General features: G+C 71.6%; 48 protein-coding genes (2 of these 48 only partly in view). 20 read left to right on the top strand and 28 right to left on the bottom strand.

All coding sequences use genetic code 11. From position 1 onward, the window contains the following. Positions 1-960, bottom strand: the 5' portion of a protein-coding gene (locus ACZ60E_RS06775) for an ABC transporter substrate-binding protein (protein WP_469438819.1). 12 nt of this gene lie to the left of the window's left edge; 960 of the gene's 972 nt are visible here — the first part of the coding sequence; its start codon is at positions 958-960; its stop codon lies beyond the left edge, outside the window. A gap of 193 nt (positions 961-1153) precedes the next feature. On the opposite strand from ACZ60E_RS06775, the gene ACZ60E_RS06770 reads away from it, so the two are divergent. Further along, positions 1154-1969, top strand: coding sequence for an IclR family transcriptional regulator domain-containing protein (locus ACZ60E_RS06770; RefSeq protein ID WP_384807168.1), 816 nt, complete (start codon positions 1154-1156; stop codon positions 1967-1969). On the opposite strand, the gene ACZ60E_RS06765 is transcribed toward ACZ60E_RS06770, so the two are convergent. From ACZ60E_RS06765 to ACZ60E_RS06685, 17 genes are all read right to left on the bottom strand, one after another. Continuing rightward, complete coding sequence (locus tag ACZ60E_RS06765) at positions 1920-2912, bottom strand: PDR/VanB family oxidoreductase (protein ID WP_469438818.1); 993 nt, start codon at positions 2910-2912, stop codon at positions 1920-1922. The genes ACZ60E_RS06770 and ACZ60E_RS06765 overlap by 50 nt on opposite strands. After that, entirely contained in the window at positions 2909-3109 is a 201-nt protein-coding gene (locus tag ACZ60E_RS06760) for a hypothetical protein (RefSeq protein WP_469438817.1), read from the bottom strand. Before ACZ60E_RS06760 ends, ACZ60E_RS06765 begins: the two co-directional genes overlap by 4 nt. Further along, positions 3106-4170 (bottom strand): Rieske 2Fe-2S domain-containing protein, encoded by a 1065-nt coding sequence (locus ACZ60E_RS06755; RefSeq protein WP_469438816.1) that lies wholly within the window; start codon positions 4168-4170, stop codon positions 3106-3108. Before ACZ60E_RS06755 ends, ACZ60E_RS06760 begins: the two co-directional genes overlap by 4 nt. A 187-nt stretch (positions 4171-4357) precedes the next feature. Beyond that, positions 4358-4627, bottom strand: a complete 270-nt coding sequence (locus ACZ60E_RS06750; RefSeq protein WP_384807175.1) for a GlsB/YeaQ/YmgE family stress response membrane protein — start codon at positions 4625-4627, stop codon at positions 4358-4360. Positions 4628-4746: 119 nt separating this feature from the next. After that, positions 4747-5934: an MFS transporter gene (locus ACZ60E_RS06745; RefSeq protein WP_453793293.1), complete on the bottom strand. Its 1188-nt coding sequence runs from the start codon at positions 5932-5934 to the stop codon at positions 4747-4749. Positions 5935-5983: 49 nt separating this feature from the next. Further along, complete coding sequence (locus ACZ60E_RS06740) at positions 5984-7228, bottom strand: ATP-grasp domain-containing protein (protein ID WP_469438815.1); 1245 nt, start codon at positions 7226-7228, stop codon at positions 5984-5986. Further along, positions 7225-8691, bottom strand: a complete 1467-nt coding sequence (locus tag ACZ60E_RS06735) for a methylaspartate mutase (RefSeq protein ID WP_469438814.1) — start codon at positions 8689-8691, stop codon at positions 7225-7227. Before ACZ60E_RS06735 ends, ACZ60E_RS06740 begins: the two co-directional genes overlap by 4 nt. Beyond that, positions 8664-9197 (bottom strand): cobalamin-dependent protein, encoded by a 534-nt coding sequence (locus ACZ60E_RS06730; RefSeq protein ID WP_469438813.1) that lies wholly within the window; start codon positions 9195-9197, stop codon positions 8664-8666. Before ACZ60E_RS06730 ends, ACZ60E_RS06735 begins: the two co-directional genes overlap by 28 nt. 3 nt (positions 9198-9200) lie before the next feature. Further along, positions 9201-9710 carry a hypothetical protein gene (locus ACZ60E_RS06725; protein ID WP_469438812.1) on the bottom strand — a complete coding sequence of 170 codons (510 nt, stop codon included), beginning with the start codon at positions 9708-9710 and terminating at the stop codon, positions 9201-9203. Positions 9711-9747: 37 nt separating this feature from the next. Then, positions 9748-11055 (bottom strand): ATP-grasp domain-containing protein, encoded by a 1308-nt coding sequence (locus ACZ60E_RS06720; RefSeq protein ID WP_469438811.1) that lies wholly within the window; start codon positions 11053-11055, stop codon positions 9748-9750. Next, positions 11052-12419, bottom strand: coding sequence for a TrpB-like pyridoxal phosphate-dependent enzyme (locus ACZ60E_RS06715; protein ID WP_469438810.1), 1368 nt, complete (start codon positions 12417-12419; stop codon positions 11052-11054). The genes ACZ60E_RS06720 and ACZ60E_RS06715 overlap by 4 nt, the downstream gene beginning before the upstream one ends. A gap of 1 nt (position 12420) precedes the next feature. Then, on the bottom strand, positions 12421-13152 hold the full coding sequence (locus ACZ60E_RS06710) for a transglutaminase-like domain-containing protein (protein WP_469438809.1): 732 nt from the start codon (positions 13150-13152) through the stop codon (positions 12421-12423). Next, a complete protein-coding gene (locus ACZ60E_RS06705) occupies positions 13149-14345 on the bottom strand; it encodes an acyl-CoA dehydrogenase family protein (RefSeq protein ID WP_469438808.1) in 1197 nt (398 codons plus the stop codon). The genes ACZ60E_RS06710 and ACZ60E_RS06705 overlap by 4 nt, the downstream gene beginning before the upstream one ends. A gap of 39 nt (positions 14346-14384) precedes the next feature. Continuing rightward, complete coding sequence (locus ACZ60E_RS06700; protein ID WP_384807193.1) at positions 14385-14762, bottom strand: ectoine synthase; 378 nt, start codon at positions 14760-14762, stop codon at positions 14385-14387. 9 nt (positions 14763-14771) lie between these two features. Next, complete coding sequence (locus ACZ60E_RS06695) at positions 14772-15062, bottom strand: phosphopantetheine-binding protein (protein ID WP_469438807.1); 291 nt, start codon at positions 15060-15062, stop codon at positions 14772-14774. Further along, positions 15059-16561 carry an AMP-binding protein gene (locus ACZ60E_RS06690; RefSeq protein WP_469438806.1) on the bottom strand — a complete coding sequence of 501 codons (1503 nt, stop codon included), beginning with the start codon at positions 16559-16561 and terminating at the stop codon, positions 15059-15061. Before ACZ60E_RS06690 ends, ACZ60E_RS06695 begins: the two co-directional genes overlap by 4 nt. 325 nt (positions 16562-16886) lie before the next feature. After that, a complete protein-coding gene (locus ACZ60E_RS06685; protein WP_469438805.1) occupies positions 16887-18515 on the bottom strand; it encodes a DUF885 domain-containing protein in 1629 nt (542 codons plus the stop codon). Between the two features lie 404 nt (positions 18516-18919). Here ACZ60E_RS06685 and ACZ60E_RS06680 point away from each other — a divergent pair, with 404 nt between their 5' ends. The 15 genes from ACZ60E_RS06680 to ACZ60E_RS06610 all read left to right on the top strand — a co-directional run bounded on the left by ACZ60E_RS06680 (position 18920) and on the right by ACZ60E_RS06610 (position 40001). After that, on the top strand, positions 18920-19714 hold the full coding sequence (locus tag ACZ60E_RS06680) for a class II aldolase/adducin family protein (protein WP_469438804.1): 795 nt from the start codon (positions 18920-18922) through the stop codon (positions 19712-19714). Between the two features lie 102 nt (positions 19715-19816). After that, complete coding sequence (locus ACZ60E_RS06675; RefSeq protein WP_469438803.1) at positions 19817-20836, top strand: ketoacyl-ACP synthase III family protein; 1020 nt, start codon at positions 19817-19819, stop codon at positions 20834-20836. A 254-nt stretch (positions 20837-21090) separates the two neighbouring features. Beyond that, a complete protein-coding gene (locus ACZ60E_RS06670; RefSeq protein WP_469438802.1) occupies positions 21091-22512 on the top strand; it encodes a 3-phosphoshikimate 1-carboxyvinyltransferase in 1422 nt (473 codons plus the stop codon). Further along, positions 22512-23852 carry an aspartate aminotransferase family protein gene (locus ACZ60E_RS06665; protein WP_469438801.1) on the top strand — a complete coding sequence of 447 codons (1341 nt, stop codon included), beginning with the start codon at positions 22512-22514 and terminating at the stop codon, positions 23850-23852. The genes ACZ60E_RS06670 and ACZ60E_RS06665 overlap by 1 nt, the downstream gene beginning before the upstream one ends. Beyond that, positions 23849-25144 (top strand): Coenzyme F420 hydrogenase/dehydrogenase, beta subunit C-terminal domain, encoded by a 1296-nt coding sequence (locus ACZ60E_RS06660; RefSeq protein ID WP_469438800.1) that lies wholly within the window; start codon positions 23849-23851, stop codon positions 25142-25144. Before ACZ60E_RS06665 ends, ACZ60E_RS06660 begins: the two co-directional genes overlap by 4 nt. Beyond that, a complete protein-coding gene (locus ACZ60E_RS06655) occupies positions 25141-26193 on the top strand; it encodes a zinc-dependent alcohol dehydrogenase (RefSeq protein WP_384807208.1) in 1053 nt (350 codons plus the stop codon). Before ACZ60E_RS06660 ends, ACZ60E_RS06655 begins: the two co-directional genes overlap by 4 nt. Beyond that, positions 26190-28238 carry a non-ribosomal peptide synthetase gene (locus ACZ60E_RS06650; protein ID WP_469438799.1) on the top strand — a complete coding sequence of 683 codons (2049 nt, stop codon included), beginning with the start codon at positions 26190-26192 and terminating at the stop codon, positions 28236-28238. Before ACZ60E_RS06655 ends, ACZ60E_RS06650 begins: the two co-directional genes overlap by 4 nt. Then, entirely contained in the window at positions 28231-33075 is a 4845-nt protein-coding gene (locus ACZ60E_RS06645; protein ID WP_469438798.1) for a type I polyketide synthase, read from the top strand. The genes ACZ60E_RS06650 and ACZ60E_RS06645 overlap by 8 nt, the downstream gene beginning before the upstream one ends. A 5-nt stretch (positions 33076-33080) precedes the next feature. Beyond that, on the top strand, positions 33081-34112 hold the full coding sequence (locus ACZ60E_RS06640) for a MupA/Atu3671 family FMN-dependent luciferase-like monooxygenase (RefSeq protein WP_385834189.1): 1032 nt from the start codon (positions 33081-33083) through the stop codon (positions 34110-34112). Next, on the top strand, positions 34109-35533 hold the full coding sequence (locus ACZ60E_RS06635; protein WP_469438797.1) for a condensation domain-containing protein: 1425 nt from the start codon (positions 34109-34111) through the stop codon (positions 35531-35533). The genes ACZ60E_RS06640 and ACZ60E_RS06635 overlap by 4 nt, the downstream gene beginning before the upstream one ends. Next, positions 35530-36492, top strand: coding sequence for an acyl carrier protein (locus ACZ60E_RS06630; protein WP_453793275.1), 963 nt, complete (start codon positions 35530-35532; stop codon positions 36490-36492). The genes ACZ60E_RS06635 and ACZ60E_RS06630 overlap by 4 nt, the downstream gene beginning before the upstream one ends. Then, positions 36489-37037, top strand: coding sequence for a flavin reductase family protein (locus ACZ60E_RS06625; RefSeq protein ID WP_469438796.1), 549 nt, complete (start codon positions 36489-36491; stop codon positions 37035-37037). Before ACZ60E_RS06630 ends, ACZ60E_RS06625 begins: the two co-directional genes overlap by 4 nt. Positions 37038-37125: 88 nt before the next feature. Then, positions 37126-37653, top strand: a complete 528-nt coding sequence (locus tag ACZ60E_RS06620; RefSeq protein WP_469438795.1) for a GNAT family N-acetyltransferase — start codon at positions 37126-37128, stop codon at positions 37651-37653. A 15-nt stretch (positions 37654-37668) separates the two neighbouring features. Next, entirely contained in the window at positions 37669-38793 is a 1125-nt protein-coding gene (locus ACZ60E_RS06615) for an acyl-CoA dehydrogenase family protein (protein ID WP_469438794.1), read from the top strand. 62 nt (positions 38794-38855) lie between these two features. Beyond that, a complete protein-coding gene (locus ACZ60E_RS06610; protein WP_469438793.1) occupies positions 38856-40001 on the top strand; it encodes a 3-deoxy-7-phosphoheptulonate synthase in 1146 nt (381 codons plus the stop codon). Positions 40002-40027: 26 nt separating this feature from the next. Here the strand turns inward: ACZ60E_RS06610 and ACZ60E_RS06605 are convergent, their stop codons facing one another. The 6 genes from ACZ60E_RS06605 to ACZ60E_RS06580 all read right to left on the bottom strand — a co-directional run bounded on the left by ACZ60E_RS06605 (position 40028) and on the right by ACZ60E_RS06580 (position 47606). Continuing rightward, on the bottom strand, positions 40028-41305 hold the full coding sequence (locus tag ACZ60E_RS06605) for a Gfo/Idh/MocA family protein (RefSeq protein ID WP_469438792.1): 1278 nt from the start codon (positions 41303-41305) through the stop codon (positions 40028-40030). Between the two features lie 75 nt (positions 41306-41380). Beyond that, positions 41381-42565, bottom strand: a complete 1185-nt coding sequence (locus ACZ60E_RS06600) for an ROK family protein (RefSeq protein WP_453793269.1) — start codon at positions 42563-42565, stop codon at positions 41381-41383. Positions 42566-42669: 104 nt separating this feature from the next. Further along, positions 42670-44169: a glycoside hydrolase family 36 protein gene (locus tag ACZ60E_RS06595; RefSeq protein WP_469438791.1), complete on the bottom strand. Its 1500-nt coding sequence runs from the start codon at positions 44167-44169 to the stop codon at positions 42670-42672. Between the two features lie 80 nt (positions 44170-44249). Then, positions 44250-45602 carry an ABC transporter substrate-binding protein gene (locus tag ACZ60E_RS06590; RefSeq protein WP_469438790.1) on the bottom strand — a complete coding sequence of 451 codons (1353 nt, stop codon included), beginning with the start codon at positions 45600-45602 and terminating at the stop codon, positions 44250-44252. 88 nt (positions 45603-45690) lie between these two features. Continuing rightward, entirely contained in the window at positions 45691-46632 is a 942-nt protein-coding gene (locus tag ACZ60E_RS06585) for a carbohydrate ABC transporter permease (protein ID WP_384807233.1), read from the bottom strand. A gap of 11 nt (positions 46633-46643) precedes the next feature. Continuing rightward, a complete protein-coding gene (locus ACZ60E_RS06580) occupies positions 46644-47606 on the bottom strand; it encodes a carbohydrate ABC transporter permease (RefSeq protein ID WP_469438789.1) in 963 nt (320 codons plus the stop codon). A gap of 114 nt (positions 47607-47720) precedes the next feature. On the opposite strand from ACZ60E_RS06580, the gene ACZ60E_RS06575 reads away from it, so the two are divergent. The 3 genes from ACZ60E_RS06575 to ACZ60E_RS06565 all read left to right on the top strand — a co-directional run bounded on the left by ACZ60E_RS06575 (position 47721) and on the right by ACZ60E_RS06565 (position 52957). Beyond that, positions 47721-49796, top strand: coding sequence for a carbohydrate-binding protein (locus tag ACZ60E_RS06575; protein ID WP_469438788.1), 2076 nt, complete (start codon positions 47721-47723; stop codon positions 49794-49796). Between the two features lie 199 nt (positions 49797-49995). Continuing rightward, complete coding sequence (locus ACZ60E_RS06570; RefSeq protein WP_469438787.1) at positions 49996-52047, top strand: phosphocholine-specific phospholipase C; 2052 nt, start codon at positions 49996-49998, stop codon at positions 52045-52047. A 103-nt stretch (positions 52048-52150) separates the two neighbouring features. Continuing rightward, positions 52151-52957 carry an LURP-one-related family protein gene (locus ACZ60E_RS06565; RefSeq protein WP_469438786.1) on the top strand — a complete coding sequence of 269 codons (807 nt, stop codon included), beginning with the start codon at positions 52151-52153 and terminating at the stop codon, positions 52955-52957. An 87-nt stretch (positions 52958-53044) separates the two neighbouring features. On the opposite strand, the gene ACZ60E_RS06560 is transcribed toward ACZ60E_RS06565, so the two are convergent. Together ACZ60E_RS06560 and ACZ60E_RS06555 are read right to left on the bottom strand one after the other, a co-directional pair. Continuing rightward, the gene (locus tag ACZ60E_RS06560; RefSeq protein ID WP_384807242.1) at positions 53045-54016 is read right to left on the bottom strand and encodes a DMT family transporter; all 972 of its coding nucleotides are present in this window, start codon (positions 54014-54016) and stop codon (positions 53045-53047) included. Then, positions 54013-54882, bottom strand: coding sequence for a phosphatase PAP2 family protein (locus ACZ60E_RS06555; protein ID WP_469438785.1), 870 nt, complete (start codon positions 54880-54882; stop codon positions 54013-54015). The genes ACZ60E_RS06560 and ACZ60E_RS06555 overlap by 4 nt, the downstream gene beginning before the upstream one ends. 193 nt (positions 54883-55075) lie before the next feature. Between ACZ60E_RS06555 and ACZ60E_RS06550 the strand changes: the two genes are divergently transcribed. Next, on the top strand, positions 55076-55735 hold the full coding sequence (locus ACZ60E_RS06550) for a TetR/AcrR family transcriptional regulator (protein WP_469438784.1): 660 nt from the start codon (positions 55076-55078) through the stop codon (positions 55733-55735). Between the two features lie 124 nt (positions 55736-55859). Here ACZ60E_RS06550 and ACZ60E_RS06545 read toward each other — a convergent pair whose 3' ends face one another. Together ACZ60E_RS06545 and ACZ60E_RS06540 are read right to left on the bottom strand one after the other, a co-directional pair. Then, positions 55860-56822 (bottom strand): DUF2510 domain-containing protein, encoded by a 963-nt coding sequence (locus tag ACZ60E_RS06545; protein WP_469438783.1) that lies wholly within the window; start codon positions 56820-56822, stop codon positions 55860-55862. Between the two features lie 54 nt (positions 56823-56876). Continuing rightward, positions 56877-57671 carry the 3' portion of an anhydro-N-acetylmuramic acid kinase gene (locus tag ACZ60E_RS06540; protein ID WP_469438782.1) on the bottom strand. Its footprint extends 423 nt past the window's final position, so 795 of the gene's 1218 nt are visible here — the last part of the coding sequence; its start codon lies off the right edge, out of view; its stop codon occupies positions 56877-56879.

Genomic DNA, 57671 nt, shown 5'->3' with positions numbered 1-57671 from the left:
CTTGTCCAGGTCCGGCTCCTTCTCGAACAGGCCGTCCTGCTGCCCGAGTTCGGCCAGCCTCTCGATGGAACGGCGGTCCGGCTCGGCGGGCCACCGCGGCAGGACCAGCGACTCCACCAGCGGCTTCGGGATCTTCGTGTACGTGGTGATGATCTCGCGGACCTCCGCCGGGTGCTTGTCCGCGTACTCCAGGGACTCGATGGTCGCCGCCTGGAACTTCTTCACCATCTCCGGGTTCTTCTGCACGTAGTTCTGCGAGGAGAAGAACATGGCCACGGTGAGGTCGGGGGACACGTCGACGAAGAGCGACGCGATGGACGTGCCGCCCTGCGCCTTGATGCTCGCGAGCGCGGGTTCCACGACACAGGCGGCGTCCACCTGACCGCCTTCGAGCGCGGCCGGCATCTGGTCGAAGGGCATCTCCACGAACTTCACCTTGGACGGGTCGCCGCCGTCCTTGCGGACCGACTCCCTGGTCGAGGTGTCACAGATGTTGTTGAGCGTGTTCGCGGCGACCTTCTTGCCCTCCACGTCCTTGGCGGACTTGAGGGGGCTGCCCTTCTTCACGGCCAGTTCCGCGAAGTCGGCACCCTGCTTGCCGGTGGACGCGACACCGTTCACCACGGCCTTGACCGGCACGTTCTTGGACTGGGCGATCAGCAGGGACGTCATGTTGCTGAAGCCGAAGTCGAACTGGCCCGAGACCACGCCGGGCACGATCGCCGCCCCGCCCTGCGCGCTCGTCAGGGACAGCTCGATGCCCCGCTCGCTGTAGAAGCCCTTCTTCTGGCCCAGATACAGCGGGGCGACGTCGATGATGGGGATGACGCCGACCTTGACCGTGGTGGTACCGCCGGACGCCTTGTCCTTGTCGTCCGACCCGGAGGAGTCGGACGAACCGCAGGCCGTCGCGGCGGCGAACAGGGCGCCGGTCACGAGACCGATGAGCAGACGACGCATCACTCCCCCTACTGAAACGATCGGGACAGTTCTTCGACAGGCTGTGCGCAGACCGCACAGAAGTGCTCAGCGGGAACGTAGAACCTGGCCGTGGAACAGGTCAATGCTCTTGACGCGCACGGTCGTTGACAGTTGCCGATCTGTGCTCCTAGCGTGCGCAGAGCGCACCCCCGTGCGTCCCGTGGAGGCGACGATGCCTGCTGGAGATCGCGAACCGCATTTCGTCCGTTCCTTCGAGCGCGGCCTCGCGGTCATCCGCGCCTTCGACGCCGACCATCCGGAGCTGACGCTCAGCGAGGTGGCGCGGGTCAGCGACCTGACCCGCGCGGCGGCCCGCCGCTTCCTGCTGACCCTCTTCGACCTGGGATACGTGGAGACGGACGGCCGGATGTTCCGGCTCACCCCGCGCGTCCTGGAACTCGGATACTCCTACCTGTCCAGTGTCACCCTGCCGGAGATCGCCGAGCCGCATCTGGAGCAACTCGTCGCGCAGATAAGGGAGTCGTCGTCCCTGTGCGTCCTCGACGGCGACGACATCGTGTACGTCGCCCGCGTACCGACGCACCGCATCATGACCGCGACCATCACCGTCGGCAGCCGCTTTCCCGCCCATGTCACCTCGGTCGGGCGGGTGCTGCTCGCGCAGCTGCCCGACGAGGAGATCGACACCCGGCTGTCACGCGCGGACCTCGGCCCCCTGACCGCCCGCACGATCGTCTCGCCCGAACTGCTGCGCACAGAACTGCGCCGGGTACGCCGTCAGGGGTACGCGATCGTCGACCAGGAACTGGAGGAGGGGCTGCGCTCGGTCGCCGTCCCGGTGCGCGACCGGGACGGCGAGGTGGTGGCCGCGGTCAACATCCCCGTGCACGCCAGCCGCAACTCGGTGGAGTCCGTACGCCGTGACCTGCTGCCCCATCTGCTGGCCACGGTCGCCCGGATCGAGGCGGACCTGCGGATCACAGGTCGAGCACGAGGCGCTTCCCGAGGCACCGGGACACACAGATGAGCATGGTCTCGCCGGCCGCCCGCTCCTCGTCGGTGAGCACCGAGTCCCGGTGGTCGGGCGTGCCGTCGAGGACGTCCGTCTCACAGGTCCCGCAGGTGCCCTCGGTACAGGAGAAGAGCACCTCGACGCCCGCCGCGCGCACGGTGTCGAGCACGGTGGCGTCGGCGGGCACGGTGAGTGTGCGTCCCGACCGCTCAAGAACGACATCGAACTCGACGTCACCGGACGCCTCCTGAAAGGCCGTCACATCCCGGTCCCTGGGCTGGAAGCGCTCGACGTGCAGGGTGCCGCTCGGCCACCCCGCGCACCGCTCCTCCACGGCGTCCAGCAGTGGACCGGGGCCGCAGCAGTAGACGAGCGTGTCCGGCCGCGGGGTGCCGCCGAGCGCGCCGGCGAGATCGAGCAGCCCGTACTCGTCCTGCGGAAAGACACGCACCCGGTCCCCGTAGGGCTCCAACTCCTCCTGGAAAGCCATGGAGTTGCGGGTCCGACCGCCGTACAGCAGGGTCCAGTCGGCGCCCGCCGTCTCGGCCGCGGCCAGCATCGGCAGGAGCGGGGTGATGCCGATGCCGCCCGCGACGAAGAGGTAGCGGGGTGACGGCTTCAGGGCGAAGTGATTGCGCGGCCCCCGCACCCGGACCTTGTCGCCCTCCCGCAACTGCCCGTGCACATGGGCGGATCCACCGCGTCCCTCGGGCTCCCGCAGTACCGCGACGCGCCACGCGCGCCGGTCGGCGGGATCGCCGCACAGGGAGTACTGCCGCTCCAGGTCGGGCCCCAGGAGTACGTCGATGTGGGCGCCCGGTTCCCAGCCGGGCAGCTCCTCGCCGAGCGGATGGCGCAGGGTGAGGGCGAGTACGCCGTCGGCCGCCAAGTCCCTTTGCCCGACGACGAGTTCGGCTTCGTAGGCCTCATTGGCCTCGTAGGCTTCGTACGAGGTCATGAGCGGTGTCCCCCGGGCGTGTGTCGTTCGGGCATGTGTCCTTCAGGCGTGTGTCCTTCGGGGTGGCCGAGCATCCACTCCCACATCGCGACCGGGTCCTCCGCGGTGTGCTCGGCCCCGCAGTGACAGGTGCCGTGGAGCACGTCGGTGCCCGGCAGCCAGTCGATGCGGTAGACCTCACCGGTGGGACTGCTCACAGGACCTTCTCCACGGGCTTGTCGCCCTCCTCGACCAGCCGGGCGAGGATACGGCGGGCGGCCAGACCGCCGGTGTCGATGTTGATGCTCAGCTCCTGGTAGCCGCTCCGCTCGGTGCCGAGCGTCCGCTGCAGCAGGTTGAGCGCGTCGACGTCCTGCATCACGACGGTGTGGTTGTTGGCCCGCAGGAACTCGGTGACCTCGGCGTCGTCGGTCGCCCAGTCGCGCGAGACCATCCAGAAGTCGTACACCTTGCCGTCGGCGGACGGGGTGATGGCGTACGTGATCTCCGTGTGGAAGCCGTTCGGGTCGCTGCCGTCGGGTTCGGGCACGACACCGACCGGCGCGATCCGGCTGTGCAGCAGATACAGACACGGCGCGTGGTACTCGATGTCCTGCCAGCGGGTGATCCGCCCCTTGATACCGGTCGACTTGGCGTAGAAGGGCGGGCATGCGGCGTCGGCCATGCGCCGGCTGACCCGCACGATGCCCGCGCCCTCGTCCACCTCGGTGGTGATGGGCGTCTCGGCGACCTCGGGGGTACCGATGTAACCGCCGTGCAGATACGTCTCGTGGGACAGGTCGAGGAGGTTGTCGACGAGGAGCCCGTAGTCGGCGTCGATCGGCTCCATCCCGCTGACGGTGACCCAGCCGGGGGAGTCGAGATGCCTTGCCCGCGGTATGACCTCCGGGTCGGCGAGGGCGGGGTCGCCGATCCACACCCAGATCAGGGCGTCCCGCTCGACCACCGGGTAGGCGGCGACGCGGGCGGTGCGCGGGACCCGTTTCTGACCGGGCACGTACACGCACGCACCCGTCGTGTCGTACGTGAAGCCGTGGTACCCGCAGACGATCCGGTCGCCGTCGAGCCCGCTGGCGGACAGCGGATAGCGGCGGTGCACACACCGGTCGTGCAGGGCGACGGGCCGGCCGTCGTCCTCGGTCCGGTAGAAGACGAGCGGCTCCCCGAGAACGGTCCGCCCGAGCAACTCCCGCCCGACCTCATGGGCGTAGGCGGCTACGTACCACTGGTTCCTGGCGAAGGCGGTGGTGTGCGGCATCTTTGCTGCTCCCGTCTCTGATGGGTGGTCGCATCGTCGGGGAGAGCGTCAGCGGGCCGCAATGCCCCTTCCGCCTCGCGGAAGTCTTCGGGCGGGGTTCGCGCCCGAAGTGGTCCGCCGTGCGAAACGGCTCCGCCCTCCCGGTGGGAGGGCGGAGCCGTCTGGTGCAGCGCTTACGGGCGCGGGGTCAGGCGTGGCGGCGGTTTCCCGCGATGACCCGGTACAGGGCGAGCAGGATGAGCGAGCCGACGATGGCGGCGATCCAGGTCGAGATGTCGAAGAAGCCGTCGATGGAGTCGACGCCGAAGATCACCTTGCCGAGCCACCCGCCGAGGAGACCTCCGGCGATACCGATGAGCATCGTGATGATGATGCCGCCCGGGTCCTTGCCGGGCATGAGCGCCTTGGCGATGAGGCCCGCGAGCAGACCGATGAGTATCCAGGCGATGATGCCCATGATTGTGTCTCCTACCTGGTCGTATAAAGACTGTGTCAGGACATCCGAGTGTTCCGTGCCGGTGTTTTCAAACACGGGTTCGTGAGATTCACAGGTTGCCGGGGGCGAAGCCGAGTCGGTCACGAGCGTGAGTCCGTGGGGCGGTCCTTCGCGTCGGACGGGGTTTCGGGGGTCGATGCGCCTGGGCGGAACAACCGGTGGTCGTACCAGGCCGGGACCAGTGCGGCCGTCATGAGGGCGCCGGTCGCGGCGAAGGCCACGGCGTAACCCGTTCCCGCGCTGAGGAGGCCGAAGAAGACGGCACCGAGGCCCATCCCCGCGTCGTAGGCGAAGTTCCACAGAGCGCTGGCAACGCCGTAGCCCGACGGGGGAACGCGGGCGTACATCAGTGTCTGGGTGGCGTTCTGCGCGATGCCGAAGCCGGTGCCGAAGAGGGCCATGCCGACGAGAACGGCCGCGGCGCTGCCCGTCGGCGCGGTGGCCAGCATGCCGCCGGCGCACAGCAGCAGACCCGGGACGACCAGACCGGCAGGACCGTGGCGGTCGCCGTACCGGCCCGCCACCCAGCGGGCCCCGATCGCGGCGGCGGTCTGCAGGAACAGCGCCGCCGAGACCAGTCCCGCCCGGTCCGGCGGCACGGCCAGCGGCAGGAACGTGGCGATGATCCCCGCCCCCAGCGCGGTGGTCGCGAAGACCGCGGCCGGCAGAGCTAGCGCCGGGGTGCGGAAACCGTCGACCATGCCCAACGGCTTCTGCGCGGCCGGTTCACGCCGGGGAAGGCCGGCCACCGCGGGGACGGTGGCGAGCGGGAGAACGGCCGCGATGACGAACACCGCGCTGAAGCCGGCGTGTTGGGCCAGCCACACGCCCAGGGGGAGAGCCACCACCGACTGCGCCCCGGACACGACACCCACCAGGGCCAGGCCCTCGCCGCGCCGCTCGGGGGGTATCAGCACCGCGGTCAGGGCGCCGCCACCGACCACGGTCAACGCGAAGCCCGCACCGCGCGCGAGGCAGACGGCCACGATCGAGCCCATGCTGTGCGACACGGTCAGCAGCAGCGAGGGCGCGCCCAGCAGGACCAGCCCGGTCGCCAGCACGAGACGGTGGCCGAAGCGGGCCGTGAGGCGGGGCGCGGCCAGTTCGCCGCAGACGGTCGCCAGCATCAGCGCGCTGGTGGACAGCCCCGCCGCACCGCTCCCGCCCCCGGACTCCTCGGCGTACAGAGGGACGACCGACAACAGCAGGAAGAAGCTGGCCGAGGCTCCGACGATGGTGACCAGCCGCAGCATCAGCGGCCAAGTCACCAACGAAGGCTGGAGGTTGCTGCTACCGGGCCGCCGTCGTGTCCGGTCCTCAGGCCGCACGGGTGTGGATCCTGATCTCCCGCAGATTGCGTCGGCACGCGTCGATCGCGGCGTCGGTGTCGGGGCCGAGAGCCGAGATGTGGCCCAAGCCGTCCCACTGGCCCTCCAACGGGCGCACCAGGTCACCCGGAGCCACCCCGAGGCTCACCGCGAGGGTGTCCGGGTCGGCGCGTACCCGCTCGACACCCTCGACGCGCTCGACCCTGCCCTCCTCGGCCACCACCAGCCAGCTCGCGGCGGCACCCCGGGCCACCGGGCGCCCGGGCAGCGGGTCCGCCAGACCCAGGGCCCAGGAGAGGGCCAGGGACTGCGCGTCGTGCCCGTACACGGCGTCGATCATGTCGGTGAGGAGGGCACCGCCCACCCGGTTCTGCGACTCGCAGATCACCGGGCCCCGCGGGCTGAGGATGATCTCCGTGTGCGCGGGGCCGTCCCGGAACCCCATCGCCCGGAGGAAGCGCCGGGCGGTGTCGGCCATGCGCTCCTCGTCCTCGGCGGACAGCCGGGCCGGCAGGGCGTGGCCCACATGTACGTGGGTCCGCGGCCGGGTGATGGCCTCGGTGACGGTGAGCACCACGTGCCGCCCGTCGAAGCTGAAGGTCTCCACGCTGTACAGCGGCCCCGGGACGTACTCCTCCATCATGAACTGTTCGATGTCGTACGCACCGGTCAGCGGGTGTTCCGTGGCCGTGTGCAGCCGCCGGATCCGCTGCCGGGCCGCTCCGAGTGCATCCGCGCCCTCCACCTTGACGACGCCGAAGCTCGCCGTGCCACTGGTGGGCTTCACGATGAAGGGATAGCCGTGCGCGGCTCCGAACCGGTCCAAGTCGGCGTCCTCGGTGAGCAGTTCGGCGGCCACCCGGCGGGCGCCCACCTGCGGTCCCTCGGCGAGCCGGCGGCGCATGAGCCACTTGTCGGTGAAGCGGTGGCTGACCTCGTAGGGCGTTCCGCCGAGACCCAGCAGGTCGTTCACCCGGGCGGCCGGGTCGAGCCCGGGTTCGGTGAGCGACACGGCGGCCGAGAAGCCCCGGTTCTCGTACGCCGACTCCACCAGCGGTCGCAGGGACCGCCAGTCGGTGTAGTCGGTGAGGAGGACGGCCTCGGCCAGGGACCGCTGCTCGGGCGCGAACTCGTCCTCGAACTGGACGTACACCACCCCGAGTCCGAGGTCCGCCGCCTTCCGCAGGTGTTTCGGTGTGCCGCCGATGAGCAGGACGCGCTTGGCATTCCTCATTCGGGCTCCTCGCGGACTTCGGGCTCCTCGCGGAACAGGCTGGGGAAGTAGTTGATGTCGGCGAGCAGGATCTCGGGGAGCGAGGCCGCTGACGGTGGCAGGGAGCCGTGCGGCCCCGCCAGCAGGTCGCGCTGGCGTCGCAGCGACTCCGCGGACAGAGGCAGGGCCCCCGCGCGCAGGTATCGGATCGCCCCCTCGGGGTCGCGGCGGGGGACGATCTGCGACCTCGCGAAACGGCTGGCGCTGAACGGGATGTCGAGCGTGCCGTCGGCGAAGGCCTCGACGATCGCCCCGGCGACCGCCGCGGACGTGGCCGCGCGCCCCTCCAGCACCGGTCCGACGATCTCGGCGACCTCCGCCAGGATCCAGCGGCGCTCCTCGCGGACCCGGTCCTCGTCCGCCGAGAGGAAGTCCAGGAGCGGGGAGTTGGCCCGGTCTGCCAGCCGCACCCCTTCGATGTTCGCCCGCACGTCCGGGATTCCGGCCGCCTCCTGATGGGTCTTGGTGATGATTTTCGAGGCCCTGCCCAGCCGGGCCACCAGTGCGCCGTACAGGATCAGATCCTCGGCGTGGCGGCGCGCCCGGGGGAAGACGCCCATGAACTCGTGCAGTACGGGGTGGACCGTGACGTGCGGCGGCAGATAGCGCTCGGCGAGCACGGGGATGGCGGTGAGCGCGGCCACGTCCTGTTCCAGATGGCCGCCCTGGGGATACGCGATCGACAGGCAGCGCACTCCGGCCCGCGCGGCCAGTACCGCTTCGAGCACGCTGACCGCGAGGCTGATCGACGGCGGGACCAGGACGGCGGTGAGCGTGCCGAACAGTTCGCGGTCCACCACCAGTCCCAGCTCGGCCAGTTCGCCGCAGCGACGGTCCACGCGGTCCCAGGCCGCCAGTGACACCGCCAGGGGCACCTGCTTGGAGTAGGGCAGGTTGTAGGAGATGCCACCTCCCTCGAACGAGGTGATCCCTCCTGCCACGGCCACGTCGAAGAGCCGCTGCGGCTCGGGCGAGCCGTGCCGTACCTCCAGGGGCGCGGCGACCGCCTCGTTCAGGTCCCGGGCCCGCCGCCAGCCGTGGGCCACCAGCGGATAGCCGTTGAGTTCCTGCGGGCGGGTTGCCAGCAGCCGTTCCGCCTCCCCGAAGCGCCGCAGCCGGGTGTGCGAGTCGATGGTCAGGCTGAGCACGTCCGGTGCGGCCTCCGCCTCCAGGGAGCGCAGCAGGGCCCGCATGCCGTCGTGCCGGGCCACCCCGCACCGGGGCTGGACCGCCACCCGGCAGCGGTTGCGGGCCGCCGCCAGGACCTGCGCCACGCCGGGCTTGCCCAGCGCGGCGACGTAGGCGACGGACTCCCGCAGGCTCGGGAGGGCGGCCCCGGATCCGGTGCTCCGGCCGGGACCCGCGACCCCGGAGTGCCCGGCCGACGGCGGCCCGGTCATGAGACGCGGGCGGGTCCGGACCACGCGGGCTCCGCGCCGAGGGTCTGCCCAGAGACGGCGCGATCCGCGACGGTCCGCCCGTCGACGGCCCGACCGACGGTGAAGTGGCGCCCCGCAGAGCGCAGTTCGGCCAGCGCCGTGGGGAGGGTGGCCGGGTCGTGGACGATCCGGTCCACCCCCAGGGCGTACAGCCGCCGGTCCGACGACAGACTCTTGCTGCTTCCCACGGAGAGGTTCCCGCCGACCACCACCGGGCAGTGGACGCGCCCCGACCTCTTCGCCTCCCTCAGGCCCCGCAGATCCTCGTGGATGTGCCCGTTCAGGCTGCCCACCAGGAGCGCCTCCGCCTCCGGACGCCGTACGCAGGCCCGGGCGAACTCCTCGACGGGCGTGCAGGCCCCGAGGTTCTCCACCTCGAAGCCCTCGTCCCGCAGGAAGCGGGCGATGAGCTGGTTGGCCACGACATGGCAGTCGCTCGCGGCCACCCCGAGGATGACCAGCCTCCGGGGCGGCGCTGTCGTCCACGGCATCGGCTACACCAGCTCCCCGGTGCACGCGTCGTCCAGGTACGCCTGTTTCGCGGCGGTGTCACGGGCCGAGCGCAGATAGCGCGACCAGCCGCGCCGCTCGTGCGAGGTGGCGTCCAGCTCGACGACGTTCTGGGTGGGCCGCAGCAGTCCCGGCTTGGGCGGGTAGGGCAGGAAACCGCCGTCGTCCTTGTAGAACAGGCCCTGCCACATCTCGTCCCGGTCCCGCCACACACAGACGAGCATGTAGTACTTGCCGCCGTCCAGGTGCAGCAGCACGAACCCCAACTCCCCCCGGAAATCCAGCTCCTTGGCCGCGACCTGCTCGGTCAGGAACGTGCGGGCCCCGTCCGTGACGTGCGGGGCCGCCTTGTCGTCGGCACGGCGGATGTCGTACCACTTCAGACAGGCCCCCGGTACGGCCAACGGCGGGCCGGGGAAGATCAGCTTGGCGGTGTGCGTCCAGTTCGCGGGGTACTCGGACAGACCGGAAAGGGTCTCGTTCGTCCTGATCATTGGTCTCCATGCCTTTCGCCGGGTGGGTTGGCGGCCCCTACCGCCGGGGGCCCTCGTACAGGTCGGCGCGCTCCAGCGCGCGCAGTCGCCGGTGGTCCGCCGCCACGCGGGCCGGGTCGGCGGAGCCCAGGTACACATAGCCGGGGGACGAGGCTAGGTCCGTCGTGCGCGGCAGCACGGTGCCCTCCGGCATGGTCAGCGCCATCTCGACGAACGTGCCCAGGGCGCGTACCGGCGCGAACCGCTCGGCGGACAGCGGGCCGCCGGTCCGGGGCGAGCGGAGGGTGACGTACCGCAGATGGGCGCGCGGCCGATAGCGCGGCAGCTGCCCGCGCGCGGCCTCCTCGGGATGGGCGAGGGCGCGCGCCAGACATGCCAGCTGGTCCGTGCCCAGGAAGCGGGACACCACGGACGGCGTGTGCGAACCGCCGTGGCGGGCCGCGCACTCCACCAGGACGGGCCCCCGCCCGGTCGTGATCACCTCGGTGTGGGCCGCCCCGTTGCGGATCTCCAGCGCGTCGAGCACCCGCAGCGTGTACGCCGTCAGCACGCCGACCACCGGGTCGTCCGGGGGCACGGGCTCCTCGTGGTCGTACATGGGCCGGTCGCCGACCGGCCGCTTGTGATAGCGCCACACCTCGACCACATGGTGTACGCCACCGCTGCTGACCGTGTTGATGAAGTACTCCGCGCCCGCCAGATGCTCCTGGACGAGCACGGCGACGTTCTGGCCGCCGTACCGGTCGCGGCCGGCCGTGATGGCCGCGACCCCGGCCCGCAGCTCCGCCTCCGAACGGCAGAACAGGACGTTGTCCGTACCGGCGCTGGCCAGCGGCTTGAGCACGACCGGCCACCGGCCGTGCCCGCGTGCCCACGCGACCACCTCGTCGGCGCTGTCGGTCGCGAGACACGCCGCCGTGGACTGCCCGGACTCCCGCACCGCGCAGGCCATCTCGTACTTGTCCCGCCGGGCCGACGGCCGGCTCATCCCATGGCCAGGCGTGCCGAGTTCGGCGGACAACGCGTCGGCCAGGAGGACGCCCGACTCGGCGCCGGCGACGACACGGTCCACCCCGTACCGGCGCAGCGCGTCGGCCGTGGCGGCCAGGTCACCGCGGTGCGTGACCTCCGGAGGCCGGTCGGACAGGTCCGAGCGGTCAGTCCGGTCCGGCTGGTTCGCCAGGTGCGGGTTCGGGGCGTCCGACCGCACCAGGACGCTCCGTACGCCCTCGCGGGCCAGCGCGCCGGGCAGGAAGGCGCCCATGCCGTCGGCGTCCACCACGGCGACCCGGGTGGCCGGGCCCGTGGCGCGGGCGGCGTACGCGGGGGACGGCCGGGCGCTCATGCCCCGCCCGCCCCCGGGATACCGGCGGCGGCCAGCGCCAGCCCGTGGCTGTCGGCCTCGCCGTCGGTCAACTCACCCGCGGCGTACTTCTGGTAGGCCGCCAGATCGAAGTGCCCGTGTCCGGACAGGCCGAACAGGATGGCCCGGGAGCGCCCTTCCTCGCGGCAGCGCAGCGCCTCGTCGATGGCGACCCGAAGGGCGTGGGTGGACTCCGGGGCCGGCAGGATGCCCTCGGTACGGGCGAACCGGACGCCCGCCTCCAGGCAGGCGACCTGGCCCACGGCCGTCGCCTCGATCAGCCCGTCCTCTACGGCCCGGCTCACCGCCGGGCCGATGCCGTGGGCCCGCAGCCCTCCGGCGTGCACCGGCGGCGGTACGAAGCCGTGGCCGAGGGTGTGCATCCGGAACAGCGGGCCGAGCCCGGCCGAGTCGGCGTAGTCGTAGGCGATCGTCCCCCGGGTCAGGGTGGGGCAGGCGGCGGGCTCCACGGCGATGATCCGCACGGGCCTGCCGCCCCGCAGCCGGGCGCCCAGGAACGGGAAGGCCAGCCCGGCCAGGTTGCTGCCGCCGCCCGCACAGCCGATGACGACGTCCGGGTGGTCCCCGGCCAGTTCCATCTGCCGCACGGCCTCCTGGCCGATCACGGTCTGGTGCAGCAGCACATGGTTGGCGGCGCTGCCGAGCACGTACCCCAGTGACCGGTCGCCGGCGGCCGTCTCCAGCGCCTCGGAGGTGGCGATGCCGAGGCTGCCCGGGTTGTCCGGGTCGTCGGCGAGGATCTTGCGTCCGACCGCCGTCCGTGTGCTGGGGCTCGCCACGCACTCGGTGCCGTAGGTCTCCATCAGCACCCGGCGGTAGGGCTTCTGCTGATAACTCACCTTGACCATGAAGACCTTGGCGGTCATGCCGAAGAACGCCGCGCCGAGGGCCGCCGCGCTGCCCCACTGACCGGCGCCGGTCTCGGTGACCAGCCCGGTCCGGCCCGCCAGCTTGTTGTAATACGCCTGCGGAACACCGGTGTTGGGCTTGTGGCTGCCCGTCGGGGCGCCGCCCTCGTACTTGTAGTAGATACGGGCCGGGGTGTCCAGGGCACGCTCCAGCCGGTGCGCCCGGACCAGGGGGGAGGGGCGCCACAAGGTGTAGATACGGCGCACCTCCTCGGGTATCTCGATCTCCCGGGCGGTGCTCAACTCCTGGTCGATCAGCGGCTCGGGCATGGTGGCCGCCATCTCCGCGCGGGTCAGCGGCTCCCGGGTCGCGGGGTTGAGGGCGGCGTGCAGCGGGCCCCCCGGCAGGTCCGCCGCGAGGTTGTACCAGTGCGTGGGCGTGTCTTCCTCGCCCAGCAGGAACTTCGTCCTTCGCATGTCAGGGTCCCTCCACCGGGGCCGTGCCGGTCGGTGTGGTCGTGTCGGTCGTCCTGGCCGCCCCGGTCGCTTCGGACACGAGCGAGCCCGTGGTCGTGGTGTGCACGCCCGCGAACAGCAGGGGGTGCGCCTCCCGGATGCCGCCGACGACCTCCGCGTACGGGAAGTCGTCGAACTCGCCCCGCACGGCCAGGAACTCCATGTGGCGCCGGCCCTGCTCGTCGTAGGGGTGGTAGTAGCTGTCCGCCTGTCCGTCGAAGTCGAGCGGCTTGATGCCGTACAGCGTGCACAGCAGTGCGTTGAACACCGGAGTCGCCCTGACCCAGGCCTCGTTGAGCCGTACGGAGGTCAGGCTGTGGAAGCGGAAGACGTCACCGCCCATCAGCGTGCGCAGCCGGGGCGAGGCGAGATGGTTGCGCACGTCCGCGTAGACGAGCCGGCTCTCGATGCCCACGACGCGTACCGCGGCGGCGTAGACGATGGACTTGTGGACGCAGAACCCGGCGCCGCGTTCGATGACGCTGCTGGCCCGGAGGCCCCTGGCGGACAGGTCGCAGTCGTACACGTCGTAGCGGATGCCGTCGCGGACGGCGTAGTAGAGGGCCACGGCGGCATCCACCGGGTTGCCGGGATCCGTCGAGCGCAGGGCTTCGCGGACGAACTCCCGTACCACCGGCGACTCGTGGTCCAGGAACTGCGTGGGCCGCAGCCCCGTGCGGATCCCGGTCGTCATGTCGTCTGCTCCTTCACACCTTGGGCGTTCTGCACGCCTCGGGCCGCGGCCCGGGACAGTCCCAGGAAGGCCGCCAGCCGCTCGCGCTGGATCTCGGAGGTGCCCGAGTAGATCGTTCCGGCGACCGCGTTGCGCAGGTCCCCTTCGAGGCCGTACTCCGCGGTGTAGCCGTGTCCTCCGAAGATCTGCACGGCGGCCAGCGCGGAGGAGACGTTGGCCTCGCTCACCACGAGCTTGGTGATGGCCAGGTCGGTGGCGACGCTCTGCCCGGCGGTGAACTTGTCCGCCGTGTCGTAGAGCCACTTCCTGGAGGTCTCCAGGCCTATCTGCATGTCGACGATGCGGTGCGAGACCGCCTGGTTGGCGCCTATGTGCCGGCCGAACTGATGCCGTCCGCGGGCGTGTTCGACGCAGCGCTCCAGCCGGTGCTGCATCTCGCCGAGGATCCCGGCGAAGCCGCAGAGGATCTCCCACTTCATGACCTCGTCGAGGACCAGGAACCCGGATCCCACCGTGCCCAGCACGTGCGAGCGGGGTATCCGGACGTCCGACAGGAAGAGTTCGGACAGCGGTGACGTGCGCAGGCCCATCTTCGTCAGGGGACGGCCGTGCGCCACCCCCGCGGTGTCCGTCGGGACCAGGAATGCCGTGATTCCGTCGAGGTGTCCGGGAGCACCGGTACGGGCGTACACCACCACGAGGTCGGCGATCGGGCCGTTGGTCACGAAGGCCTTGCTGCCGTCGAGCACGAACTCCTCGCCGTCCCGCCTGGCCGTGGTGCGCATCGCCAGCACGTCCGAGCCGCCGTCCGGCTCGGTGATCGCGTGTGCCCCGATCACGTCGCCCGCGCACACCCTCGGCAGGTGGCGGGCCTTCAGCTCCTTGGAACCGAACCGCTGGAGAGGAACACCGGTGCTCACGATGTGGGTGCACGCGGAGAAGACGAGCCCGGCGTCGGGGCAGCGGTACCCCAGGCCCTCGAAGACGTACATCAAGCTCGGCAGGTCGAGGCCCGCACCGCCCCAGGCGCTGTCGAACGGCGTCCCGAAGAGCCCGATGCCGCGCAGGTGTCTCCAGCCGTCCCACGCGAACTCCCCGCGGGCGTCCCTCTCCCCATGTCCGGCGCCCAGGTCGGCGCCGACGGCCTCCGCGGTGGTCCGCAGCGCCCTCTGCTCGTCTGTCCAGTGCCTCATGGTGACCCCGTCAGTAACCCGTCAGTGGTCGGTGGACCGTCAGTAGTGCGAGAACTCGTCCTGGTCCAGGTTGTGCCGTTCGCCGCCCTGCAGAGGCGGGTTGAAGACGCTGATCAGCTCCAGGTCGGCGCCCGGCGCGGCGATCAGGAAGTGCGCGTCGTGCCGGTCCAGGGCGTAGAGGACGCCCGGGCGCAGCTCATGGGTGGCGCTCCCGTCGGGCAGGGAGATCCATCCCTGCCCGGTGATGCAATAGCAGGCCTCAAGGTGCCTGCGGTACTCAAGGCGGGACTTCGTGCCCGCCCTTACCACCGTGTGGCAGAAGGAGAAGCCCATCCGGTCGGCCTGCAGCAGCAGGCGGTGACTCAGGCCGTTGCCCCACTCGACGACCGGAGCCTCTTCCTTCGTGCGTATCAGCATGTCGTTCCCCTAGTGCGTCTTTCCGCCGGAGGCGCCGGCGGCGTCACCGGCGCCGGTGGGCGTGTTCGTCTCGATGAAGTTCTGGATGGCCGCCACCGACCGGAAGGACTGGAGCGACAGGTCCAGGTCCTCGATCGGGAGGCGGTAGCGCTCCCGCAGCCAGCCGATGAGCTCCAGCAGCTGGAGGCTGTTCACCACCCCCGTGTCGAAGAGGTCCAGCGACGGCTCCAGGTCCGCGGCGGAGGTGTCGGGCAGGTAGGTGGCGACGATGTGCTGCGTGATCTCGTGCCGCAGGCTCATGCTGAGGACTCCGGTTGCGTGGGTCGGTTCGGCGTGGCGTGGTGCCCGGCAGTGAGGACGGACCGCACCCGGGCGCGGTCGACCTTGCCGGTGATGCCGGTGGGCAGTGGTTCGCGGGTGAGGTGGACGGTGGGGACGGCCGCCCGGGGCAGCCAGGCGGAGCAGTGCGTGAGCAGTTGCAGGCCGGTGACCGCGCAGTCGGGGGCGACCCGCACCAGGGCGTGCAGGCGGGTGCCGGGACCGGGCGCCGCGAGCGCGACCACCGCGGCCTCCATGACCTCGGGATGGCTCTGCGCCACCTGCTCCACCGCCTCCGGGCTGACCCGGACGCCGCCCACCTTGACCTGGAAGTCGTCGCGCCCGACGAGGGTCAACTCGCCCTCGCTGTCGCGCCGGACCAGATCGCCGGTCCGGAACCAGACCGGCTCCGAGGTGCCCGGCGCGGGACGTACGAACCTGTCGTCGCCGTCGTCCGCGCCCAGGTAGCCGTCCGCCTGGAACGGGGTGTGCACGAACAGTTCGCCGGTGCCGGGCCCCTCCAGTTCACGGCCGTCGCCGACCAGCCGGACACGGGCGCCCGGCAGCGGACCGCCCAGCGGCAGCGCCTCCAGGTCGGCCACCTCCCGTGCGCCGCACGAGTACAGCAGGCTGTCGTTGGTCTCCGTGCAGCCGTACACGTTGTGGAACTCCGCCCGCGGAAACAGCTGGGCGAGTCGGCCGCGCAGGGAACGCGGGGTGTGCTCTCCGGTGAGCAGCACATGGCGGACCGAGGTGAAGGGCTCCGCGTCCGGCCCGGTCCCGGCCAGCAGCCGGAACAGCATCGGCACCGCCTGGACGACCTCGGGCCCGGTCTCCCTGAACAGGCCTGCCAGGTGACGCGGATCGGTGGCCCGGCCGGGGTCCACCGGGATCACACAGCCACCGTGCCGCAGGGTCGCCCAGACGTCGAAGAGGCTGAGGTCGAAGTTCAACGGGGCATAGCTGAGCACCCGGTGGCCCGCGCCGAGCGGGAAGGCGCTCCCGGCCCAGCGCGTGAACCGGTCCAGCGCGGTGTGGCTCAGACAGACGGTCTTCGGCAGTTTCGTCGAGCCCGAGGTGGTGAGCAGCAGGGCGGAACCGGGTGGCGCCGGCCGGGCGGGCACCGGGACCGGTTCGAGCGCGGCCTCCGCGTCCGTGCTCGGCACCAGCAGGCCGACGCAGCCCGCCCGTTCCGCCAGCCGGGCCGCGGCCAGCCGGCCCAGGTCGGGGGAGAGCAGCAGAACGGTCCGCCGGGCGAGCAGACAGGCCAGCACCAGGGCGAGCGACGCGGGGGACTTCACCGCGCGGACCGCTATGGGGGCGTCCCCGCGGAGGTCCGGCGCGGCGAGCCGGAGGGCGGCCGTGTCCGCGAGCGCGGCCAGCCCGCCGTAGGTGAGCGTGGCGCCGTTCCACAGCAGCGCCGGGGCGTCAGGGGTGCGCCGGTCGTGCGCGAGGATGTCCTGCGCGAGGGAATCGAGCATGGTGCCCGTACCGCCAATTCCTGGATTCTTTCGGGGCAGCCGCATGCCGGTGAAGCGGCGGTTGCACGCCTGAAGGGATCTTAAAAATTCCGAAGAGACCTGCGGCGAACAGATAGGAGCGGGTGGCAGTGTCTTCTGCTGTTCGACGCCGAGCAGGCGTCGGATTGCCGGTGCCGCGGATTTTCTCTCCGGAACGGGACCGCAATACAGTTCCGCGGGAAATGCATGTGCTGCCCCTTTCGTGGAACGACGGCACGGCCTGCGCGATGTACGGATACTCCGCCGCTGTCATGCGTGGGCGAAGAGCCTCAAACGGAATGGTCGTTCACAGGGCCGCCAGACTTTCGCGCAGCGTGTCCAGACCCATGGCGCCCAGACCCAGTGCGCGCGTGTGGAATGTCCTGGCGTCGAACGCCGGGCCATGGCGGCGGCGCGCCTCGTCGCGGGCGGCGCACCACACCCGCTCGCCGAGCTTGTACGAGGGCGCCTGGCCCGGCCAGCCCAGGTAACGGTCGATCTCCTCGTCCACACCGCCCGGATCGATGAGCGTACGGGCGAGCAGGAAGTCCCGGCCCAGCTCGGGCGTCCAGCGTTCACCCTCGTGGAAGCCGGCACCGGCCGGGACGGGCAGTTCGAGGTGCATACCGATGTCGATGACCACCCGTGCCGCGCGGAACAGCTGCGCGTCCAGCATGCCCATGAGGGCGGCGTCGTCCTTGAGGTGGCCCAGTTCCCTCATCAGCCGCTCCGCGTACAGGGCCCAGCCCTCGCTGTGGGCCGACACATGGCACATCAGCCGCTGGAAGCGGTTGAGCCGGCCGGCCTGGAGCACGGCGGTGCCGACCTGCAGATGATGTCCGGGAACGCCCTCGTGGTAGACGGTGGTGACCTTGCGCCAGGTGGGGTGGTGGGTCCGGCCCGCGGGCAGCGACCACCACACCCGGCCCGGCCGGGAGAGGTCGTCCGAGGGGCCGGTGTAGTACGTGCCGCCGCCCGCCGGCGCGATCCGGCACTCCAGCGTCGCCAGCGGCGCGGGGATGTCGAAATGCGACCCGCGCAGCTCGGCCGACGCCGTGTCGCAGAGATCCTGTGCCCAGCGCCGGAAGGCCTCCGCTCCTTCCGCCCGGCAGGCCGGATCGGCATTCAGCACGGCGGCAGCCCCGCGCGGTCCGGCGTCTGGCGCGATCCGGTCGGCCACCTGCCGCAGTTCGGCCTCGATGGCGAGGAACTCCTGCCAGCCCCAGGCGTAGACCTCGACGGGGTCCGGCGCGGCACCCGTGAAGTGGCGGAGCCACAACCGGTAGGTGTCGGCGCCGACGGCGTCCCGGACCGGCGCCGCCGGGGCCAGGTCGTCGCGCAGGAAGCGGGCCAGCCCCGAGTAGGCGTCGGAGGCCGCCCGTACGCCCGTGTCCAGGTCCGCGCGGAGCGCGGCCGGTACGTCGGCGTCGGCGGTCAAGGTGGTGAAGTACCCCGCGGCCCAGCTGTCGCACTGCGCGGCGCACCCCGTGACCTGGCGCAACGCGGCCACCGTGCCGCGGGAGGCGGCGTGTCGCAGGCCGTCCTGAAGGCGCGTCACGGCCTCCGGTAATCGGGCCAGCCGGGACGCGATCACCGCCCAGTCGGCCGGGGTGCGGGTGGGCATCAGGTCGAAGACCGAGCGCAGGAGCTGTACCGGGCTCTCGATGACGTTGAGCGCGGCGCTGTCGAGCCCGGCCTCGTGGATCTCCACCTCCATGCCCACGCGTTCGGCGAAGACGGTACGGGCGGTGGCCTCGGCGGCGTCCCGCGGCCGGGCGGCTGCCACGGCGCGCAGTGCCGCGGCGTTCAGGTCGGCGCGGGCCCGGTGGCCCTCGGGCGAGTAGTCGGTGAGCCGGCCCTCCTGGCCGGGGATGCCTCGGACGGTGGCGGCGACCGGGTCCAGGTCTGCGTGGCGGGTGACGTAGTCGTCGCACAAGGAGTGAACAGAATCAGTAACCGCAGCGTGCATATGCCGACTGTAAGGAACAGGCGGCAGAATCAGCCACCACTTTGAGGGCCACTACCTGATCATCTATGAAGGTATATCGTAATTTTCTGGACAAAAAGTGACGAAACCAATGTTGAAATTTCATCGAGGAGTCTGTGGCTCCATGGTGCGGGTGATATCTCGTGGTGCTTTTGTCCGACCTGAGGAAATCATTCCGGGAACGCGATCCGGCCATTGTTCGCAATGATATTGAGACGATTGCAAAGATGCTCTTTGCAATAACGGGATTGACACGGATCGGCAACTCTGGGGTAGCCTCCAAAGCGATCTAGGCGATGCCTGGCATACGCGAGAATCGGCTCAGTCAAAATCCACGGGGGTGGAGTCGACGCATGAGTCTTAATGATCTCAAGCCAATACCGAAAGATCAATTGTTCTTTCGTTGGCCGCGGTCCTACGAGGACGTGAAGGAAGAGCGGAAGCACCGTCAGGAGAGCCTTCTGGTGGCATTCCGGCTCTTCGGCAGGTTCGGATTCGAAGAAGGAACCGCAGGGCACATCACCGCCCGCGATCCCGAGCACACGGACTTTTTCTGGGCCAACCCCTACGGGGTTTCGTTCCAGCACATCCGCAAGGGCGACCTGGTCCTCGTCGACGGCCGGGGCGCGGTGGTCGAGGGCCGCCACCATGTCAACGAGTCGGCGTTCGCCATCCACTCGCGGATCCACAGCGCCCGCCCCGAGGTGGTGTCGGCCGCGCACAGCCACTCCCTCCACGGCAGGGCGCTGTCCTCCATGGGCGCGCTGCTGGAGCCGCTGACCCAGGACGCCTGCGCCTTCTACGAGGACCACGGCCTCTACGACGACTACAACGGCGTGGTGACCGACCTGGAGGAGGGCAAGCGCATCGCCGCCGTCCTCGGTGACCACAAGGCCGTGATCCTGCGCAACCACGGGCTGCTCACCGTCGGGCGCTCCGTCGAGGCCGCGGCCTGGTGGTTCATCACGATGGAGCGCTCCTGTCAGGCGCAGCTGCTGGCCAAGGCCGCCGGCCCGGTGGTCCCCGTCGACCACGGGACCGCCTGCGCGGCGCGGGACCAACTCGGCAACGACGACATGGGCTGGATCAACTTCCAGCCGCTGCGCGACCAGGTCCTCCGCGACGAGCCCGACCTGTTCGACCAGTGACGACCAGGACCAGTGACGAGCAAGACCGATGACGATCAGGACCGATGACGGCCCGGACCGGTGACGGCCGGGATCGATGACGACCAACGGGGGTCGCGAACAGTGGATGACGTCTACCTTTCCGGGATCGGCGGCTACGTGCCCGCCGACAGGACCACGGTGACGGAAGCGGTCGCGGACGGCCGCTACGAACAGGCCTGGAACCGCAAGGACCGTATGGAGACCGTGGCCGTGGAGAGTTGGTTCTCACCGGCCGAGATGGCTGTCAGAGCGGGCCGGCAGGCACTGCTGCGCTCCGCGCACCGCCCGCAGGACGTCAGCCTCCTGCTGCACGCCACCGCGTACCGCCAGGGCCCGGAGGAATGGGCCGCGGCGTCGTACGTGGAGCGGTACGCCGTCGGTGTCGGCGCCCCGGCGCTGGAGATCCGGCAGGGGTGCAACGGCGGGCTGTTCGCGCTCGACCTCGCCAGGAACCACCTGGTGATGCACGCGGACACGGCTGTGCTGATCACGTGCGCGGACCGGTTCGACGGCGAGTTCGACCGATGGCGGACGAACAAGGGCATGGTCTTCGGTGACGGCGCGGCGGCTGTCGTGATGTCCCGCCGCCGAGGCGCCGCCCGCGTCCTGAGCATCGCGACACGGGCCGACTCCGAGCTGGAACAGATGCACCGGGGCGACGAACCCCTTGCGTCGGCGTCTCTGCGGCGCGGGCCGCTGGACGCCACCCCGCGCAAGAAGGCCTTCCTGCGCACCACCTCCTCGTCCGAGGTGCAGCGCCGTTTCGAGGCCCAGGTCGTCTCCGCGGTGGACCATGCGCTGTCCGAGGCGGGCACCAAGCTGGACGGCATCGCCCAGGTGCTGGTGTCGAACCTGGGGCACGAGATGCTCACCCGGGCGTTCCTCGGACCGCTGGGGCTTCCCGTGGAACGCACCGCCTGGCGGTGGGGCAGGCGCATCGGCCACCTCGCCAACAGCGATCAGTTCCTGGCACTCGAACACCATTTGCGTACCGGTGTGTTGCACGAGGGCGACCTGGTGCTGCTGGTCGGTATGGGCGTCGGTTTCGTCTGGACCGCCACGGTGCTGGAGATCGCCGAACAGCCCGTCTGGACGCACTGACCGAGCGACGCCGACGGGCCGGCCGCGGCACGGGCCGCGGCCCCTGCCTCGCCGCCCCCTTCCGCGCGCATCGCACGAACATCGCGCACCGGAACATCCCGCGCTGGAACTCCGCGCGCAGGAGACCTCGTACAGGAATCCCCCTCATACGCGCAGCGGCCTCGCGCCGCCGGGCGGCCGCGTACTGAGCGGCGCCGCCCAGTCCGTCTCGATTCCGGCGGCCGATCTTGTCCGGTCGCCATGGGAGTGTGTCCGTGCTGGAAGTGAAGGGCCCCGACAGGCCCGCGACCATCTCGCCCGACCTCGTCGTGCAGGGCGGCAGAAGAGGCGCCCCGGCGTCCACCGTCGAGGTGCCGGGCGACAAGTCGGTCAGCCACCGCGCCCTGCTGGCCGCCCTGCTGCCCGGCGCCCCGCGGCGGCTCACGATCCGCAACGCCAACCTGGGCGGCGCGGTCCGCGCGTTGTTCCCGGCCCTGCGGGCGCTCGGTCTGGACACCCTCGTCGAGGGAGACGTCCTCACCGTGCGCCGCGCCGCCCCCGTCCCCCAGCAGGTGCGTCCCCACGACGGGATCCCGCACTGGCCGGACGGCATCCCCTATCTGGAGACCGGGGGCTCCAGCGCGGCAGCCCGGCTCCTGATCGGGGTGCTCGCGGGCGCGGGACGCGGTGCCGTCGTGGACGGGGACGACGTGCTGCGGCACCGCCCCATGGACTGGATCGTCACCCCCCTCAACGAACTGGGCGCGGACATCCGCTACTTGGGCCGCCCCGGCCGGCTGCCGGTGATCGTGGGAGGCCGGGTGCACCGCTCCCGGCGGGTGGAACTGGCCGTCGGCAGCGCCCAGGCCCGTTCGGCGGTCCTGCTCGGCGCGGTCGCGGCCGGCGTACCGGCCGAACTGCGCCATCCCGTGCGCTCGCGGGACCACACCGAGCGGATGCTCGCCGCCTTCGGCGCCCGGCTGACCGAGGGCCCCGGCGTGGTCGGCTACAACGGCGGAGCCTGCTCCGTGCCGCCCGTCATCGACGTTCCCGGCGACCCGTCGCTGGCCGCCTATCCCGTCGCCGCGCACCTGCTGTGGGGCGGCGGCGGAGAACTGCGGATCCCCGGCGTCTGCCTGAACCCGACCAGGACCGGCTTCTTCGACGTCCTGCGCCGCGCCGGGGCGGCCATCGACTACCAGGACCTGCGCACCACCTCCGGCGGCGAACCCGTCGGTACGGTCGTCACCAGGGCCGGTCTGGACGGCGTCCGGGCGGTGACGGCCGACGACCCCGCAACCCTGCACGCCCTCATCGACGAGGTGCCGCTGCTCGCCGTGGTCGCGGCCCGGCTCCCCGGCACGTCGAGGATCGGCTGCGCCGCGGAACTCCGGTTCAAGGAGACGGACCGGCTCGTCACGACCGCGCGGATGGCCGCCGCCTTCGGCGCCCGCGTGTCCGTCGAGCCGGACGGGCTGACGGTGCACGGAACGCGGGCGGGCGGCACCGCCGTGCTGTCCGCCGGAACCGTGCCCGGTTTCGAGGACCACCGCATCGCCATGGCCGCGGCCACCCTGGCCACCGCTCTGCCCGGGCGCACCACGATCACCGGCGGCGCCTGCCACACCACGTCCTTCCCCGGGTTCACCGCCGTCCTGCGGGCGGTCGGGGCCGCGATCCACGAGGTCACCCTGTGATGAACAGCAACCGATTACGCACGGCGTACGAAGCCCGGTCGACCGGCACCACGAGGGGCCCCGCGTTCAGCTCCGGCCACGGCCCCTGGCTGCGCACCGACGACGGCACCTCCTGGTTCGACGGCACCTCCGGCAGCGGGGCGGCCACCCTGGGCCATCAGCATCCGGCGGTCGTCGAGGCCGCCGCCGCCCAGCTGACCCGGCTCGTCCACACCGGCTGCAAGCTGACCTCCGATCCACGGAGCCGCATGGTCCGCCGGCTGGGCGCGCTGTCCCCCTATCAGGAGCCCGCGGTGCTGCCCACCGTGACCGGCGCGGAAGCCGTCGAGGCCGCGCTGAAAGTGGCCCGCGCCGCGACGGGACACCGGTCCGTCGTCAGCTTCCGCCACGCCTACCACGGCAAGACCGCGGGGGCCCTGGCACTGACCTGGCGGGCCGAGTTCAAGCAGTTCGGCGCAGGGCCGCACGGCTCGGTCTTCACCGCCGAGCTGCCCGATCCGCGGCGCCCGTACGAGGACGGCTCGGGTGGGACAGCGGCTTTTCTGTCGTCGCTGACCGCGGCGCTGGACGAAGCCGAACACCACGGGGGAGTGGCCGCCGTGGTCCTGGAGCCGATCCAGGTCACCGAGGGGCTGCTGACCGTCGCCCCGGCGCTGCTGGACCGGATCGCCCGGGCCGCGCACGACCGGGGCGCCCTGCTGGTGCTGGACGAGATCTACACCGGACTCGGCCGCGCCGGGCGGATGTTCACCGCCGAACTCATGGCGGAGACCCCCGACCTGACCCTGGTCGGCAAGACACTGGGCAACGGCTTCCCGATCAGCGCCGTACTGGGGGAACAGCGGGTCATGGACGCGCTGCCCCCAGGGGTGCAGACGTCGACCTACTCCGGCAGCCCGCTGTGCTGTGCCGCAGCCTCGGCGGTCCTCGACACCCTGGTCACCCAGGACGTCCCGGCCAGGGCGCGGTCCCTGGGGCGCCGGCTCGACGACCGGCTCGGCGAACTGGCCGCCGACCACCCGTGGATGGCCTCCGTGCGCACCGCCGGGGCCCTGGCGGCCTTCGACTGCACGAGCCACGGCCGACCCGACCCGGCGCGGGCCGAGGCGGTCATCGGGGCCGCGTCACGGGCGCGGCTGCTGCTGTTCGGCGGGGGACCGGAGGGCGCCACCGTGAAGATCGTCCCTCCTGCCCTGCTGACGGAGGACGAACTCGGGTTCCTCCTCCAGGGCCTCGCCACGGCGGTCTCCGACGCCGATGACGACGCCGACCAAGGAGAAGCCGGTCAGGCGGGAGCCCAGCGGTCGGGCGCCGGTCGGGCCGGAGGAGTCCTGCGATGACTTTCCAGCAACTCTCCGAAGCCGTTCTGCAGAACGACTTGTGCACCGTGTGCGGGGCCTGCCAACTCGCCTGCCCGGCAGGGGTGGTGGGTTTCTCGGACCTTGAGCCGGTGCTCACCGAACCCTCATGGACCGAGACCGACTGCGGCGAGTGCCGGGACTGCCTGGACGTCTGCCCCGGCGCCGACCCGGGCACCCCGGCCGCCGAGACGAGGCTGTTCGGCCGGACCCGTACTCCGCGGGAGCGGTGGACCGGCATCTTCTCCGAGGTCGTCGCCGGCCACGCGCTCGACCCCGTCGTCTTCGAGGCGTCCGCGAGCGGCGGCAGCCTCACCGCACTCCTCCAGACCGCCCTCGCGGTGCTCGGCACGGACGTCGTGCTGACGATGGGCCGGGACCCGGAGCAGCCCTGGCGGGCCGCCCCCGCCCTGGTCCGGGAGCCGCACCTGCTGGCGGAGACCGCGCAGTCCACGTACCAGCTCGCCCCCTATCTGGGCGCGCTCCGCGATGTGATGCTGAGCGAACCCGATGCCGACGTGGCCGTGGTGGGCGTCGCCTGTCACATCCAGGCGCTGCGCAAGCTCCAGGCCATGGACACGGCCGCCGGACGCTGGGCCCGCGACCACGTCGTGCTCGCGGTCGAACCCGCCTGTTCGTCCAGTACGCGTCCCGAGGGCACCCGGGCCGTCATCGAGGAACGGGCGCTGATCCCGGTCGACTCCGTGGTCCGGCTGCGCTACCGCGAGGGCGACTACCCCGGTGAGATCGCGATCGGCACCCGCGACGGCGGCGACCACCGGGTGGCGTTCTGGCAGGCCGTGCGGGACTTCGCGAAGAACAAGACGTACCGCTGTCTGTCGTGCGGGGACTGGCTGTCGGGTCTGGCCGACGTCAGTGTCAGCGACGGCGATCCCAACATCTTCGCCGCCAGCGTGGACGGGGCGCGCGAACTCAAGCACGGCCGGGTGTTCGTCCGTACCGAGGCCGGTGCCGCCGCCGTCGCCGCGGCCCGGGACCACGGCTTCTTCACGGGCAGTCCCACGGACCTGTCCGGGCTGAACCTCGGGCTGGAGCGCAAACGCAACCGCCGCGCCTCGTACGAGAGGTCCGGCAGGCCCGTACCGGACGGCCCGATCCCCGGTCACCGCGAGGAGTTGGAGATCGTCCCGGACGAGCGGTGGATCGCCGTGCCGGGCGAGGACCCGCCGACGGGCCGGCCGTCGGAGCCGCTTCCGGATTCAGATGGGCTGACGGACCGGCTGGCCGCCGCCGAGCGAGGGAGCAACCGATGACCCCTGCCGTCGACACCCGCGTGGTCCTCTCGCGACGACTCCTGGCCGGCCGTGGCGCGCTGCCCGAGCCGGTCGAGGTGGGCGTCGGACCCGTCGGCACCGGTGAGTTGCGCATCCGCGCGGCGTACAGCCTGATCAGTCCCGGCACCGAACTGCACTACCTGGAACGGCTGATGGGCACCGGCGAGACCTTCCCGCTGGGCTACTGCTCGGCGGGCACGGTCGAAGCCGTCGGCCCCGGCGCGACCGGGTTCGCGGTGGGTGACCGGGTGACCGCGATGGGATGGGGCGAGGCCACCCACGGAGACGTGGTCGTCGTGCCCTACCGGTTGTGCCGCCGGGTGCCCGACACCGTGCACCTGGCCGACGCGGTCGTGGCCAACCTGGCCGCCACCGCCGTGCACGCCGTCGACCGCGCCGAACTGCGGCCAGGCGACGAGGTCGCGGTCGTCGGCGCGGGGATGGTCGGACTGCTGATCGCCCAGACCGCCGCTGCCGCCGGGCACCGGGTCACCGTCACCGACCTGCACCCCGGCCGGCTGCGCACCGCCGAGACGCTGGGGGTGCCGGTGTGGGAGGCGCCCTTCCCGTCCGGTCCGGCGGCCCAGGCCGGGAGTGCGCGCTGCGTCTTCCTCTGCGGTACGGGAGAGGCGAGCGGCACCCTGGCCGAGGCGGCCCGCTGGGTCACCCGCGCCCCCGTCCGGCCCCGGGTGGTCGGCGTGGGACGGTTCGCCGCGCGGGTCGAGTTCAGCGTCGACCTGGGCAATCTGGACCTGCGGTACGCGGCCCGCTGCGGAGCGGGTTACCGCGATTTCGCCTACGTCCGCGGCTACACCGACGTCACCCCGCCCCAGGGCCAGGCGACCGTCACCGAGAACCTGCAGCGGGCCCTGGACCTGATCGCCGACGGGGGCATCCGCCCGGACCGCATGGGCCTTCCCCGGCTGCCGCTGGAGCAGGCCGCCGACGCGTACGCCGAACTGCGAGGACGCCCCGCCCACCCGGCGGTGCTCTTCGCCTACGAACCGGCCGAGGAGAGCCGCACATGACCGACACCGTTCAGGTATCCGCCGTGGACACCGGCCACCGCCCGTTCCCGGACGCCGACCGGGCGGGCACCCTGATCCACCGCTTCCTGCGGACCGCCGACGCCTTCCCCCACCGGGAGGCCGTCGTCACCCCGGACGTCCGCTGGACCTACCGGCAGACCGCCGAGCTGTCCGCCCGGGTGTGCGGCGCGCTGCTCGACGCCGGTCTGCGCCCGGGAGACCGGGTCGGACTGCTCTTCTCGCACGGCGCCGAGATGGTCGGCGCCCTCCTCGGCGCGCTGCGCGCCGGCCTGTCCTACGTTCCGCTGGACGCCGCCTATCCGCCGCCGCGGCTGGCCGGCATGGCCGCCGACGCGGGCATCCGTACGCTCGTCGCGGGCCCCGGGCTCATGGGGTCGGCCCGGCTGATCGCCGACGGACGGTCCTGCCCGGTACTCGCGTACGAGGACCTGGCCCGGTACGAGCCCGTGGTGGAGGATCCTCTCCTGCCGGACGACCTCTTCCCCGGGGAGAACCCCGCGCGCCCGGAGTCGGAGGCGTACGTCCTCTTCACCTCGGGCTCCACCGGCCGCCCCAAGCCCGTCACGCAGACACATCGCAACGTGCTGCACCACACCCGCGTCTGGACCGACGGGCTGGCGGTGGGCCCTCTCGACCGGCTCTCGCTGCAGTCCGCGTACAGCTGGGACTCGGCGGTCCAGGACACCTTCGCCGCGCTCCTGAATGGGGCCGCGCTGTATCCGGTGGACCTCAAGGCGCTCGGTGTCACCGGCCTGTCGGAGTGGCTGGCCGACGAGCGGATCACCGTGTACCACTCCACGCTGCCGGTCTTCCGGGCCCTGGCGCGTGCCATGGAGACCCGTGGAGTGCGGTTGCCCGCCATGCGCATGCTCGCCCTCGGCGGCGACACCCTCCACCTCGCCGACCTCGACACCTGCCGACGCCACTTCGAGCCGCACTGCCGGGTGGCCGGGGCCTACGGCTCCACGGAGTGCTCCTGCGCCCTGCTGCGGGTCGCCGACCTCTCCTACCGGCCGCCCACCGGGGTGTTCCCGCTGGGCAGGGCGGTGCCCGAGACGGAGGTCCGGCTGGTCGACGACGACGGCCGCACGGTCCACGGGCCTGGCGAGGGCGAGATCGTCGTGGTCAGCGACCACCTGGCCCCGGGCACGGCCCCGGACGGCAGGACGTACCGTACGGGCGATCTGGCCAGGCGGCTCGACGACGGGACGCTGCTGCTCGTCGGGCGCCGGGGGACGCAGGTCAAGGTTTCCGGGATCCGGGTGGAGACCGGTGAGGTGGAGGCCGCGCTCAAGCAGCTCGCGCAGGTGCGCGAGGCGGTGGTGGCGCCGTACACCGACGGGATGGGCGAGCGTCAACTCGCCGCCCACGTGGTGTTCGAGCCCGGTGCGGGGCTCGAACCCGCCCTGCTGCGAGCCGAGTTGCGCCGCACGCTTCCCGATCACGCCGTGCCCACCGCTTATGTGCCCCTGCGCGAAGTGCCGTTGACGGCCAACCACAAGATCGACCGCGCGGCCCTGCCCGATCCGCTCACCGCGACCGGGCCTTCCCGCGCCCGGCCCGCACCGGCGGCGCAGGGGCCCGTGGAGGCAGCCGTCGTCGAGGCCTGGCAGGACGTCCTCGGTGTCCAGGGGCCCGGCGCCGAGGAGAACTTCTTCGATCTGGGCGGGACTTCCTTACGGATGGCGGCCGTCCACGAACGTCTCACCCGCTCCCTCGCCCCTGCCCTGCGCATGACCGATCTCTACCGGGCCCCGACCATTCGCGCCCTGTCCGCCCTGGTCACCGGGCTGACGGCGGAACGCACCGGGCCGCCGTCCGAGGAGGCCGCCCAGGGGTCCGCCCGCGGTCTGCGCCGCCGGACCGCCCGGGCGCCACGCCGGGCGCCGGTCCGTACCGCCGCCCACTCCGGACCCGCCTTCCAACCCGACCCCCACTCCGAATCCACCCTCCAGCCCACCACCCATCCCACTCCGCCCGCCGGCGATCAGCGCCGCACCGCCCCAGGAGGCACGTATGGCTGAGCTTCAGGACGCCCCCTTCCCGGCCGGACGCATCGCCGTCGTCGGCATGGACTGCCGTCTGCCGGGCGCCCGCACCCCGCAGGACTACTGGCAGAACCTGCTCGCGGGCACCGAGCACATCACCGACCTCGACGAGGAACGGCTGACGGCCGCGGGAGTCTCCGGACAGACCCTCGCCGACACCCGCCATGTGCGCCGGGCCGCGGTCGTCGAGGACGCCGACCGGTTCGACGCGTCCTTCTTCTTCCTCAGCTCCCGCGAGGCCGAGCGGATGGACCCGCAGCTGCGGCTGTTCCTGCAGACCGCCTGGGCCGCCATGGAACACAGCGGCCACGACTCCGAGGTCTACCCGGGCCGCGTCGGCGTCTTCGCGGGGTCGCTGCACAGTACGTACCTGCTGAACAACGTGCTGACCGGCGAGCGCGGCTTCAACGGCTCGCTGGAGCGGATGCAGCAGGACATGGCGACCCTGATGGGCAACGACCCCAACTACCTCACCACCCGCGCGTCCTACCACCTCAAGCTGACCGGCCCCAGCTTCGCCGTGCAGACGGCCTGTTCGACCTCCCTGGTCGCCGTCCATCTGGCCGCACAGAGTCTGCTGTCGCAGGAGTGCGACCTGGCGCTGGCCGGCGGTGTCGCCCTGCGCTTCCCGCAGGAGGCCGGTTACCTGTACGAGCCCGACGGCATCACCTCCGCCTCCGGCCGGGTCCGGCCCTTCGACGCCGACGCGGACGGCACGGTGTTCGGCAACGGCGCGGGCGTGGTCGTCCTCAAGCGGCTGGAGGACGCGCTGGCCGACGGCGACACCGTCTGGGCCGTGCTGCTCGGCTCGGCCGTGGGCAACGACGGCAACGACCGGGCGGGGTACACCGCTCCGGGCGTCTCCGGCCAGGCCGCGGTACTCGCCGAGGCCCTCGGCGTCGCCGGTGTCGACCCCGCCACCGTCAGCTACCTGGAGGCACACGGCACCGGTACGAGGATGGGGGACCCGATCGAACTCGCGGCGGCCCGCCAGGCGTACGGTACCGACGGGCCGCTCACCCTGGGATCGGTGAAGGCCAACATCGGGCACCTGAGCACGGCGGCCGGGGTGGCCGGTCTGATCAAGTGCGTACTGATGCTGCACCACCGCACGATCGTGCCGATGCCGCACTTCACCGCGTGGAACCCGGAGTGCGCGGCCGACGGCTCCCGCTTCCGGGTGGCCACCGCCGCCGAACCGTGGCAGGCCGACGGGTCGGCCCTGCGCTGTGCCGTCACCTCCACCGGCATGGGCGGCACCACCGCGCACGTGGTCCTGGAGGAGGCGCCGCCCGCCGCCGACGCGCCCGATGCCGCCCCCGCTCCCGCCGTGGTGCTCCTGCCGGTCTCCGCCAAGTCCCCGGCCGCGCTGGAGAAGGCACGCCTCGCGCTCGCCGACCACCTGGAAGCCACCGCACCAGGACCGGCCGGCCTGGAGAACCCGCTCGGCGACATCCACCTGGACGACGCCGCCTACACCCAGGCCACCACCCGGCACACCTTCGACCACCGGGCCGTGGTCACCGCCCCGGACCGGGCGACCGCCGTCCGTGCCCTGCGCACCGGCGAACCCCGGCACGTCTACCAGGACTCCGGCCATCCCGCCCCGCGCCCGGTCACCTTCCTGCTCCCAGGCCAGGGCGCGCAGTACCCCGCCATGGGCCGGGGCTGGTACGAGCAACTGCCCGTCTACCGCGGGACCTTGGACCAATGCGCGGACCTGCTCGAACCCACGCTCGGCCTCGACCTGCGCGACGCCCTGCACCCCGCCTCGCGCGACCGGCAGGACGAGCGGTACGACCTGAGGCGCACCCGCCTCACCCAGCCCGCGCTGTTCGCGGTGGAGTACGCGCTGGCCCGGCAGTACATGGCCTGGGGGATCAGTCCGGCCGCCCTCATCGGGCACAGCATCGGCGAGTACGTCGCCGCCACGCTGGCCGGGGTGTTCCGACTCCCCGACGCACTGCGGGTGGTGGCCGAGCGGGGGCGGCTGATCGACGCCCTGCCCGAGGGCGTGATGGCGGCCGTCATGGCGGGCCCCGAGAAGCTGAACCCGTACCTGGGCGACGGGGTGGATCTCGCGGCCGTCAACGAGCCCACCGTGTGCACGGTGGCGGGCAGCCATGACGCCATGCGGGCGTTCACCGCCAAACTCACCGCCGACGGCATCACCCACCGCAAGGTCGCCACCTCGCACGCCTTCCACTCGGCGATGATGGAACCGGCGGTGCACCCCCTCACCGAGCTGCTGCGCGAGGTGGAACTGCGCCGCCCGCGGATCCCCTTCCTGTCCAACCTGACCGGCACCTGGATCCGCGACGAGGAAGCCACCGACCCCGCCTACTGGGGTGCCCATCTGCGCGCGCCGGTCCGGTTCGCGGACGACGTGGCCGCGGCGCTCACCCAGGGCGACCAGGTCTTCGTCGAGGTGGGCCCCGGTCACACCCTGGCCACCTTCACCCGACGCCACCCGGACCGGGAGACCGGTGTGCCGGTGCTCACCTCCGCCGCCCGCGGCAAGGACCCCGTGGCCGACCTCACCGCGCTCACCGCGGCGCTGGGCCGCCTGTGGGCGGTCGGCCTGACCCCTGACTGGCAGGGCTACTACGCCGACCGGGGACGCCGAAAGGTTCCGCTGCCCACCTACCCCTTCGAAGACAACCGCTACTGGGTCGAGCCCGGCACCGGCGCCCTCTCCGGGACGGGCGGCGACACCTCCGGCTCCACCGCCGTACCCAAGCTGCCGCTGGACGAGTGGTTCACGGCGCCGGTGTGGCACCGGGCCGTCGGCACCCTCGACGCCGAACCCGTTCCGATCACCGAGCCGGTGCTGCTCTTCGCGGACCCGGACCCGGACCCGGGCACGGACCCGGGCGCGCGCACACGAACGGACACACACGCCGATGCGGGAGCCGGCACGGACGCCGGCTTCGGTTCCGGTACGGGCGGTGTCGCCGCCCGGCTGGCAGCGCGGGCCCTCGCCGGTGAAGTACTGACTGTCACCTCCGGCAGCGGCTACTCCCGCGACGGCGACGCCTTCACCGTGCGGCCCGACTCAGAGGAGGACCACCACCGGCTGGTCGGCGAACTCCTCGCCGAGAACCGGCTCCCCGGGCACGTCGTCCATGCCTGGTCCACCGCCCCACTGCCGACCGGCCGGGGCGTGGCACGCTTCGAACAGGTCCAGCGCCACGGGCTGTACAGCCTCATCGCCCTGGTGAAGGCGTTCAGCGCGCACGGCGTCACCGAGCCCGTCCAACTCGACATCGTCAGCGCCGGGGCCTACGCCGTCGGCCCCGGCGAACCCGAGCCCGCCGCCGAACTGGCGACCCTGGCACTCGCCGCCCGGGTCATCGGCCAGGAGCACGGCAACATCGGCGCCCGCCACTTCGACCTGCCCGCCGACCCCGACGAGCGGTCGCTGCGTACGCTCGCCGCGGAGCTCGCCGGCACCCGGCCGCCCGAGCTGGCCGTGACCCTGCGCGGCGCCGGGCGCTGGGTGGCCGACCTGCAGCCGGTGCGCGCCGACTGGTCCGCCGAGGCCACCTCGCGGCTACGGCCCGAGGGCGTCTACCTGATCACCGGCGGCCTCGGCGAGATCGGCTCGCTCCTCGCGCACTGGCTGCACCGGGAGACCGGCGCGCGCCTCGCGCTGCTGACCCGCGACCCCCTGCCGGACCCCGCGGACTGGGACGCGTATCTCGCCGGCCACGAGCCCGACGACGCGACCGCCCTGCGGATCGGCCGGCTGCGCTCCCTCCAGGACGCCGGCGCCACCACGTTCCTCGTACACGCCGATGTGGCCGACACCCCGGCCCTGCGGGCGGCGGTGGAGCGCGTCGAGGAACGGTACGGCGCACTGCACGGGGTGGTGCACGCGGCGGGTCTGCCCGGCGAGCGGTGGGACCGCCCGATCACCGAGTCCGGCGTGGAGCAGTGCCGGTGGCACTTCGTGCCCAAGGCCCACGGCCAGATCGCCCTGGAAGAGGTGTTGGCCGACCGGCAGGTCGACTTCGTCCTGCTGCTGTCCTCACTGGCCGGCGTTCTCGGCGGGCTGCGGCTGCTGGCCTACGGCGCCGCCAACCACTTCATGGACGCCGCCGCCGAACGGGCCAACCGGGACCTCGACCGCACCGTCTGGATCAGCGCCGCCTGGGACGTATGGCAGCACCACCAGGACGAGAAGCGGGCCCTGTCCGCGATCGGCCGCAGCATGGACGACAAGGCGATCCAGCCCGAGGAGGGCCTGGAAGCCGTCCGCCGCCTGCTGACCCTGCGCGACGTCTCCCATGTGGCCGTGTCCACCTGGGACATCGGACACCGGCTCGACCAGTGGGTGCGGGACCCGCGGATCGGCAGGCCCGCCGACGGCTCCGCGGCACCGGGCCCGGACCTGCCGGACACCGGCGCGGACGCCGCCGATCTCACCTCCCAGGTGACCCGGCTGATCGCGGAGGCGCTCGGCAGCGAGGACCTGTCGCCGGAGTCGGACATCTTCGAGCACGGCGGCGACTCGCTCCTGATCGTCCGGCTGCTGTCCGACATCCGCCGGTACTTCTCCGTCGAGGTGCCGCTGGCCGACGTCCTGTCCGAGCCGACGCCCGCGGCACTGGCCGACGCCGTCCGGCAGCGCCTGGAGGCCCACACGGAGACCGGACCGGGCGAGGCGGCCGAGGACGCGACCGACGCGACCGACGCGCTCGCGGCCGAACTGGCCGCGCTGGCTCCGGAGGACGCCGAGCAACTCCTGTCCGACGCGCTGCGCGAGGACCGGGCCACCGCCAAGGCAACCGACCGGGCCAAGGAGGCCTGACACCCATGGAATTCAGCCTGATCTTCTTCTCCGGGGACGAGAAGAACAAGTACCGGTTCGTCTTCGACGCCGCCAGGTACGCCGACGAGAACGGCTTCACCGCCATCTGGACCCCCGAACGGCACTTCCACCGCTTCGGCGGCCTCTACCCCAACCCCTCGGTCCTGGGAGCCGCGCTGGCCGGCGCCACCCAGCGCCTCGGTATCCGCGCGGGCAGTGTCGTCCTGCCCCTGCACAGCCCGATCCGGGTGGCCGAGGAGTGGGCGGTGGTCGACAACCTGTCCCACGGGCGGGCCGGCATCGCCCTGGCCACCGGATTCAGCCCGGTGGACTTCGCCATCAATCCCGACGGCTGGCAGGACCGGCGGCAGCGCACCTTCGACGCCGTGGACACCATCCGCGAACTCTGGGAGGGGGCACCGGTCTCCGCCCAGGACGCCCTCGGGAACTACGTCGAACTGGAACTGCACCCCCAGCCGGTCCAGCCCCAACTGCCCATCTGGCTCACCTGCACCAAGAGCCCGGACACCTTCGAGACAGCCGGCCGCCTCGGCTGCAACGTACTGACCGCCCTGATCGACATGACCAACGAGGAACTGGAGGACAAGCTCGCCCTCTACTACAAGACCCTCCAGGACTACGGGCACGACCCGGACGACGTCACCGTCACGCTGATGCTGCACACCTTCATCGGCACCGACCTGGAGGAGGTGCGGGAGACCGTCCGGCCGCCCTTCACGGACTATCTGCGCTCCTTCCTGACCGTCATCGACTCGCAGAAGAAGAACCTCGCGCCGGGAGCCGGGGTACGGGACATGTCCGAGGCCGACCAGGACCAGCTCATCGAGTTCGCCTTCGACAAGTACTTCGAGAAGGGCGCCTTGTTGGGCACCCCCGACTCCTGCACCGCGGTGGTCGACCGCTTCAAGGGCATGGGCGTCAAGGAGATCGCCTGTCTCATCGACTTCGGCGTGGACGAACAACTCGTCGTCGAGAGCCTGAGCCACCTCAACGAACTACGGAGGCGCTACGCATGACCGCCGGTGTTCCCGCGGAGCTGGCCGCACGGCTCGCCGCGCTCACCCCCGAGCAACTGGACCGGCTCCGGGGCCGGTTACGCGAACAGGCCCCCCGTGCTCAGGTGCGGTTGACCCCTGGCCAGGAACGGCTGTGGCACGCCCACCACACCGCCGCCGGACAGCCCGTGGACGTGGTCTGCCAGGCCGTGCGCCTGACCGGGGCCCCGGTCGACCTCGACCTCCTGGCCGGACGTGTCCAGGGTTTCGTCCGCACCCACGAGGCGCTGCGCACCACCTTCCACGTCGATGAGGACAGCGGCGAGGAGGGCCGGGGCGCGGAGGACAGCGGCGCGGTGCGGCCGAAGGTGCACGAGGACCTGCCTCCCCGGCTGGTCCGCACCCGCTGCCCCGCGGGGCCGGAGCAGGCGCACGCTCTGGCCCGTGAGCTGGCGCACGAGCCGTTCGACCTGGCCGAAGGGCCGCTCCTGCGGGTGGCCCTGGCCGGGGGAGCCTCCGACGAGGAGGCCTGGCTGCTCGTCGTCGTACACAACCTGGTGTTCGACGCCTGGTCCTTCGAGCTGCTGCTCGACGAACTCGCCCGTGACCCGGCCGTGCCCGCTCCCACGACGGCTCCCTTCGGCCGATTCGCCCTGGAGCAGGCCGAGTCGACGGCCGGACCGGGGGGACGGGCGGCCCGCTTCTGGGCGGACGAACTGGCGGGCGCCCCGCCTCCGCTCACCACCGACCACCCCCGGGGGCAGGCTGCCCCCGGCTCCGGTGGACGGGTGGACTTCACCCTGCCCGGCGCCGTGGCCCGGGGCATCGCCGCGGCGGCTCGGGGCTCGGCCGCCACCGCCTACGCCGGGTGGGCGGCCGTCGCGTGGGCCACGCTCGCCGGGTTCAGTGGCCGACCGGACGTGCTGCTCGGCACCTTCACCGCCAACCGGGACCGGCCGGACGCACAGCAGACCGTCGGCTACCTGCTCAACGTGCTGCCGCTGCGCCTGCGCGACCCCGGCGACGGCACCTGGGCAGCACGGATCAGGGCCGCCCACACGGCGTCGAAACGGGGTCTGCGGCATGCTGCCTACCCGGCAGAGCTGATCACCACCGAACGCCGACTCCCCGGCCTGCACCTGCTGTTCGACGTCGCGTTCGTGTACGACAGCCCGGCCGAAAGCTCTCGCAGGGTGCAGGGGGCCGTCGTGTCCACGTCGGACGTGGACAAGGGCGTGGCCCGCTACGGCCTGACGATCGCGGTCCACCCCGCGCCCGAAGGTGTCTCCGGCTGGATCGAGTTCGACACCGGGCTGTACGACAGGAGCACGGTGGACCACCTGGCCGACCGGTTCACGGCGCTGGCCGCGCAGGCGTCCGGTGCGGCAGGACCCACGGCAGAGCACGTGGCAGGGCTCGCGTCGCGAGAGGGCGGACAGTGATCACGCCGCGGCTGTGCGCCGCCGCGTACGAACTGGGCGAGTACGAGGCTCCCGTGACGGAGCTGCCGGAACTGGGCGCCGCGCCGGACGTGGCGGCCGAACTGACCTCCCCGGCGGCCGGGTTCTCCGTCTACCGCTGGTCGCAGGCGCCGCTGGTGGAGCTGATGGCCGCGGCCGTGCAGAAGTGCCTGGCCGGAGCCGGTGTCCCGGGCAAGGCCGTGGACACGGTACTGCTCGCCACGGACTCCCTCCCGCACGACCGCAGCGCCCACCGTGAGGTCGCCGATCTGCTCCAGGAGACCGGCATGACCGGCGCCACGGTCGCCACGCTCGGCCTGATGGACTGTGCCACGGCGATGTTCGCGCTGGGCAACGCGGCCTCACTGGTCCGCGACGGCACCGCACGGCACGTCATGGTCGTCAGCGGTGATCTGGCCGACTTCTCGACCGGCGGGGAGCGCCTGGTGGCCGGTGGCGCGGCCATCGCCAGCGACGGGGCCGCCGCCGCCCTGGTCTCCGCCGACGCGCCGGGGCTGCCGATCCTGGCCATGGCCCACCACGGCGCGACCGAGGAGCGCCGGGACGCGCCGCCGCACCAGCGGCTGACCGCCCGGCTGACCGCCTACCGGGAGCTGTTCACCGGCCTGTCGGACCGGCACCGCGTCCGGCCGGACGTCTCGCTCGTCCTGCCCAGCAACTTCGCGCGGAACGTGATGGAGATGTACCTCGCCGACGTCGGGTTCGACAGCCGGCGGATCGCGATGGACAGTGTGGGCCGCATCGCCCACTGCCAGGGCAGCGACCCGCTGATCCATCTCGCCGACCGGCTCGGCGCACCGGAGCCCGCCACCGGCCCGGGCACCCCGGAGGAGTACGTCCTGCTCGGCGCCGGCATGTCCCATCTGGCCGCGGTGCTGCTCGGCGCCGACGCGCTCCCGGCGGAGGGAGAGATCCGTTGACCATCCACGCCACGGCCGCGGAGCCGGTGACCGCCTCGCTCCTGCGCACCACCGCCCGCTGTCTGCCCACCGGGGTCACCGTGGTGACCAGCGGGCTGGGGCCCCACATGCACGGGATGACGGTCAACTCCTTCACGACCCTGTCGCTCGAACCTCCGCTGGTGTCCTTCAGCGTGCGGCACGACGCCAGGATCAGAGGGCTGGTGGAGCGGACCGGCGGTTTCGTCGTCAACGTCCTCGCCGCCGAACAGATGGAGCTGGCGCGGTGGTTCGCCAACCGGAACCGCCCGCTGGGTGCGGAGAGCTTCGCCGAGGTGCGTACCGAGGACGAGCCGGTGACCGGCGGTGTACGCATCGCCGGGTCCGTCGGGTACTTCGCCTGCCGGGCCGTACGGTTCATCGAACTCGGCGACCACATGCTGGTGGTCGGCCTGGTGCAGGAGTGCGGCGCCCGCGAGAAGGTACCTCAACTGCTCTTCATGGACGGGGAGTTGAGCCCCGCTTCGGCGCGTCCCGCCCCACCGCCCCGAGCCGAGGAACAGTGATCCGGCACGTGGCACGAGACGCGATCCGAGAAGTGCCCCGAACAGGGCCGCCCCCAGAAGTGATCCGGGAAAGGAGCAGTGCCCGAAGATGACCGCACCGCGCATCCGCGCACTCCAGGAGTCGGACTATCCCTCGCTGATCGCCCAGGTGGACGACTGGTGGGGCCGCCCGGCAGCCCACATGCTGCCCCGGCTGTTCCTGCGCCACTTCCACGCGACCAGCCTGGCGGCCGTGACCGGCCAGGGGGTGCTCGCCGGGTTCCTGGTCGGCATCGTCTCGCCCTCCGAACCGGGGGAGGGGCACACCCACTTCATCGCGGTCGCGCCCGACCACCGCAGGTCCGGCCTCGGCGGTGTGCTCTACGGACGGTTCTTCGAGTTGTCCGCCGAGCAGGGGTGCCGGACCGTCACCGCCGTCGTGTCGCCCGGCAACACCAGGTCCCAGAGCTTTCATCTCGCGACGGGGTTCGAGCCGGTTCCCCTGCCGTCGGCGGGCCCGCCCGACGCGGAGGACCTGGCTGCCGCGGAGGGCTTCGCGGGCACGGAGGGCCTGCCCGTCTGGAAGGACTGGGACGGCCCGGGGGAGGACCGCGTCCGGTTCTCGTACGCACTGTGACGAGGAGAGTCACCCATGTTGAACATACTCACCACCGAACGGGCCGTCCTCGACAAGGCGTTGCCCGGTTTCGACGACCGGCTGGCCGAGCTCGGCACGGCGGCCGTGGAGGACCCCGACACCCATGTCATCGAGGAGTTCCGCGAAGCCGGCGGTGGCAATGTCCTCATTCCCGTCGCCCTGGGCGGAGGAGACCTGAGCTGTCTGGAAGGGGCGCGGCTGCAGCGGGCGGTGGGCAGTCGGGCCCCCTCGCTGGCCGTGGCGTCGACCATGCACCACTACAAGGTGGCCTGGCTCGCGCACGTGCTGGGCGACGGGGCCGCCGACGTGCTCGCGGAGATCGTCGGCCGGCGGCTGCTCGTCTCCTCCTGCGGTGCCGAGGGCGCTTCCGGCAAACAGCTCTTCGCACCCGGCATCAGGGTGGCCGCGGCGAAGGGCGGCGGTCTGCGGCTCACCGGTTCCAAGCGGCCGTGTTCCCTGGTCGGATCGATGGGCCTGCTGACTCTGCTGGCACCCGGGCCGCCGGATTCGCCGTACGCGGGTGACCTGTTGATCGTGATGGTGCCCGCCGAGACGCCCGGCCTGCGCCGGGAGCCCTTCTGGGGAAACCACGCCCTGCGGGCCGCGCAGACCGACGCCGTGGTGCTGGACGACGTGTTCGTGCCGGACCACATGATCGTCCCGCTGGGTGACCCGGAGCAGGCGGCCGGCCGGCTGAACTCGCTCATGGCACGCTTCCTGATCCTGATCACCGCCGCGTACGTAGGCATCGCCACCGGCCAGGTGGAGCGGCTCTTCGCGGACGGACGAGGACAGGCAGGCGACCGGGTGACGGCCTTCGGCCCGCTGGAGACGGTGTCGGCCGCTGTCGAGGCCGTCGCCCGCGAGCTGGACGACGGCACACCGGAAGAAGCACTCATGGGCCGGATCCTGCTGGTCCGGTACACCGCCCAGCGGGCGATCACGGAGGCCACCGACCGGGTCCTGGAGCTGATGGGCGGCATGTCCTTCGTGCGGGACGGCCATGGAGTGGACCTGCTGGCCGCCAGCCGAGCGCTGGCCTTCCACCCTCCGTCGGAGCACACCATGCGGGAGCCGCTGGACGCCTGGCTGAGCGGGGGCGAACTCTCGCTGCTGTGAACCACCGGTCGCGAAAGGAGGGGGACGCCGTTCCGTTGTCACCGATGCCACCGACCTCATCCATGTCACCGACGTCGCCGATGCCACCGTGGTCACTGCGGGACGAGACCGGGACCGGGACCGGGGCCCGGACGGAGACCGTCGCCGTCGCGGCCCCGCCCCTGATATGGCCGGGAGAGGCCGAGGACCTGCGCGGGAAGCTGGCCGTCGCCGCCCGGGGTGAGGCCTTCCTGCTCCACGCGGGCAGCGGTACCCCAGCGGGGGCGATGCCCCGCGCCGAGCACGTCACCCGGCAACTGACCGTGCTGGCCCAGGCCATGGTCGTCCTGTCCTACGCGCTCGGCGTCCCGGTCGTGCCCGTCGCCGAGATCCACGCGCCCCCCACCGAACGACGCACCGGACCCGTCCGGGCCCCGGACGCCCACCGGGCGTCGGCCGTGACCCTCAACCTGGTCCGGGCGTTCGGCAGCGATGTCCGCCCGGAGGTCTCGTGGGCGCACGAACGGAACCGGGCGTTCGTCGCAAGCTCCCCAGAGCGTGCCCGTTACGAGCCGCTGACCAGCAGGATCGACTCCGCGCTGAGTTTCCTGCACGCCTGCGCGGGCAGGTCCGCGGTGTTGCCGCGGCCCGCCGTCAGCCGTCCCGCCCTCACGGGAGAACCGGCCCCGCCCCCGGCCGACGTCCCCGGCGGCGACCGGTGGGACCCCGTCGGCCACATGGTCTGGCTGCACCCCTCCACGAACGGCACCGGCCGCCTTGTACCGTCCGGTGCCGCCGCGCAGATCAGCAATCCCGTCGGTGTGGTGGTGGAAGCCGGCACCACCCACGACGCCGTCCTCGCCCTGATCGACCGACTCGACCCGGAGCGCTCCGCGGGACGGCTCACCTTCCTCACCCGGTTCGGCGCGGACCGGATCACCGACCTCCTCCCGGAACTGGTGCAGAAGGTCGCCTCCACCGAGGCCGAGGTCGTCTGGGCCTGCGACCCCTGGCACCGCAACCGCCGGGACCCGGCGGGTGTTCTCGCCGAGGCCGGCGCCTTCCTCGCTCTGCACCGGGCGCTCGGCACCCACGCGGGCGGCCTCCACCTGCCCCCGCACGACGGGGCCGCCGGCCGACCCGGCGCACTGGACCTGGTCTTCGCGCTGGCCACAGCCGCCACCGGCCGGAACGACTCACCCATGACCTCGGCCCCCGTCGCCGGGTAGTCCGGCAGAAGACCCGTACGCCCAGGTCAGAAGGCAAGACCGCCGTCCGTCTCCTGCGCAGGCGACGGCCGTACGGTCTGGTGGTGGGCGAAGTAGTCGACCAGCGCCGGGGCCGGTGCGGCCACGGCGACCGGTGTGCCGTTCGTCCGCAGTGAGGTCGTCGCCGCCGCCGCGCAGGCCACCGCCTCGCGGGCGGCCACCGGGGAGGTCTCGGTGGGGCCTCCGGTGGCGGCGAAGCGCAGGAACTCGTCGACCAGCGCCCGGTCCGCGCCGCCGTGCAGACCGTCCTCCTGCGCGGGGACGGCGACGTCGAGGTCGGCGTCCTGGCGGTAGCCGGACCGGCGCCTGTTCCAGACCTTGATGGTGGCGGGGTCGCCGTCGATGCCGTCGCCGAAGTTCTCCAGGCGGCCCTCGTCGCCGATGACGGTGTAGTTGCGCCAGTAGTCGGGGGTGAAGTGGCACTGCTGGTAGCTGGTGAGCACGCCGTTGTCCAGCCGGCCGAGCATCATGCTGAGGTCTTCGACGTCGATGACCGGGTTGAGATCGCGCAGGGCCGACGGCGGCCAGACGTCGGTGTCGTACCAGTCGGGCATCCGCTCACCGCCGGGTACGGGAGTCCGTGCGGGGCGGCGCGGATTGTCACCGTAGACGGCGAGGGTGCCGTGGGCGACGACGTCCCGTGTGTAGCCGCCGGCCAGCCAGTGGATCACATCGAGGTCGTGGGCGCCCTTCTGCAGCAACAGCCCGTTGGTGTGGGCCCGTTCGGCGTGCCAGTCCTTGAAGTAGAAGTCCCCGCCGTGACCGACGAAGTGGCGGCACCAGATGGAACGCACGGTGCCGATCTCCCCCTTGTCGATCAGCTCCCTCATCCGGCGCAGCATCGGCAGATGGCGCAGGTTGTGGCCGACGTACAGCCGGGTGCGGGAGCGGAAGGCGGCGGCGAGCAGGGAGTCGCAGTCCTCGACGGTGATCGCGAGGGGTTTCTCCACGAACACGGCGGTCCCGGCGTCGAGGAAGAACAGCGCGGGCCCGGTGTGCAGATGGTCGGGGGTGAGGACGAACACCGCGTCCAGGCCGTCGTCGAGCATGTCCTCGTACCGCTCGTGCACCGTGACGTCCGGCCCGAACAGCCGCCTCGCGTCCTTGCGGCCACGGGAGTCGGGGTCGGCGCAGGACACCACCCGCGCGACGCCGGGCCGGTTCGCCAGGGTGGCCAGGGGGGCGCGCTGGCCGACTCCCACCACCCCGACGCGCAGTTCGGCGTGCGGTGGCTCGGTGTCCGCCGGCTGGGCATGGTCGTCCATGTACCCGTCCCTTCGATTCGGTGCTTCAGGTCAGGTCAAGTCGAGTCAGTTCAGGTCGAGTCGAGTCGGTTCGGTTCAGTTGGATTCGTCGTTACGGGACGTGTCGCGTCGTGGGGCGGTCGGGGCCGCCAGTCCGTCGCTGAGCAGCCGGCTGTCGACCTCGTCGAGAGCCAGGCGTACGGCACCCAGGGCCACGCTCTCGTCGCCGAGCGTCGAGGCACGCAACTCCGGCAGGCGCAGGCAGTGTTTGGTGAGTTCCTGGCGCAGCGGCTCCAGGACGACATCGGCGGACCGCGAGAAACCACCGCCGTACACGACGACCTGGGGGTCCAGGGCGAGGACGAGGGCGGCGACACCGACGGCGAGGTCACGGGTGTAGCGGCGGACGGCGGTCCTGGCCTGCCGGTCGCCCTCCCGGGCCGCCTGGAACACCCAGGCCGCGGCCTCGCCCGGCGCCGCCGTGGCCGGGACACCGGGGCAGGTTTCGAGGTGGGCGGGCGCGCTGAGCCACCGTACGGCCTTGAGGGCGCCGATCTCCCCTGCGGCGCCGCCGTGACCGCGGCGCAGGGCCCCGTCCAGGATCAGCCCCGCGCCGGTGCGCAGCCCCGCGAGGAGGAACACGATGTCGTCGGCGTCCGAGGCGACCCCTTTCCAGCGCTCGGCGACGGCGGCGAGCTTGCAGTCGTTCTCCACCTGGATCGGGCAGGCGAACCGGGCGGCGAGGTGCGCGACCGGGTCGGCGGTGAGCCAGCCGGGCAGCGGGGTGGACAGTGTGGTGCGCCCGCTGGCGTCGACCGGACCGGTCACCCCGACGGTGACCGCCCAGATGTCGGCCGGTGCCATGCCGGCGCTCCGCAGCACCTTGTCGATCGCGCGGTCCACGGCCGCGAGCCGTGCCCCGGGCGCCGCCTCGGGGTCGACCGGGCGGCGCAGGGTGTGGACGAGGTTGCCCTCCAGGTCGCTCAGCATGACGAGGATCTTGTGGACCCCGATGTCGATGCCGAGCACATGACCGGCGTCGGCGCGGAAGCGGAAGCGGCGGGCCGGGCGCCCCACGACACTGCTGGCGCCCGGTTCCTCGACCTCCGCCCAGCCGTCGCCGACCAGGGACTGCACCAGGACGTCGACGGCGGGCCGGGACAGCCCGGCCCGGCCCGCGAGTTCGGTGACCGTCGAGGGAGGACTGCCGCGCAGCGCCCACACGATGGACAGCATGTTCATCTCGCGCATCCGGGACAGGTCTGTTCCGGTCGTCGCCATGTGGTGCTCCCTGAAGGGGGCGGGTCCCCGCCGCTGGATAATGCTGAGCAGTTTACTAATGCGGGCCGCGGCCGTGGAGAACCGCCGGCCACCCCCTTCGGGCGTCAGGCGATGGGATAGCGCTGCTCCGTCCCGGGATCGACGGCAGGTGCGAAGTCGACCTCGCGGCCGTCGAGCGTGAAGCGGTACCGGTCCAGCCGCCGCACCTGCGGGCGTGCGGCCAAGTAGGCGCTCATGTCCTCCAGTTCGTCGGGGTGCAGCCAGCCGGGCGGGTCGGAGACGGCCCGGAAGCCGCAGATGTCGGCGAGGTCGCGCAGCCACCGCTGCTGTTCGTCGGTGAGCAGGTTGAGGCGGCTGCGGAAGTAGACGACATCGGGGTCGACCTCCAGCAGTGGTGACTGCCACAGCCGGTGGAGGGTGTTGACGACCGCGTTGCGGGCCAGTGCGTCGGACGGGTCCTGGGTGGCGTAGTGCTCCCACAGCGGGGCGACGTCCGGCCCGCTGCGGATGCCGTCGATCAGCCCGAGGGAGGGCAGCAGCGGCGCACCACTGCCGAGCAGGTACGCGTCCTCGCCCGCCGCCTCCCGGACGATGCGCAGCCCGAGCCGGTACGCCTCCTCGCGCCCCGGATCCCCGGCCCGTACGCCGGGGACGGTGGCGGCCCCGATGAAGTCGAGCTTGAGATAGGTGAAGCCCCACTCCCGGCTCACCCGGTGGATCGTCCCGCGCAGATGGTCCTGTGCCGCGGGCAGGGTCAGGTCGAGGGTGAAGTAGCCGGTGCCCCAGTTGTGTCCGGCCACCACGGGCTCGCCCCGCTCGTCGCGCAGCAGCAGTTCGGGGCGGTCCCGGGCGGTACGGGACTCCGGGTGGACGATGAACGGGGCGATCCACAGTCCCGGGCGCAGTCCGGCGTCCGTGATCCGGTCGGCCAGTGCCTTCATCCCGGAGGGGAACTTCGCGTTCGGCTCCCAGTCGCCGACGATCCGTTCCCAGCCGTCGTCGACCTGGACGACGTCGAAGGGCAGCCCGCGCAGGGCGGTGATGTCCTTGGTGAGCTGCTGTTCGGTGATGTTCTCGTAGTACGCGTACCAGCTGCACCACACATTGCCCGCCCGTTTGTCGCTGTGGCCGAGGCGGGCGGCGAGGTGGCGGGTGTAGGCGGCGAAGACCTCCTCCTCGGCGCCGTGGGCGAGGAACCACGGTGCTCCGTCGCGCTCGGACCAGCCGGCGAGCGTGTCCCGGTCCGCCGACAGACGCGGGACGTCCCCGCCGAGCGCGCCCAGCAGCAGCACCTGTCCGTCGGCATCCTGGAGGGCGGCGACGGCGGAGGAGTGGTGACGGGCGGGGTCGTCCCACACGGTGTCGTCGGCGGTGAGCCGGCGTTCGGCGCTCTCGATGCGCAGCGGGGCGCCGGAGAGGCGACGCCAGCCGCAGGGGCTCCAGGAGTTGTGCCCGTGGCGGTAGAACAGCGCGTCGCCGAGGCCGTGCAGGACGGCCACACGGCCAGGGGGGAGCAGCAGTCCGCCGTCGACGACCTGGGGCGGGGTGTCGCCTTCGAGTTCGAGGGCGAGGGTGCGTCCGCCGAGGTCTGCGAGCTGGGCCATGGATCTCCTTGCGTCCGGAGTGCGGAGGGGCGGGCGAGGGGAGAGAGGGATGAGCGAGAGGTGAGCAGCCTGCGGGGCGGCTACTTGAAAAGGCCGTTGACCTTGTCGTTGACCGACTTCAGCGCGGCGGCGGGCTTCTCCCTGCCGAGGATCGCCGACTGGACGGCGTCCTGGACCAGGGGGTTGATCTCGGTGCCGTGCTCGGTGACCGGCAGCTGGAAGGTGCCGTCCTCGGTGGCCGCCACATCGGTGAAGGCGCTGACGTCGTGGCCCTTGGCCCGGTGCGCGGCGAGTGCCTTCGCGGTCGCGGACTTGAGCGCCGGGAAGACGACGGCCTTCTCGGCGACCAGGTTCTGGCAGTCGGGCGAGGCGAGGAACTTGACCCACTTCCACGCCTCGTCCGGGTGCTCGGTACCGGCGTAGATGGCGTCGGAGAGCCCGTTGATGGCGCTCTTGCGGCCCTCAGGGCCCGTCGGCAGCGGTGCGAAGGAGAACTTCTGCCCGGCCTTGGGGTCGGTGAAGGTGGAGATGGTCCAGGAACCGGAGACCATGATGGCGCCCTTGCCCGCGATGAGCAGTTCGGAGTTGGCGACGGACGACTGCTTGTCGAAGCGGGGTGAATACCCCTTGTCGATGAGGTGCTTGAACCAGGCGATGGTCTCGGCCAGCTTGGGGTCGTCGTAGTTGTAGTGGGTGCCCCACGGGTTCTTGTCGAGATAGGTGAAGCCGTTGGACACGGCCAGGTCTCCCCAGCCGTTCTGGCCCTGGGAGCCGTCGGCCCACTCGGGCAGGAACCCGTAGGTCTTCACATGGTTCTTGTCGAAGCCGGGGTCCAGTCCGTCGCGCCCCTCGGTGTCGACGGTGGCCTTGGCGATGGTCTCCTCGAACGTTCCGCCGTCGGTGGGGTTCCAGGTCAGTTCGCCCAGTTCGGCGGCGTCCACGCCCTGCTTCTCGAGCTGAGCGGTGTTGTAGGCCAGCGCCATGGTGTCCCAGTCCTTGGGCAGTCCGTAGCGCTTGCCGTCCTTGACCCAGGTGTCGGCGAGCCCCGACTGGTACGCGGACAGGTCCACCTTGTCGCGGTCCACCAGCGGTTGCAGGTCCAGGAGCTGGTTGCTGGTGGCGAACTGCGGATAGTAGGACGCCTGGTCCGTCCACACGTCCGGGGCTCCGCCGGAGGTGAGCTGGGTGGTGAGGTTCTGCCAGTACTGGGCCCACGCGGTCTGCGTGATCTTGACGGTGATGTCGGGGTTGGCCTTCTCGAAGGCGGTCGCACACTCCTGGTAGGCGGGCAGCTGCTTGTCGTCCCACAGCCAGTAGTCGAGGGTCGTCCTTCCGCCGGCGGCGTCGTCGCCGGAACCGCCGCAGGAGACGAGGGTGGTGGTGGCGGCCAGGCAGAGCAGGGCGGCGCCGAGGCGCAGGTGCTTGGAACTCATCGCGGGACCTCTTTGACGGGTACGGAAAGGGACGTCGACGGGACGGGGACGGGGCGAGTGGGTGTCATGTGCGGTCGGTGCGTGGGCGTCACTTGATGCCGGTGAAGTTGAGCGACTCCACCAGGCGTCGGCCGAGGACGATCAGCAGCACGAGGACGGGCAGGACGGAGAGCGCCGAGCCGGCCATCAGACCGGTCCAGTCGGGCTGCGCGTTGGGCGACTGCTGCTGGAAGATGCCGAGCGCCACGGTCAGGACGCGGGTCTCCTCCTCGCGGCCCGTCAGCAGCGGCCACAGGTAGTCCTTCCAGGACCAGACCGTGGTGGTGAGCCCGATGGTGATGAGCGGGCCGCGGCTCATCGGCATCACGATCCGCCAGAAGACCCCCCAGGAGCCGACGCCGTCCAAGGTGGCCGCCTCCTCCACGTCGCGGGGGATGGACAGGAAGAACTGCCGCAGGAAGAACACCGCGAACGGCGTCATGAGCACGCTCGGGGCGACCATCCCGGCGAAGGTGTTCAGCCAGCCGAGGTTCTTCACCAGGACGAAGTTGGGCAGCACGGTGAAGATCGGCGGCACCATCAGCGCGGCGATCAGCACCCCGAAGACCGCGTCCCGGCCGGGGAAGCGCAGCCGTGCGAAGGCATAGCCGGCCATCGCACAGAACAGCGTCTGCAGTACGGCGATCAGCCCGCTGTAGACGACGGAGTTGAGCAGATAGCGCAGGAAGTCCAGGTGCGCGCCCGAGCCGCCCGCCGCCTGCGCCTCGGCCTGGCTGGTCAGCCCGAGCACCCGCAGGAAATTGATCATCGTGGGGTGGTCGGGGACGAGACCGGTGGAGTCGGAGTAGATGTCGGCCGCCGGGGTCAGGGCGGTGCGGATCATCCAGTAGAACGGGAAGACGGTCACGAACAGGGCGACGCAGAGCAGCGTCCAGGCGGCGATCCGGCCGGGCGAGATCCTGCGCCGCGCGCCCTTGCGCGGAGCCGTGCCCGCGGCCTTGCCCGGGGCCGGAATCAGGGTCGGGGTCATGGTGTGCCTCCTCAGGCCAGGTCGGAGCGGGAGGCACGCAGCAGCCGCATCTGCACCGCGGTGAGCACGCCGAGGATCACCGCGAGCACCACGGCCACGGCGGAGGCGTAACCCATCCGGAAGTTCGTGAACGCCTGCTCGTAGATGTAGAAGTAGATGACCCGGGTCGCGCTGACCGGGCCGCCCTTGGTGGTCACCGCGACCGTGTCGAAGATCTGGAACGAGCCGATCAGCGACACCACCAGCACGAGGGCGAGGACGGGCCGCAGCAGCGGCAGCGTGATCCTGGTGAACATGCGCCACTCGCCGGCGCCGTCCAACGAGGCGCTCTCGTACAGGTGATGGGGGACCTGGAGCATCCCCGCGTAGAGCAGCAGGGCCGTGTAACCGCTGTACGCCCAGGTGTTGACCCCGGCCACGGTCGGCATCGCCCAGGTGGGCGAGGTGAAGAAGCCGGTGGCGCCGACGCCGAGGGCTTCGAGGAGGTGGTTGACGAAGCCGAGGTTGGCGTCGAGCATCCACATCCACAGCAGGCCGACGGTGACGTTGGGCACCAGCCAGGGCACCAGCAGGATCGCCCGCAGGGCCACCGACCGGGTCAGCCGGTGCATGAGCGTCGCGAGGAGCAGCCCCAGCACGGTCTGGGCGCCGATGTTGAGGACGACGTAGTAGCCGGTGACCTTGAGCGCGTTGAAGAACTGCTCGTCGCCGATGAGGTGCCGGTAGTTGTCCACTCCGGCGAAGGCCGGATCGGTGAGCAGGTTGTAGTCGGTGAGCGAGTAGTAGATGCCGCGCAGGGTCGGATACGCGTAGAACAGCGCGAACCCGGTCAGTGCGGGCGCCAGGAACAGCCAGGCGGCCTTGCGGTCGTCGCGCTTTTGGCGTGCTCCGCCCTTCGTACGGGCCGTACCCGAACCGTCCGGATCGGCACCGGCGCTCTTCTGCGGCGGCGCAACTGCGGTGTCGGCGCCCATGGTTCCCCTTCGAAGAGATCTGCGCCGCACCTCTTGTCAGTTCGGCACCGTGGTCACATATTGATGAGCAACAGCGAAAGTTTGTCAATGCTGACTCATAAAGAATCCGGCGGCATGTCCCCACCCGGTCACCACCCGATACCGGAGGTCGATCCCGTGCGCACCTTCGCGCAGCGACGCGGCAGAAATGTCGTGGCCGCGCTCTGTTCCACCGCTCTGGCCCTCGCTCTGGCGGCCCTCCCGAGCGGTTCCTACGCGGCTCCCGCCGACCCGTCGGCGACTGTCCCCGCGACCCCCTCGACGGCCACCGCGGCCTCCGCGGCCACCGCGCAAGGGGCCCCGGCCCGCCCGTCCCCGGGCCCGGCGCCCGACCCCTCGCTCACGGCCCACGCCCTCACCCGCGCCGACGCGCCGCTGGACAACCCGCTCAAGGGTTTCGCCCGCTTCTACCAGCCGGGCGGCAACCAGAACACCGGCTATCCGCACTCACTGACCTGGAGCTACTTCGGACTCTCCGAGGTCATGAACGACTCCTCGGACTGCGGGCACTACGACTGGGACGTCCTGGACGACGCGCTCGGCGAAACCGCCTCCTACGGCAACCAGGCCGCCGTGCGCTTCTACATCGAGTACCCGGGCGGTTCGGGCACCCATCCGGCGAACGCCGTCCCGCCGTGCTTCGCCGGGCACGTCGCCAACCGCACCAACGCGTACTGGAACACCACCAGCCCCGACTACGACAGCGCCTATCTGCTGGACGCGCTCAAGGACTTCATCGCCGCGTTCGGCGCCCGCTACGACAACGACCCGCGGATCGGGTTCATCCACCTGGGTCTTGTCGGCCTCTGGGGCGAGTGGCACACCTGGCCGTACGACACCGACACCTCGGGCGACTCGTACCCGAACCTCATGCCCACGGACGCGCACGGCGCCGAGCTCATCCGCGCGTACGCCGCCGCCTTCACCCGCACCAAACTGGAGGTCCGGTACCCGGAGTCCGGGGGCGCCGCGGCCAACAGCCTGCCCACCGTGGGCTATCACGACGACTCCTTCTGCTTCCGCGAGGGCTCGCCGCCGGCCGGTGTCACCCTGCCCGTCTCGATGGGCGGCGCGTCCTACTCCCAGCTGCAGAAGGCCCTCGACCAGGGCGTGGAGAACCGGTGGACCACGGCCTCCATGGGCGGCGAGGTACGCCCCGAGATCCAGTCCACCGCCTTCGACAACTGGCCCGGCGGTTCCGGCGCCGTCGACGACATGAAGGCGTGCCTGGAGCTGGACCACACCACCTGGAAGATCAACGAGGGAAGCGCCGGCTACGACCCCGGCAACGCCAAGGTGGGCGCCGCCGTCCGGCAGATGGGCTACGACCTCACCGCCGACCACGCCTACTTCCAGGACACCGCGCAGGGCACCACCAAGGTGGGTGTGCGGCTCACCAACAACGGGGTGGCGCCGTTCTACTACCCCTGGACGGTCAGCCTCGGCCTCAAGGACGCGTCCGGCAACGTCGTGAAGAGCTGGGCGACACCCTGGGACCTGCGCAAGGTCATGCCCGTGAAGATCCGCGCCTTCCCCGACTGGGGCGTGGGCGCCGACCCCACCCACCTCGACTACGGCCACCCCCAGTACTTCGACACGTCCGTCGACCTCTCCGGTGTCACGGCCGGCTCCTACCAGCTGGTGATGAAGGCCAGGAACCCCCTGGAGGACGTGAGCGCGAGCGCCAAGAAGCTGCGCTTCGCCAACACCGGCCAGAACGCCGACGGCTGGCTCGGTCTGGGCGCCATGACGGTGGGCTCCGCAAGCGGCACCCCGCGCAGCTACGAGGCGGAGGCATCCGGAAACACCCTCACGGGCACGGCCCGGACGGCCGACTGCACCGGCTGCTCCGGCGGCTCGAAGGTCGGGTACGTCGGCAACGGCGCCGCCCTCACCTTCAACGACGTCGACGGAGGCAGCGGCGGCACCAGGACGGTCACCGTCCACTACGCGAGCGCGGAGTCCCGCTCGGCCACCGTGCAGGCCGGCGGGGGTACGCCGAAGACCGTCTCCTTCCCGCCGACGGCGGACTGGGCCACCACCGGGGCGAGCACGGTGACCCTGGACCTGAACGCCGGGACGGGCAACCGCATAACCGTCGCCAACGGTTCGGGCTGGGCACCCGACATCGACCGCATCACCGTGAGCTGACGGTCCCGTACCGCCGGTGCCGGCCGAAGCCCGCGTGCTTCGGCCGGCACCTCACGTACCGCCGTCTTTCACACAGACGCCACGCGCCCCTTCCCTGACGTTTGTTGCTCTTGGAACACTCCGATAGCGCAGGTTCCGGCATGCGCAGGTCCGTCCGTCAGTCGCCCCCGTACACGTCAGGACGAGAGGTCACCCAGTCATGACCGAAGTGAATCGGCGCCGTTTCCTGCAGCTCGCGGGCGGTACCGCGGCGTTCACCGCGCTGTCGGAGAGCATCGCCAAGGCCGCCTCGATCCCCGCGGGCTACCACCGCGGCACCATCGAGGATGTCGAGCACGTGGTCGTCCTCATGCAGGAGAACCGTTCCTTCGATCACTACTTCGGTGCGCTCAGGGGTGTCCGCGGTTTCGGCGACCCGCACCCGGTCGCGCTCGACAACGGTAAGTCCGTCTGGCACCAGTCCGACGGCACGAAGGACCTCCTGCCCTTCCACCCGGAGGCCGACGACCTCGGTATGCAGTTCCTTGAGGGCCTGCCGCACAGCTGGCCCGACGGGCACGCCGCCTACAACGGGGGCAAGTACGACAAGTGGGTCCCCGCGAAGGGCGCCACGACCATGGCGTACCTGACCCGCGAGGACATCCCGTTCCACTACGCGCTCGCCGACACCTTCACGGTCTGCGACGCGTACCACTGCTCGTTCATCGGCTCCACCGACCCGAACCGCTACTACATGTGGACGGGCTTCACCGGCAACGACGGCAAGGGCGGCGGCCCGGTCCTCGGCAACGACGAGCTGGGCTACGACTGGACGACCTACCCCGAGCGCCTGGAGGAGGCCGGGATCTCCTGGAAGGTCTACCAGGACATCGGCAACGGCCTCGACGCGGCCGGCTCCTGGGGCTGGATCTCGGACGCCTACCGCGGCAACTACGGCGACAACTCGCTCCTCTACTTCAACAAGTACCGCAACGCCAAGGCCGGCGACCCGCTCTACGACAAGGCCCGCACCGGCACCGACGCCCGCAAGGGCGAGGGCTACTTCGACCGGCTGCGCGCCGACGTCGTGGGCGGCACGCTGCCGCAGGTCTCCTGGATCGCCGCCCCCGAGGCGTTCTCCGAGCACTCCAACTGGCCCTCCAACTACGGCGCCTGGTACATCTCCCAGGTCCTGGAGGCACTCACCGCCGACCCGAAGGTCTGGGCGAAGACGGCCCTGTTCATCACGTACGACGAGAACGACGGCTTCTTCGACCACCTCGTGCCGCCGCTGCCGCCGCGCTCCGCCGACCAGGGCAAGTCCACCGTCGACGTCGGCCCGGACCTCTTCGCGGGCAGCTCGAAGTACGTCGCGGGACCCTACGGCCTCGGCCCGCGCGTACCCATGCTCGTCGTCTCGCCCTGGAGCAAGGGCGGTTACGTCTGCTCCGAGACCCTCGACCACACCTCGATCGTCCGCTTCCTGGAGCGCCGCTTCGGGGTCGAGGAGCCCAACATCTCGCCCTGGCGCCGGGCCGTCTGCGGCGACCTGACCGCCGCGTTCGACTTCTCCCGCAAGGACAGCAAGCCGGCCCGCCTCCCGGACACCGACGCGTACGAGCCGCAGGACAAGGACCGGCACCCGGACTACAGGCCCACCCCGCCCGCCGACCCGAAGCTGCCCCGGCAGGAGCGCGGTCTGCGGCTCGCCCGCCCCCTGCGGTACGCGCCCTGGATCGACGGCTCGGCGGACGCGAAGGCCGGGAAGTTCACGCTGGCCTTCGCCTCGGGCAAGAAGGCCGGCGCCTCCTTCCACGTGACCTCCGGGAACCGCACCGACGGCCCCTGGACGTACACCACCGAGGCGGGCAAGAGCGTCTCGGACACCTGGAACTCCGCGTACTCGAACGGCTCGTACGACCTGACCGTCCACGGGCCCAACGGTTTCGTCCGCGTCTTCAAGGGGCCCGGCACGACCGCCGGACCCGAGGTCACCGCCCGCCACGACGGCGACGACATCGAGCTGACCCTCACCAACAAGGGCGCCCGCACGGTGACCCTGAAGCTCACCGACGGCTACGGCGGCAGGCCCAGGTCGTTCAAGGTGCGGCACGGCGCGACCGTGAAGCACACCGTGGACCTGCGGGAGAGCAGGCGCTGGTACGACCTCACCGTCGTCTCCGACGCGGACGCCTCGTTCCTGCGCCGGTTCGCCGGGCACGTCGAGAACGGCCGGGTGGGCGTCAGCGACCCGGCGATCGCGTCGGCCTAGGCGGCACATCGGCTGTTCTGGCCCCGTCTGGTCCCGCAGGGCCGTATTGGTCACGCGGGACCGGACTGGTCATGTACCTGCGGGGTCGGGATAGTGTGCCCCGGTGACCACGCATTCGAACACAGTTGCAGGCTGGTATCCGGATCCGCAGGGTGCGCCCCAGACCCTGCGGTACTGGGACGGAACCCAGTGGACCGAGCACACCAACCAGAACCAGGGGCAGGCGCAGCAGCCGCCGGCGGGCGCCGACCCGCGCGTCCAGAAGCAGGTGCATCAGCAGGCCGGTGTCGCGCCGAACGCGGCCGGCGCCGGCACCCTGTTCACCGAGCCGGTCCTGGTGGTGAACCAGAAGGCCAAGCTGATCGAGCTGACCAACGAGTACAAGGTCATGGACCAGCAGGGCAACCAGCTCGGCTCGGTCGTACAGGTCGGCCAGAGCGCGCTGAAGAAGGTGCTGCGCTTCGTCTCCAGCCTCGACCAGTTCATGACGCACAAGCTGGAGATCCGTGACGCGTACGGCCGGCCGCAGTTGCTGCTGACCCGGCCGCGCAAGTTCCTGAAGTCCCGGGTGCTCGTGGCGCGTGCGGACGGTACGCCGGTCGGCGAGATCGCCCAGCAGAACATGTTCGGGAAGATCAACTTCGCGATCAAGGTCGACGGGCAGCAGATCGGCGCGATCAAGGCCGAGAACTGGCGTGCGTGGAACTTCGCGATCGTCGACCACTCCGACACCGAGGTCGCCCGGATCACCAAGACCTGGGAAGGCCTCGCGAAGACGATGTTCACCACTGCGGACAACTACGTCCTGCAGATCCACTTCCAGCTGCCCGAGCCGCTGCTGAGCCTCGTGATAGCGACGGCGCTGACGGTCGACACGGCGCTCAAGCAGGACTCGCGCGGGTTCGGGTGACCGCCGGTCCGGACCGGTTAACGGACGAAGGGCGACCGCGGACATCCGTGGTCGCCCTTCCTGTGTCCGCTGCCCGCGCGCGGGGCGTCACAGCGAGGTGAGATGCCCCGGCTTCGGCTGCCGAGGCAGCATCGAGGGTTCGTACGCGGCCGAGTCGGGCTCCAGCGCGAGGACCGCCGCCACCGGATGCTGTTCCTCCTCCTCTGCCTCCACCACCACCGTCGGAGGCACCGGCACCGGGTCCCGAGTGGAACGCGACAGCGTCACCACACCCCAGGCCGCGACCGCGGCACCGGCCCCCGCGAGGAGCAGCCCCGCCGCCCCGCCCTGCAACTGCTCGCCGAGCAGCGTCAGGCCGATGACCACGGCGGCGATCGGATTGGCGAGCGTCACCACGGCCAGCGGTGCGCCGAGCCCGCCCTTGTAGGCGGTCTGCGACAGCAGCAGGCCGCCCGCGGCGAAGGCCGCGACCAGCAGGGCCACCACGATCACCTGCCCGCTGAACAGCGGACCCGTGCGGTCGGTGGCGGCGACGGTGACGGTCTGGGTGAGCGCCGAGGCGACGCCCGAGGCGAAGCCGGACGCGGACGCGTGCCGGAGCCCGGGGCGGGCGCCCGGCCGGGCCAGGACGCCGATGACGGTAGCGGTGGCACCCGTCACGGCCAGCGCCTGCGGAAGGCTCAGCACGTCGTCGGGCGCGGGCCCGGACGCCGTCACGAGCACCGCGGAGAGCCCGATCAGCGTCAGCGCCGTACCGCGCCACTCGACCGGGGTGACCCGCCGGCCCGCCAGCCGCGCGCCCAGCGGCACCGCGGCGACGAGCGTGAGCGCGCCGAGCGGCTGGACGAGGGTGAGCGTTCCGTACTTCAGGGCGGCCACGTGCAGGAGCGCGGCCCCGGCGTTGAGACCGACCGACCACCACCACGCACCGCGGCCCAGCAGACGCAGTACGCCGGAGTCCGTGCTCCGGGCGGCCAGCCTCTCCTGTGCCACCGCGGCGCCCGCGTAGGCGACGGCGGAGAACAGCGACAGGACGACGGCGAGAAGGGTCGCGCTCATCGCCGCGCTCCCACGAGCGCGGGCGCTTCCGGTACGCCGCCGGGGGCGTCCTGCCCACCGGCCGCATGCGGTACGGGCCTGCCGGCGTCCCCTGTGTCCTCGGCGCCCTCGGCCGCCGGGCCGGACCCGGCGGCGGCCGGTGCCCTGCGGGGCGGGCGGACGATGGCGAGGACGATCCCGAGGAGGGCGGCGGCCACGATCGCGTCCAGCCAGTAGTGGTTCGCCGTCCCGACGATCACCAGCAGGGTCAGCAGCGGGTGCAGCAGCCACAGCCACCGCCACCGGGAGCGGGTCGCGGCGATCAGGCCGATCGCGACCATCAGGGCCCAGCCGAAGTGCAGCGACGGCATCGCCGCGAACTGGTTCGAGAGGGAGTCGGTCTCGGGGGAGGCGCCGTACACCGTGGGCCCGTACACCTGGCCGGTGTCCACGAGGCCCGTCGCGGCGAGCATCCGCGGCGGTGCGAGCGGGAATGTGAGATGCACCACCAGCGCCGCGGCGGTGACCGCGGCGAGGACCCGGCGGGCCCACGTGTAGTGCCCCGGACGGCGCAGATACAGCCACACCAGGAAGGCCGCCGTGGCGGGGAAGTGCACTGTCGCGTAATAGGTGTTGACGAGGTGGACGAGCGTGTCGCCGTGCAGTACGGCGGACTGCACGGAGCCCTCGCCGGGCAGGTGGAGGAACCGTTCGAGGTCCCACACGCGGTGGGCGTTGCCGAAGGCCTCGGCGGTGTGGCCGGTGGCCAGCTGACGGCCGAGTTTGTAGACGAGGAAGAGCCCCGCGACGAGCAGGACCTCACGGACAAGGGGTGGCCGCGATATCGCGGCGGATCCCTTCTGTGCAGGCTCGGTTGGGAGTTCCATCCCCCGGCCCCTTTGCTTGACGGTCTCAACGATGCTGATGCGTGGTGAGCCCAGGAGGGGATCCACTCGACACAGGGGTGGGTCCTGTCCAAGGCTCATCGATACGCCAGTGTACCGATACGAAGTCGTTCCGGTACACTGGCGTATCGATAGGCTGCCGGGACGGGCCCGGGGACGAGCGAGGAGAAGAGCCATGACGTCGCAGGCAGCGGAGGGACCGGAGACGGTCGCCGCCTCGCGCCGCTCCAAGATCACGCCGGAGCGTGAGCAGGAGTTCTTCGACGCCGTTCTCGACCAGGTCCGCGAATGCGGCTACGACGCGCTGACCATGGAAGGCGTGGCCGCCAGCACCCGGTGCAGCAAGTCCACGCTCTACCGCCAGTGGAAGACGAAGCCGCAGTTCGTGGCCGCCGCGCTGCGCGCCAACCACTGCCCCAAGTTCATCGGGATCGACACCGGCTCGCTCGCCGGTGACCTGCGCGCCGTCGCCCGTACGGCGGGCGAGCGGTCCGACGAGGACACCCGGCTCATGCAGGCGCTCGGCCAGTCCGTGATGCAGGACCAGGAACTGAAGCGCGCGCTGCGCGACGCCCTCGTCGAACCCGAACTGGACGCGCTGCGGGCCATGATCGGGCGCGCGGTCGAGCGGGGAGAGGTCACCGCCGACCATCCGGTGCTGGAGTTCGTGCCCGCGCAGCTGCTCGGTGTGCTCCGGGTCAGGCCCATCCTCGAAGGGCGGCCCGCGGACGCGGAGTATCTGCTGCGCTATGTGGAGGTGGCCCTGCTGCCCGCCCTGGGGCTCGCCGACCCCCTTAGAACTCAGGCCGCCGTCCAAGGGATGACTGGACGGTGACCTGATCGCGCCGCACCGTGGGGACGGGGGCGGCGCGCACCCCCCGGCCGGGTGGGGTTCCTCTTGAGCGGAGAGGCGCTCCACCCGGCCGACCGGTTCCCCGGGGCGTGCCCGGGGTGACGTCCTAGACGTCCTGGCCGTTGCCGCCGCCGCCCGCGGACTCCTTGATGCCCTTGGTGATGTCGTCGATCACGGACTGCTTGGGCGCGTCGGAGCCGACGTCGATGCCGAAGCGCACGACGACGAGCTGCTTGGCGTTGGCGGGCGCCGGGAAGACCAGCGACTCGACGTAGCCGTCGGCGCCCTTGCTGGTGATGACCTTCCAGCGGACCGCGTAGCCCTTCTGCCCCGCCACGGTGACGGCCTTCGAGGAGAGCTCCTCGTGCGAGGTGATCTTGCCGTAGCTCTTGCCGCCGTAGGACTCCTCGGCGTTCTTGGAGATGTCCTCCTTGGCCGCGGCCTCCACGGTGGTGGCCTTGAGCTCCAGGGCGAGCGCGGGGGCGGAGTAGGCGCCGCCGCGCGTGCAGGTGGCCGAGGTGTCGCCCGGGCACTTGTAGGAGTCCTTGGACGTCACCTGGGCGCCCACCTGGATGGTCGAACCGCTCCAGTCGTCGGGCACGGGGAGGCTGATGCCGTTGACCGGGTCGGCGGCGAAGCCGTCCTCGGACTGCTGCGGCTGCGGGACCCCGCTCTCGCCGCCGTCCTGGCCGCCGGGACCGCCCTGGCCACCGCCGTCCTGGCCCTGCGGACCGCCCGGCAGCGTCGGCGTGGGCCGGGCGCTGCTCTGCTCGGGGTTGTCCGTACCGTCGTCCGCGGTGAGCGCGTACACACCGCCGCCGATGCCCGCGAGCACCGCTATGGCGGCGGCCACGGCTATCGCCGTACGCACCCGGCGCCGGGGCCCGCCCGGCTTCGCGCCCCCGTACGGGGTGCCCGGCGGGTACGCCGGAGGACCCCATGCGGCGGCCGACTCCGCGGGGCGGGTCTGGTCCGTCCATGTACTGCCGTCCCACCAGCGTTGCGTGGCGGGACCGTCACTTGTCTGCCCGGGGTCGGGATACCAGCCGGGGGGAGTCGCCTGCGTCATGGCCCCACCGTATGAGGTGCGGGTGAAAGCCGTATGAGAGGACCCCGTTTCAGGTCACTCCAGCACCAGGCGCACCGGCTGTTCCGCGTCCCCGCGGAGCCGCGGAAAGCCGTTCCGCCCGGGGGTGAGCGAGCCGAGTACGCCGGCGTGCCGGGCGCCGGTGCTCCGCGGATCGGTGCCCGGCAGCCCGTGCGCCGTCAGGAACCCCAGCACGGCGAAGGCGTACGCCTCCTTGGCCGCCGCGGGCAGACCGAGACCGTCGGAGAGGCGGAGCGGCACTCCCGCCAGTTCCTCGCCCAGCATCGCCATGAGGACGGGATTGCGGGTCCCGCCACCCGACACGATCACCTCGGTGGCGTGGGGGGACCCGGCGCGCGGCGACCCGGGGGAGTGGGCGGACCCGGTGGTGTCCAGGCCGTGGACGGCGTCCGCCACCGTCCGGGCGGTGAGCCGGGTGAGGGTCGCGATCACGTCCTCGTCGGCTGGCGTCACGCCCTCCGCGGTCGAGGCGACGTCCGCGAGCGCCGCGAGCAGATAGCCCTCGTGGAACAGCTCCTTGCCGGTCGTCTTCGGCGCGGGCCGCGCGTAGTACGGCTCGTCGAGCAGACGCCGCAGCAGCGGCTCGTGCACGGTGCCGCGGGCCGCCAGCGCCCCGTCGGCGTCGAAGGCGCGGCCGGTGGAACGACGTACCGCCGCGTCGATCAGTGCGCCCGCGGGGCCCGTGTCGAACGCGGTGCCGTCGGGCGCGGTGAGGTTGGCGATGCCGCCGAGGTTCAGCGCGACCGGCGTGCCCGGCCTGCCGCGCAGCCACATGAGGTCGACCAGGCTCACCAGTGGCGCGCCCTGACC

Source organism: Streptomyces sp. NPDC102514 (assembly GCF_055584525.1).
Note: the sequence above shows the minus strand (reverse complement) of the source record. Positions and strands in the feature narration are given on the sequence as shown.

Bases quoted from the DNA above. Each gene is read 5' to 3' on its own strand.
- ACZ60E_RS06770 (WP_384807168.1), top strand. From the start codon at position 1,154: ATGCCTGCTGGAGATCGCGAACCGCATTTCGTCCGTTCCTTCGAGCGC.
- ACZ60E_RS06765 (WP_469438818.1), bottom strand. From the start codon at position 2,912: ATGACCTCGTACGAAGCCTACGAGGCCAATGAGGCCTACGAAGCCGAA.
- ACZ60E_RS06755 (WP_469438816.1), bottom strand. From the start codon at position 4,170: ATGCCGCACACCACCGCCTTCGCCAGGAACCAGTGGTACGTAGCCGCC.
- ACZ60E_RS06750 (WP_384807175.1), bottom strand. From the start codon at position 4,627: ATGGGCATCATCGCCTGGATACTCATCGGTCTGCTCGCGGGCCTCATC.
- ACZ60E_RS06740 (WP_469438815.1), bottom strand. From the start codon at position 7,228: ATGAGGAATGCCAAGCGCGTCCTGCTCATCGGCGGCACACCGAAACAC.
- ACZ60E_RS06730 (WP_469438813.1), bottom strand. From the start codon at position 9,197: ATGCCGTGGACGACAGCGCCGCCCCGGAGGCTGGTCATCCTCGGGGTG.
- ACZ60E_RS06725 (WP_469438812.1), bottom strand. From the start codon at position 9,710: ATGATCAGGACGAACGAGACCCTTTCCGGTCTGTCCGAGTACCCCGCG.
- ACZ60E_RS06720 (WP_469438811.1), bottom strand. From the start codon at position 11,055: ATGAGCGCCCGGCCGTCCCCCGCGTACGCCGCCCGCGCCACGGGCCCG.
- ACZ60E_RS06715 (WP_469438810.1), bottom strand. From the start codon at position 12,419: ATGCGAAGGACGAAGTTCCTGCTGGGCGAGGAAGACACGCCCACGCAC.
- ACZ60E_RS06710 (WP_469438809.1), bottom strand. From the start codon at position 13,152: ATGACGACCGGGATCCGCACGGGGCTGCGGCCCACGCAGTTCCTGGAC.
- ACZ60E_RS06705 (WP_469438808.1), bottom strand. From the start codon at position 14,345: ATGAGGCACTGGACAGACGAGCAGAGGGCGCTGCGGACCACCGCGGAG.
- ACZ60E_RS06700 (WP_384807193.1), bottom strand. From the start codon at position 14,762: ATGCTGATACGCACGAAGGAAGAGGCTCCGGTCGTCGAGTGGGGCAAC.
- ACZ60E_RS06695 (WP_469438807.1), bottom strand. From the start codon at position 15,062: ATGAGCCTGCGGCACGAGATCACGCAGCACATCGTCGCCACCTACCTG.
- ACZ60E_RS06690 (WP_469438806.1), bottom strand. From the start codon at position 16,561: ATGCTCGATTCCCTCGCGCAGGACATCCTCGCGCACGACCGGCGCACC.
- ACZ60E_RS06680 (WP_469438804.1), top strand. From the start codon at position 18,920: ATGAGTCTTAATGATCTCAAGCCAATACCGAAAGATCAATTGTTCTTT.
- ACZ60E_RS06665 (WP_469438801.1), top strand. From the start codon at position 22,512: ATGAACAGCAACCGATTACGCACGGCGTACGAAGCCCGGTCGACCGGC.
- ACZ60E_RS06660 (WP_469438800.1), top strand. From the start codon at position 23,849: ATGACTTTCCAGCAACTCTCCGAAGCCGTTCTGCAGAACGACTTGTGC.
- ACZ60E_RS06655 (WP_384807208.1), top strand. From the start codon at position 25,141: ATGACCCCTGCCGTCGACACCCGCGTGGTCCTCTCGCGACGACTCCTG.
- ACZ60E_RS06650 (WP_469438799.1), top strand. From the start codon at position 26,190: ATGACCGACACCGTTCAGGTATCCGCCGTGGACACCGGCCACCGCCCG.
- ACZ60E_RS06645 (WP_469438798.1), top strand. From the start codon at position 28,231: ATGGCTGAGCTTCAGGACGCCCCCTTCCCGGCCGGACGCATCGCCGTC.
- ACZ60E_RS06640 (WP_385834189.1), top strand. From the start codon at position 33,081: ATGGAATTCAGCCTGATCTTCTTCTCCGGGGACGAGAAGAACAAGTAC.
- ACZ60E_RS06635 (WP_469438797.1), top strand. From the start codon at position 34,109: ATGACCGCCGGTGTTCCCGCGGAGCTGGCCGCACGGCTCGCCGCGCTC.
- ACZ60E_RS06620 (WP_469438795.1), top strand. From the start codon at position 37,126: ATGACCGCACCGCGCATCCGCGCACTCCAGGAGTCGGACTATCCCTCG.
- ACZ60E_RS06615 (WP_469438794.1), top strand. From the start codon at position 37,669: ATGTTGAACATACTCACCACCGAACGGGCCGTCCTCGACAAGGCGTTG.
- ACZ60E_RS06610 (WP_469438793.1), top strand. From the start codon at position 38,856: ATGTCACCGACGTCGCCGATGCCACCGTGGTCACTGCGGGACGAGACC.
- ACZ60E_RS06605 (WP_469438792.1), bottom strand. From the start codon at position 41,305: ATGGACGACCATGCCCAGCCGGCGGACACCGAGCCACCGCACGCCGAA.
- ACZ60E_RS06600 (WP_453793269.1), bottom strand. From the start codon at position 42,565: ATGGCGACGACCGGAACAGACCTGTCCCGGATGCGCGAGATGAACATG.
- ACZ60E_RS06595 (WP_469438791.1), bottom strand. From the start codon at position 44,169: ATGGCCCAGCTCGCAGACCTCGGCGGACGCACCCTCGCCCTCGAACTC.
- ACZ60E_RS06590 (WP_469438790.1), bottom strand. From the start codon at position 45,602: ATGAGTTCCAAGCACCTGCGCCTCGGCGCCGCCCTGCTCTGCCTGGCC.
- ACZ60E_RS06585 (WP_384807233.1), bottom strand. From the start codon at position 46,632: ATGACCCCGACCCTGATTCCGGCCCCGGGCAAGGCCGCGGGCACGGCT.
- ACZ60E_RS06580 (WP_469438789.1), bottom strand. From the start codon at position 47,606: ATGGGCGCCGACACCGCAGTTGCGCCGCCGCAGAAGAGCGCCGGTGCC.
- ACZ60E_RS06575 (WP_469438788.1), top strand. From the start codon at position 47,721: ATGTCCCCACCCGGTCACCACCCGATACCGGAGGTCGATCCCGTGCGC.
- ACZ60E_RS06570 (WP_469438787.1), top strand. From the start codon at position 49,996: ATGACCGAAGTGAATCGGCGCCGTTTCCTGCAGCTCGCGGGCGGTACC.
- ACZ60E_RS06560 (WP_384807242.1), bottom strand. From the start codon at position 54,016: ATGAGCGCGACCCTTCTCGCCGTCGTCCTGTCGCTGTTCTCCGCCGTC.
- ACZ60E_RS06555 (WP_469438785.1), bottom strand. From the start codon at position 54,882: ATGGAACTCCCAACCGAGCCTGCACAGAAGGGATCCGCCGCGATATCG.
- ACZ60E_RS06550 (WP_469438784.1), top strand. From the start codon at position 55,076: ATGACGTCGCAGGCAGCGGAGGGACCGGAGACGGTCGCCGCCTCGCGC.
- ACZ60E_RS06545 (WP_469438783.1), bottom strand. From the start codon at position 56,822: ATGACGCAGGCGACTCCCCCCGGCTGGTATCCCGACCCCGGGCAGACA.